The sequence below is a fragment of the Autumnicola edwardsiae genome, assembly GCF_031846505.1.
GTDB lineage: Bacteria > Bacteroidota > Bacteroidia > Flavobacteriales > Flavobacteriaceae > Autumnicola > Autumnicola edwardsiae.
In genome coordinates this window covers 1-57,671 of the sequence record NZ_JAVRHP010000003.1, presented here as the reverse complement: position 1 = coordinate 57,671, position 57,671 = coordinate 1, and the positions used below count along the sequence as shown (strand labels likewise).

Sequence of the window (57,671 nt, the reverse complement as noted above, 5' to 3'; positions counted from 1 at the left end):
CCCGTGCTTATGCGTCCACTCCCAGGCATGTTCCAGAAATTCTTCGCGGCTCAGGTCGTTTTTATTAATTCCTTCAGCTTTAAGTTTAGCTACAACTTTAGCTTCAGTTGCAATAGAAGCATGATCTGTCCCGGGAACCCAGCAGGCATTAAAGCCCTTTAAACGGGCCCGTCTTACCAAAACATCCTGAATTGTATTATTCAGCATGTGGCCCATGTGCAAAATACCGGTGACGTTTGGCGGAGGAATTACAATGGTGTAAGGCTCCCTTTCATCTACTTCTGAATGGAAATAGCCGTTTTCCATCCAGTATTTGTACCACTTGTCTTCAACTTGTTTTGCGTTATAATGGGAAGCAATAGCCATAATTTGGTCTAATTTTTGAAATAATGGCAAAAGTAATTATAACTGAAGGATTTTAAAAGAAGTTGAATTGATTAAAATTTTGCCTGTTTTTTTAATTCAGCTTATCTTTACTTTCTATCTAAATCTAAAATTATGAAAAAGCTAGTAATGATTGCCATATTGGTCTTAGCAGGCGTGGGTACTTCTCTTGCCCAGACAGCTAAGATGCAGTTTAAGTCTGAAACGATTGACTATGGCGAAATAAAGAAAGGAAGTGACGGAGTTCGGGTATTTGAGTTTACAAATACGGGAGATGCGCCACTTGTAATTAAAGACGTGGCCTCCAGCTGTGGGTGTACTATACCTACAAAACCAGAGAGCCCCATTGCACCGGGAGAAACCGGAACAATTGAAGTGAAATACGACACTAAAAGGGTTGGACCTATAAGAAAAACGGTAACTGTATATTCCAATGCCGAAGAGCCTACAAAAGCCCTTAAGATAAAAGGAAAAGTATTAGCTGAAGAAGCTACAGAAAGTTAAAATTGACTTTTTTCCAATGATCCAGACCTCCCAAATTTGGGAGGTTTTTTTGTTTATTATGAAGCCTGAAACAGAAAAAAAATTAGCCCTATACGTCCTTTTTTTTCACTGGCAATCTTCTACATATTACCCAGAAAACCTATTAATTCTACTAATATTTTTGCACTTTTGTACTCTCTAAAAATTGATAATTATGCCTAATATTTCACAGAAGGGCCAAAACATGCCCCAATCCCCTATTAGAAAGCTTGTTCCTTATGCAGAAGCCGCTATACGGGAAGGTAGGACAATTTACCAGTTAAATATTGGCCAACCAGATATTAAAACTCCGCAAGGAGCACTGGATGCTATAAAAAACAATTCTATTGAAGTTCTTTCCTATAGTCATTCGGCGGGCTTTCTAAGTTACAGGGAAAAACTGGCAGAGTACTACAAGAAACACGATATCCCGGTTAGCAGCGATGATATTATAATTACAACAGGAGGTTCTGAAGCGCTTAACTTTACCATGGGAAGTATAACAGACCCTGGGGACGAAATAATTATTCCTGAACCTTTCTATGCCAATTATAATGCATTTGCAGAAACTTCGGGTGTAAACATTGTGCCTATACAGGCTTCTTTTGAAGACAATTTTGCCTTGCCTCCAATAAGTGAATTTGAAAACCTGATCACAGATAGAACCAAGGCGATACTTCTATGCAATCCCGGGAACCCCACCGGCTACCTCTATACTAAAGATGAAATTCAGCAAATAGCAGATCTCGCTCTAAAGCATGATATTTTTGTAGTTGCCGACGAAGTTTACCGCGAATTTGCATACGACGGAGTAACACATCATTCTATTATGAGTATTGCTGGATTAGAAGAACACGCCATAATGGTAGATTCTGTTTCCAAGAGATACAGCATGTGCGGTGCCAGGATTGGTTGCCTTGTCTCTAAGAACAAAGAAGTAACCGCTGCTGCCATGAAGTTTGCACAAGCAAGACTGAGTCCGCCTACTTTTGCTCAAATAGCCAGCGAAGCAGCTTTGGACACCCCGCAGGAGTATTTTGACGATGTTAATAAGGAATACACTCTTAGAAGAAACATTCTTATAGAAGGCCTGGAAAAAATTAAAGGAGTTAAAGTTGCCAAACCAAAAGGAGCTTTCTATTGCATAGCAGAACTTCCTGTAGAAAATGCCGAAGATTTTGCAAAATGGCTTTTAGAGAATTTTCAGCATAATAACGAAACAGTAATGGTTGCACCGGCAGCAGGTTTTTACTCTACTCCAAATACAGGACTAAACCAGGTGAGAATAGCCTACGTTTTGAAAAGGGAGAACCTTGAGCGTTCAATAGCCATTCTCGAAGAAGCGTTAAAGAAATATAACAAGTAGTATGCATGTATTGCGCAACGCCTCTTTAAAGGAATATAATACGTTTGGAATTGACGTAAGGGCCAGGCGCTTTATATCTGTAAGCAGCGTAGAAGATCTTAAAGAGGTCCTGGCGCAAACCTATGCTTCCGAACTTTTCATCCTCGGGGGCGGAAGCAATATGCTTCTGACAAAAAATATTGAAAAAACCGTTCTTCATATAGATTTAAAAGGAAAAGAAATTATTTCTCAAAATGAAGATGAAGTTCTTGTAAAGGCCAGTGCCGGTGAAAACTGGCACGAATTTGTTCTCTGGACACTCGCACAGGGTTTTGGCGGTTTGGAAAATCTATCCCTTATTCCCGGCAATGTGGGAACTGCCCCTATTCAGAATATTGGAGCTTACGGAGTAGAATTAAAGGATGTTTTTGAAGAATGCGAAGCTATTAGCATCCAAACCCTTGAGCAGAAGACCTTCAGTAAAAATTTATGTGAATTCGACTACCGCAATTCAGTTTTTAAGAACAAATTAAAAGGTCAATTTATTATCACCAGTGTCACCTTTAGATTAACGAAGAAAAACCATATTCTACGCACCAGTTACGGTGCCATTAAGAATGCCCTGGATGAGAGAAATATAAAACTGGCAGGAGTAAAAGAAATTTCTGACGCTGTAATCTCTATAAGAAAGGCAAAATTACCAAACCCAAAACTTCTTGGGAATAGCGGAAGTTTTTTTAAAAATCCGGTTATTCCGGTAAAGCATTTTGAGAAGCTGCAGCAGGAATATCCCGAAATCCCTTCTTATCCCGTCTCAACCCGGGAAGTAAAAATCCCGGCAGGATGGTTAATTGAAAAAGCCGGGTTAAAAGGCTATAGAGAAGGCGACGCCGGCGTTCATAAAGATCAGGCGCTTGTGCTGGTAAACTATGGAACAGCAACGGGAACCGAAATTTTGCAATTATCGAACAAAGTTCAGGAAACGGTAGAAGACAGATTTAAAATTCGGCTCGAACCTGAGGTTAATATATTCTGAAAAAAAAACGAGAGGCTACTTTAAAAGTAGTCTCCCGGTTTTATTTATTTGCTCCTCATCGCGAAATCAGGATTTATTTTTTCATAATTACAGCATCTATCATGTGCACTACCCCGTTTGAAGCATTTATATCTGCGCGGGTAATTGTGGCTGTATTACCACTTCCATCCCTAAGTACAATATCCTCACCACTCATCATAGCCGTAATCTCTTCACCTGCCATGGTATTAAAAGTATATTCGCCATTATTGCTCTGGATTTGCTGGCTTAGTTCGTCTGAAGTAATTTCATCTTCAACAACGTGGTATTTGAGTAAATCTGAAAGTTCATCCTGATTGTCATTATTCATCAGGCTATCCATTTTTTCCTTGTCTATCTCATTAAAAGCCGCATCTGTTGGCGCAAAAACAGTAAAAGGTCCTTGTTCCTTTCTAAGAGTTTCAGACAAATCGGCTTTTTTAAGCGCATTGGTTAACGTACTTAAAGAATCGGTCTCCATAGTTTTTACCACAATGCTATTACCTTCCAGCTCCCTCTGCTCTTCAGCTAAGGCTTCCTCTCTTTCGGTTTCCACCTGCTCAGCCTGTGCCCGCTCCTGTTCCTTCTTATCATTATCTTCACAAGCAGTGAAAATTAAAGCCGAAAAGGCACCTATTAGTATAATATTTTTCATCTTCATATTTTACATTTTTAATTACAACATCGCAAGTTATTCTGTAACTATTAAATATCCAGTTAATTGCAATTAAACTTTAGTTAAAGAGTGCAAAGATTCGCATAAAAAATTCCCACATTTCCCCAGACCTTTTTTTATTCTTATTTTTGCATTAGAAAAAGACAAAGTAATGCAATTATTTATAATAAGTTTTATTTTAATAGCCCTTGCCTTTGCAGGAATTGCTATTAAAATCTGGGGAAAGAAAGATGGGAAATTTGCAGGTACTTGCGCCAGCCAGAATCCTTTTTTAAATAAAGAAGGGGAAGCCTGTAGTTATTGCGGAAAATTACCTGACGAGATTGGTGACTGTTCTAATACTGAAAAGGCCGGCTAACCTGAATGTCAACACTTTTACTGATTACTTTTCTGCTCATTGCAGCAGTCAATCTCACCTATTTTATAAGTTATTTTAGTTTTGCCTCCTCTAAATACGTGGCTCCCTCGCCTTCAGAAACGTCGGTTTCTGTCATTATTTGTTGTAAAAATGAAGCGCAGAATTTAAACTCTTTTCTTCCTTCCATCTTAGAACAGGATCATCCCAATTTTGAAGTTATTCTTATAAACGATGCTTCGCTGGATGAAACCCTAGAAGTAATGGAAAAATTTAAAGAAATTGATCCGAGGATAAAAATTGTTGATGTAAAAAATAATGAAGCTTTTTGGGCAAATAAAAAATACGCACTCACTTTAGGCATTAAAAGAGCCAAATATGCACACCTGCTTTTTACAGATGCCGATTGTGCTCCGCAAAGTAAATCCTGGGTTAGTGAGATGTGTAGAAACCTTCAGCAGGAAAAAACCATTGTTTTAGGATACGGTGGCTACGTTAAAAATAAATCTTCTTTTCTGAACAAATTGATAAGATTTGAAACACTCCTTACCGCAATTCAGTATTTCTCCTACGCAAAAATGGGTAGTCCCTATATGGGTGTAGGCAGAAATTTGGCATATACCTCAACTCTCTTTTTTGAGCAGAATGGCTTTGCAAATCATCTCCATCTAAGATCTGGGGATGACGATCTTTTTGTAAATGAAGCTGCCACAAAAACAAATACCGCAATTTGTGATTATCCGAGTGCTATAACGAGAAGTGTCCCTAAAAATTCTCTTAAAGACTGGATAAAACAGAAGAGGAGGCACGTTTCTACAGCAAAAGCTTACAAGAAAAAACATCAGTTTCTTCTAAGCCTGTTCTATTTTTCTCAGGTCTTGTTCTGGATTTTGCCTGTCGCTATACTATTTACCGAAAATTGGCAAATTTTAGCTACCATCTTTAGTACTGTACTTTTAGTAAAAGCAATACTTTATTATAAATCTGCCGCAAAGCTGGACGAAAAAGATGTGGTTTGGTTATTTCCGATTCTGGAATTGTTTTTAGTTTTTGCTCAATTAGGTATATTTATAGCTAATATTATCTCAAAACCTACTCATTGGAAATAAAACCGGAAAGGCTCCTTGTAAAAATCAGGGAAGCTAAAGGCGGCAGCCAGGCTGCATTTAATTATCTCATGGACACTTTCTGGAACGATGTTTATGGTTTTCAGTTAAAGAAAACCAGGAATGAGTATGAAGCTGAAGATATCAGTATCCAGACATTTTCCAAAGCTTTCAATAAAATTGATACTTTTGACGAAAACTACTCTTTCAGCACCTGGCTTATAGCGATTTCGAAGAATATTCATGTAGATCTTATAAGGAAAAAAAAATCTTCTATCCGGTCAAAAACCAGCACCCATGATGAAGATAAGGTATATGCCATTGCAGATGAAACTCCTTCAATAGAAGACAAACTTATAAGCGAACAGAATCTTGCGCAACTTTTAAGAGATATTAAAGAGTTAAAACCACATTATCAGCAGGTTATTAACCTGAGGTATTTTCAGGAGAAATCCTACAAAGAAATTGCGGAAAGCCTTGATGAGCCAATGAATAATGTTAAGATCAAACTCCTGAGGGCCAGGAAGCTGCTTTCAGAAATTATTGAAGATCGAAAACACGAGTAAGGAATGCAACTCTATACTGTCTAATTTATGCAGTTTCCTATAATATCGTATCTTTGAACAACAGAATTTTGCTATGAGTACAGACACTATCACACCCGTAAAACCGAAGCCACAAGCTAAGCCAAAATGGCTGAGAGTAAAACTTCCAACCGGTAAGAAATATACAGAATTACGCAGTTTAGTAGACAAGTATGATCTGCATACGATCTGTACCTCGGGAAGTTGCCCTAACATGGGTGAATGCTGGAGTGAAGGAACAGCCACTTTTATGATCCTGGGGAATGTCTGTACACGTTCCTGTGGATTTTGTGGCGTAAAAACCGGAAGACCGGATACTGTAGAATGGGACGAGCCTGAAAAAGTAGCCCGCTCTATTAAAATAATGGGAATAAAGCATGCTGTAGTTACCAGCGTAGACCGTGATGACCTTAAAGATATGGGATCCATTATCTGGGCAGAAACCGTAAAGGCCATTCGCAGGATGAATCCAGAGACTACTTTAGAAACTTTAATTCCTGATTTTCAGGGGAACGAGAGAAATATTGACCGCATTGTAGAGGTAATGCCGGAAGTGGTTTCGCACAACATGGAAACTGTAAAAAGGCTCACCCGGGAAGTTAGGATTCAGGCGAAATATGAACGCAGCTTAGAGGTCCTGAGATATCTCAAAGATCAGGGAATTAACCGGACAAAATCTGGTATTATGCTTGGTCTTGGAGAAAAGGAAGAAGAAGTGATACAATCACTTCACGACCTAAGAAGTGTTGGTGTAGACGTTGTGACCATTGGACAGTATTTACAGCCCAGTAAGAAGCACCTTCCTGTAAAGCAGTTTATCACCCCAGATCAATTTAGAAAGTACGAAGCAATAGGACTGGATCTTGGTTTTCGTCATGTTGAAAGCAGTGCATTGGTCCGTTCATCCTATAAAGCACAAAAACACATCAATTAATTAACGCTTACCAATTCTATGGCTTTACCGGCTAATATTGCCATTAACGGGTTTGGAAGAATAGGACGTAGTTTATTCCGGCTGCTAATTAATCATCCCGACTTTAACGTGGTGGCAATAAACGATATTGCCGATGCTGAGACGCTCACCCACTTGCTGAAGTATGACAGCATACACGGCAAACTTTCAGAAGAAGTTACAGGGGAGAACTCCAGGATTACCATAAAAAACAAAACTACCGCTGTTTTAAACTACAGTCATCCGCGGGAGATTCCGTGGGATAATTATCATGTAGATTACGTAATAGATTGTTCAGGAAAGTTTAAGTCTTCTAAAGATCTTGAACAACATTTAAAACCGGGTGTTAAGAAAGTTATACTTTCGGTTCCCCCGGAGGATTCAGAAATAAAAATGGTCGTTTTAGGAGTGAATGATCATATTCTTGATGGCACAGAGAAGATAATTTCTAATGCCTCCTGCACCACTAACAATGCGGCTCCTATGCTTAAGCTTATCCACGAAAATTTTGGAGTTGAGCAGGCATATATTACCACGGTACATTCTTTTACATCAGACCAAAGCCTCCACGATAAACCACACCGCGATCTTAGGCGCAGCCGGGCAGCAACTCAGTCCATTATTCCCACAACTACGGGTGCAGCAAAGGCTTTAACTAAAATCTTTCCGGAACTAAGTGATGTTATTGGTGGCTGCGGAATAAGGGTTCCGGTACCGAATGGTTCTTTAACAGATATGACACTGAATGTAAAGCAAGAAACGACGATCGAAGAGGTTAATGAGATCTTCCGACGAGCTTCTAAAACAAATTTAAAGGGAATCTTGAGTTATACTGAAGATCCTATAGTTTCAGTGGATATTCTTGGAAACAGCGCTTCCTGTGTTTTCGATTCGCAAATGACCTCTGTTATAGGTGGAAAAATGGTGAAGTTAATTGGGTGGTATGACAACGAAATAGGTTATTCCTACAGACTTTTGAATTTAATTACCTTGATTAATGATAATTAACTATATTTAACTCCGTTAAGTTGCTACTTTACAAGCCCAAATGAAGAACTTAAGCCTTATCATTTTTATTTCCTTCTTTTATTCCTACACCTTTGCTTTTCAGGATCGGGAAGTAAAAGATGAAGATGAAATAAGTGATCAAATTCAGCAGTTACTTAGTGGTGCGGAATCCTCTATTTTCAGGTACAATTTTGATGATGCGATCACAAAGCTGGATTCTTCCATAGTGCTCTCCAGGAGTATTAATCACAAACGATATACTGCCTTATCAAGTAATATTCTTGCGAATTTAAGATACATTAAGCACGAATATGAAAGTGCAAATACACATATAAAGAATGCAATTGCGATCCAAAAGGAAATTGGTGACGACATTGGGCTGGCCTATAGCTATATCCAGTACGCCAAAATCCTGGATCTTCAGAAAAAATTTTCAGAAGCTCAGGATTATCTTGATCGGGCAGAAAATATATATGACAGTGATAACAGGGAACAATTAGGCCTGGTCGCGCTCAACCGCGGAGTCCTTTCCCTCCATCGCGGGGATGATTATGAAGATGCCTTAACCCACTTCAGGAACGCAGAAATTTACCTGAGCAATAGTGAAAATGAGTATGAGAAAAGCCGCCTAAACTATTACAGGTCTTCTGCCCATCTATTCCTTGGCGATCTTGGCAAGGCTGAAGAAAGTGCCAGGAAAGCACTGGATCTTGCTTATGAGAATGGTTTTGCAGGAATGATGATTAGTGGTAACCGAAGGTTAAGCGCAATTCACGAAGTTAATAAGCAACCAGATACAGCTCTTGCTTATCTTAAGGAAAGTTATGAGATAAAAGATTCCATTTATAATATGAATGAAGCGGAACTGGCCCGGGAAGTGAACAGCAGGTACGGACAGGATGCTTTAAAAAATACTTTAAGTGCGTTAACATTACAAAATGCCGAGCAGGAAAAGTCGCTAAAGGTAAATAAGCTCACCACGATTTTAAGTGTAGCGCTCATTACGATTTTATCGCTGCTGACTTTGTCGTTATATAAAAATAATAACCTTAGAGCACGGGCTAATGATCTGCTTCAGAAAAAGAACACAGAACTTACCCTTGCAAAGGAAAATGCAGAAAAAGCGTCCCTCGCAAAAGCACAATTTTTGAGTACCATAACGCACGAGTTACGGACTCCGCTCTACGCTGTAACCGGTCTCACCCACCTGTTACTGGAAGAAAGCCCTACAGAAAATCAAAAGGAACATCTTAATTCACTTAAGTTCTCGGGAGAATACCTGCTTTCACTCATTAACAATATCCTTGATCTAAACAAGCTGGAGGCGAATAAAGTTGAAGTAATGTCCACAACTTTTAATCTAAAAAGAAGAATTTCAGATGTACTTGTTGCTTTAAAAAATTCTGCAGACGAGAAAAACACCAGTATACATCTTAGCTTTGATGATTCCATCCCTACTAAATTAAAAGGAGACCCGCTTAAGATCTCTCAAATCCTTATTAATCTAATAGGCAACTCCATCAAATTTACTGAAAACGGGGATATCTGGATAAGCGTATACAAACTAAAACAGCTGAACGAAACTGTTTATCTTTCTTTCCAAATTAAAGACAATGGTGAAGGAATCAGCAAAGAAAAACAAAAAGCAATTTTTGAAAACTTCACACAGGGCTCCACGCAGATAAACAGAAAATTTGGAGGAACAGGTCTGGGCTTATCTATTGTAAAAAATCTTTTAAGCTTGTTAAACAGTGAGATTACTCTGGAAAGCGACTTAGGAAAAGGTTCAAAATTCACCTTTGAATTAAAATTTGAAGCTCTTGAAAATCCTGCAATAACTGCTCAAACCCCAAAAGAAGAAAAGCCTGTTGCACTTTCTAATGATATTATGATTGATAAGCGTATTTTAATTGTCGAGGATAACAAGATCAACCAAATGATCACGAGAAAAATTCTCGAGAAAAATAAGGTGATTTGTGATGTTGCAGATAATGGTACCATTGCAATCGATAAAGTTCAGAACAATCATTTTGACCTAATCCTTATGGACATCCATATGCCGGGAATAAGCGGTATTGAGGCAACTATCGAAATCAGGAAATTCAATAAGGAAATACCTGTAATAGCATTAACTGCAGTTACCCTTGACGAGAACCTAGATGAATTTTACCTCAATGGTTTTAATGATATCATCCCAAAACCGTACAAAACAGAAGAATTCTTTCATAAAATCAACAGGTATCTCGCTGCCAGTGCAAAAGCTACTACCTAAAAGTTTGGCATGAGCTTTGAAAATAATAGGTTACTCGGGTTATATTAAAATAATATAGTTTGAATTAGCCAAAATAAAAATGAGGTGCGAAAGCGCCTCATTTTGTTTTTACAAAGCTTACCACTTCCCTATTGAATTTTTCTTCATCTTCAACAAATTTAGTCTCAATTGGCAGATAATATAATTTTGAAGGAGAAAGCCGTTCCTTTAGCCTTACATAGTCTTTTTCTGTAGTTAGAACCATCTTCTCACGAAGCAGATTTTCAATTTCACTTTCCTTAAAATGATGATGATCTGGAAATTTTAAATGCCGGAATTTGAAACCCTTTTTCTTCAGATATTCTGTAAGCGGTTTTGGATTTGCTATTCCCGTAACTAAAACAAATTCTTTGTCTTTCAACCGGTCCAGCGTGAGTTCAGAATCTTTTGAAATTATTTTTTCAGCATAAGAGATATAGCTAAAGAATAATTTTTGATTTTTTTTCAGTTTAAGAGATTTACTAATCCTTTCCATCTCCACCTTTTCAATGTTCTGCGGGCACTTTGTCACAACAACAATATCTGCTCTTCCTGCTCCGCGCCTGGATTCCCGTAAATTTCCGGCAGGCAAAATGAGATCCGAGACGTATAGATTACTGTAAGAACTTAACAAAATATTTAATCCCGCCTCTACCCTTCGGTGTTGAAAAGCATCATCCAGCAAAATAACTTCAGCCCCCGTACTCATCAGGTTTGCAATTCCGTTTCTTCTATGGGCGTCTACGGCCACAATAGCATTGGGGAATTTTCTTTTAAACTGCAGTGGCTCGTCCCCCACGTCTTCCGCAGTTTCTGTGCCCGATAATTGCCAAAATCCGGTGGTCTTTCTTTTGTAGCCACGGGAAAGTGTCGCCACTTTATATTCAGAATTAATAAGTTTTATAAGGTATTCTATCATAGGAGATTTTCCGGTACCACCTGTACTAAGGTTTCCCACGCAAATAACGGGCAGCTCGTATTTCTCAGATTTCAGGATTTTCCGATTGTAAAGTTCGTTCCTGGCCCTTGTTACACCGCCATAAACCAGAGAAAAGGGGAATAGTAATTTTCTGAATATAGCCATAAAACCAAGGTATAATATTTATCTTTGAAAGACGCTAATTTAGGCTCATTGCCACTAAAAAAGTATTCAAAAGTAGGAAATTATGCTTATAAAGGAGATTATACAACACATAGAAGAATTTGCCCCTTTAAATTATGCTGAAGATTTTGATAACGTTGGATTATTGGTAGGCGATGCCGAAACAGAAGCTACGGGTGCTTTAATTACTTTAGATACTCTTGAAGAGGTTGTAGATGAAGCTATCGCTAAAAATTGCAATTTGATTATAAGCTTCCATCCTATTATTTTTTCAGGATTGAAGAAATTAAATGGAAAAAATTATGTGGAACGCACTGTTATAAAGGCAATTCAACACAATATTGCTATTTATGCGATCCATACTGCGTTGGATAACCAGTACAAAGGCGTTAACGATATGATTGCTAAAAAACTGAACCTGGCCAACCGGAAAATTTTAATTCCGCGGAAAAACAGCATTAAAAAACTAACCACTTTTGTTCCAAATAAAAATGCCGAAGAACTGAGATTTGCCCTTTTTGAAGCCGGAGCAGGGAGCATAGGTAATTACGATAATTGCAGTTTTAACGTGTCGGGTTCAGGTAGTTTTAAACCTAATGATGATGCCAATCCTGCTGTTGGACAAAAGGGGAAAATTCATTTTGAAGAAGAAACGCAAATAGGAATAACTTTCCCTGCGCACCTGCAATCTAAAATCCTTCAGACACTATTTAAAAATCATCCCTACGAAGAAGTTGCTTATGAGGTGACCACGCTGGAAAACCAACATCAACACCTTGGTATGGGCATGATTGGCGAGCTAGAAAAGGAAATTTCCGAAGAAGAATTTCTGAAATCTGTTAAGGAAATTTTTAATGCAGGTATAGTAAGACATTCTGAACTCCTGGGCAAAACGATTAAAAAGGTGGCTGTCCTGGGTGGCAGCGGAAGTTTTGCTATTGAGAACGCAAAACATGCCGGAGCAGACGTATACGTTACTGCAGATTTAAAGTACCACGACTTCTATAAAGCTGAAAAACAACTGATTTTAGCAGATATTGGGCATTACGAAAGTGAGCAGTTCACAAAAGATTTACTATATTCTTTTCTTAGTAAAAAAATTCGTAATTTTGCATTTATTTTAGCAGATACAAACACCAATCCTATCAAGTATATATAACTATGGCAAAAAAAAACGATGTTACTGTAGAAGAGAAGTTAAGAGCATTGTACGATCTTCAGTTAGTTGATTCCAGAATTGACGAAATACGAAACGTACGAGGCGAGCTTCCTCTGGAAGTTGAAGATTTGGAAGACGAGGTAGCAGGATTGAACACACGTTTGGAAAAATTAGATGCCGATATTGAAGTAATCGAGAATGACATCAAAACTAAGAAAAACCTTATTGATGAGTCAAAAACCGCGATGAAAAAATATTCTGAGCAACAAAAAAACGTTCGTAATAATCGCGAATTCAATGCATTGAGCAAAGAGGTGGAATTTCAGGAGCTGGAAATTGAGCTTGCAGAAAAGAATATTAGAGAATATAAAGCCCAGATCGAACAGAAAAAAGAGGTTATTTCTAAGACCACAGAACGCCTTGATGAAAGAAAAAAGCATCTTGAGCATAAAAAAAATGAGCTGGACGAGATCCTTGCTGAAACCGAGAAGGAAGAGCAGGCACTTATTGACAAGTCTAAAGAATACGAGCAAGACATTGAAGAACGCCTTGTAAAAGCTTACAAGAGAATAAGAACCAATGTTAAAAATGGTCTTGCCATTGTTCCCGTAGAACGTGGTGCTTCAGGAGGTTCTTATTTTACCATTCCGCCGCAGGTAATCATGGAAATTGCAGGTAGAAAAAAAATTATCACAGATGAACATAGCGGCCGAATCCTGGTTGACGAAGAATTAGCTAAGGAAGAGCAGGAAAAAATGGATGGACTTTTTAATAGGTTCTAAAATTTTCGAAAAATACAAATTAACAAAGCTGTCGGAAATCCGGCAGCTTTTTTATTTCTCAAAGCTTTTGGAATAGGGGATTAACATCTCTTTTACACAATTAACTTTCTAAAAAGTTATCTTTAAATTACATAAAATCCTGTCATGAAAGCAAAAATCCTGGGTTTCCTTCTAATACTTTCTGTGTTTGCCTGTAAAGACCAGCCAGAAAACAAAGAGAAAATAGAAGACAAAAGTCCAAAGAAAGAGTACACCTCTGCCGACAGTGGCAAAAATGGTAAAAAAGCAGGAGACACTATAGAGACTGCACCGGAAACTATTACTCCTGACTCAGAAACAGACCCTTTGGGTAATTTGGAGGGAAATTTGTACATAAAGACAGATCAACAGCAAGACAATGCTTGCAGCTGCTATTGTCTGGAGTTTAATTTCTCAGAAAATAAAGAATTGTGTTTATCCGAAGATAAGATTTATATCAATTCTCGCTTTGTTAAATCCGGAGATGAAATTAAAGTCTTTTACGTAGGACCTTCAGAAAAGAACACAAATGAGGATTTGCCCTGGGAACAATTTGATAAAGATGTCCCTCTTGCAGTGATAACAGCAGGATCAAACGGGAACCTGGACCTGGACTGGAAAGGTTTCACGATAAACGGAGAATTAGCTATAGATTATGCCATGTATGGCAAAAAAACCCTTGAGGGCACCTACACCCAAAGGTGAAAAATATTTATGATTAAAAAATAAAAACTATGAAAAGCTTTTTAACTATACTCTTATTTGTTTTTATGTCCTGCGGAAATCAGGCACAAAAGAAAACCGTTACAAAATCGGAAATTGCAAATGCCGAACCTGTAGAGGTACCTGCTGAAAATGGAATGGAACGTGCATATTTTGCCAGCGGCTGTTTTTGGTGTGTAGAGGCAATCTATGAAAGTATTGAAGGAGTGGATGAAGCAATTTCAGGTTATGCAGGAGGTCACACGAAAAATCCCACCTATGAAGAAAGTAACACTGGCAGAACGGGACATGCCGAAGCTGTAGAAGTTATTTACGATCCTGAAAGTGTTGACTTCAGAACTTTGGTAGAGGTCTATTTTGGCTCCCAGGACCCCACACAGGTAAATGGCCAGGGCCCCGATATAGGATCTCAATATCGCTCTATAGTGTTTTTCCAAAATCAGCAACAAAAAGAAATAGTTGAGGAAGTTAAATCTCAGGTAGCTCAAGATTATGAGGAACCAATAGCCGCAGAAATTCTGCCATTTCAGAAGTTTTGGGTGGCAGAAGATTATCACCAGGACTATGAAAGGAAGAATCCAAACAATCCTTATATTCAGAATGTTTCTATCCCAAGGCTTAACAGGTTTAAGTCGAATTTTCCGGATATTTTAAAGGAAAACGACCACTAAAATCGGCAAAAACTTACTTTGTATTAATCTCTGCCTGACAGTAGATGATAAAAATCTGGAGGAGAAGTTGATTACATGGCTGCTGCAAGAAGTTCCAGAATCCTGTTCTCTACTTCCTCGTGGTTCCACTTTTTACCGATATTTGGCATTTCCATAACCTCGTCCATTATTCTGCGCTGCTTCTCTCCAATTGCCAACGCTTCAGCGTAAGGTTTATCAGAAAAAGTAACCCGTGAATACAGGGGGACCCAGCTTCCGGGATGCTTTTCGCCAAAGCGGTTCTCTATCTTCTTCCGAAGAAGAAAATCGGGATCAGCGGTTTTACTGCTCATCTCGATAAAATTTCTGTAGCTGAGTTCTGCAATAGCATCGGTATTTGGTTTTCTTTCTTTCTGGTATTCCTGAAAAATCAGTTGCCAGTTATCCTTATATTTCCGGATTTTTTCAAACAAAACTGAAATATCCTCGAAGCCGGCATTCATCCCTTGTCCATAAAAAGGAACAACAGCATGCGCAGAATCACCAACTAGAGCTACCTTATCGTTAAATGTCCATGGAAAACACTTAATAGTAACCATTGCGCTGGTAGGATTTTTAAAGAAATCCCGCTTTAAATTAGAAATTTCATCCTTGATATCAGGAAAAAAGGTTTCAAAGAATTCTTCTGCTTTTTCTTCTGTAGTAATACTTTCAAAAGACACTTCACCTTCAAAAGGCATAAAGAGCGTGCAGGTAAAACTTCCATCCTGATTAGGCATGGCAATAAGCATAAATTTACCGCGCGGCCAGATATGAAAGGAGGCGTTATCCAGTTTATGAGTGCCGTCGCTATTGGCGGGAATGCGAAGTTCTTTATACCCCACATCTATAAAGTGTTGGCTATAATCAAAGCGACTCTGCCGCTGCATCTTGTGACGGATACGGGAAAATGCACCATCTGCTCCAAAAATAAGATCAAAACAATATTCCTTCCACTCCCCTTTTTCAGATTCTCCTGTGTAAAGCTTCGCTTCTGGCATATTGATATCCCAAATCTTTTCCCCAAACCTGAATTTAACGCCTGCATCTTCCGCAAGATCAATCATTTTTCGGTTTAAGATTCCGCGGGAAATAGAATATATAGCTTCACCTTCTTTTCCATATTTCTGAAAGTAAAGTGGCTTATTGTTTACATGCATAGCTCTTTTATCCAGAGGAAGAGCGAGTTTTCGTATTTCGGTTTCTATTCCTGCCGTTTTGAGTGCCTTCCAACCTCTGTTGGACATTGCCAGATTAATAGACCTGCCAGAAAATTCTACTTTTCTAACATCCTGTCTTCGATCAAAGACAGTAACCTCATGACCCATATTTTTTAAATAAAGAGCCAACAGAGATCCCACAAGCCCGGAACCGACTACAGCAATACTTTTTTCTTTTTGCATGTACAAACTTTGTTACGCGCGCCTTTAAGGGCCGCATATCCCCTCGCGAAAGTACTCATTATTTATGAATTTCAGGAAAAGGAAGCTCTATATGACTCTTTGAAGGGCTATGGAATTAGGCCAATTCGAAAATTAATAAAGAGATTTTTAATTAAAAGCATAAACAAATGTCAAATCCTTTTTTTACCTGCTGCTTTTCACCTAAATTATTATCGAATCAAAAAAATAAGAATAATGGATCAACAAAAATTAGAGCAAATGAGGGCGACTTTGAATAAACTGGAAGATATTAAGAACAGCCAGGAAAGCATTATTGACAAAATTAATCATGTTATAACAGATCTATTCCAGAGCCCTGATAGCGGACTTGAAAAAGCAATGGAAAATGCTCACCAGAAATCCTCTGATAATGTAGATGCAGTACGAGAGGCCATAGAAATTTATGAAATGAAAATCAATAAACTTGAAAACCAGGCCTAAATTAAAAAAGCATTAACAGACATTATTGCGGGTGATTAGTAACTTGAAATCCCATTAATCAACTAATCTTTTCATGAAACATTTTACTGCCAGTGATATTAAGGAAATGGAAAAAATTTTCCAGCTTAATCTCATAAATAGTTGCACAGGGTATAAATCTGCGAACCTCATTGCCACAAAGTCAAAAAACAACTTAGTAAATGTGGCCGTTTTTAGTTCTGTTACTCATTTGGGAAGTAATCCTGCCCTTCTTGGATTTATTACCCGTCCTACCCACATCCCCCGGAATACTTATAAGAACATAAAGGAAAACTCCTATTTTACAGTAAATCATGTACAGGAGAACATGATAGAAAGCGCTCATCAAACGGCCGCAAAGTATGATGAAGAAGTATCTGAATTTCAAAAAACCGGTCTTGAAGAAGAATATCTCGACAACTTTTTTGCACCTTATGTAAAGCAATCCATAGTAAAACTGGGTTGTAAGTATCTAAATGAGTATGAGATTAAGGAAAACGACACGTTGCTGATTGTAGCAGCCATAGAACACATATATTTTGATGAAAGTATACAGGCCCCAGACGGTTGGCTTAGGCTGGATGATGCAGGTACAGTTGCAGTTAACGGGCTGGATGGTTATGCACTCCCCACACTTCTTGACCGTTTTCATTATGCCAGACCCGGGCAGGAAATAAAATCCTTCTTTAAGAATAATACCTTGCAGAAAGATTAAATTTGATACCGGATTCATGGCTGAAAATGAGAAACACTTTGATTAATCCTGGCAGATCAGCTAAACCAATATCATACAAGGAAGAGCAGGAGGATTACACTCATATTTTTATGGAAATGCGATTCAATAGTAGATTACGGACATGTTCATCATGATGAGATTGATATTTCACAGATAGAAGGTTTTGTGCGGCAAATTTTAGGCTGAAGAGAATATAGGAGTAGAATTTTTGAAGATAAATGTCAGATTACGCCCAAACAAGCTTAAAAACAAGCCTCCCTACCCCGGTTTTACTGGAATACAGAAACATAGATGAATTGTTTGCACCACGCTGTTAAAAAAACCCTGATGAGGATTATGCCCACCACATCCACCGTGGCTTATGATTACGGGATATTTCGCTCTCCTTTTACAATGTGATCCAGACTAGGTTGATACGTTGTATTTGAGTATTTATACTGAAGCAATAAAATTGTATTCCGATTTTAGAATAGTTAAACACACGTTAAATTTTGATTAGCAGGAAAAAGGATTACATAACTTCGTTAGACGTTGCAGAAGTCACTTATAGATTCTGCTTTACCTGTACAAAAAATAATATTAACTAATCCGCAGCGAAAGCTGCTAAATACTACTCCACTATGAGAGATTTAATTTGGCTTATCATTGTTTTATTGATTATTGGATGGCTTGTTGGATATTTTGCATTTCCAGACCTAGGCAGTATTATCCACATTTTAATTGTGGTAGCAGTAATTTTAGTTTTGTACAAGTTATTGACCGGACGTAATCTTTAACACACTGCCCAAACCTATAATAAGAGGTTGTCTAAAGAATTCTATTGTTCGTCGAAACTGAATAATCCAGGTGCTTGCGGAAGTTTAAAATCAGAACGATCAATTCTGAAATGGATAAGGCATAGCAATTTGGAAGCTTTTTTTATACAACCTCTTTCTTACCAATAAACCTTACATTTAGCCAAAACTCATTTATGTGGACTTTAAATGGAAGAAAAGCTGTAATAACGGGAGGTACTAAGGGTATTGGCAGAGCTACTGTTATAGAATTTTTAGAACTAGGCGCAGAAGTTTTATTTACCGCCAGAAATGCGGAAGATGTCAAGAAATTTCAGGAGGAACTTAGGGATCTAAAACTACCTGCTACGGGAATAGTTTCAGATTGTTCCTTAAAGCAAAGCCAGGAAACATTAAGCTTATGGATTAAAGAGAACTGGGGCACTGTTGATGTGCTGGTAAATAATGCCGGAATAAACATCAGGAAAAGAGCTCAGAATTATTCTGAAGAAGAATACCGTAAAGTTCTCGAAGTTAATTTGGTTTCTCCCTTTGAGCTAAGCCGAAGATTATACTCCTTTCTAAAAAATTCCGGCAAGGCAGCCATTATTAACGTAGCATCTTCCGCAGCCACGCAAGATGTAGGTACAGGCACACCTTATGCCATGTCCAAAGCGGGCTTGCTTCAACAAACCCGAAGCCTGGCTGTAGAATGGGCTATGGACGGAATAAGGGTTAACGCGGTTTCGCCCTGGTTCACCGAAACACCGCTCACCCGCGGCTACCTTGAACAGAAGGAAAAAATAGATCCTATTGTTAACCGCACTCCTTTAAAAAGAGTTGCTCAGGCAAAAGAAATATCTTCTATTATTGCTTTTTTGGCTATGGCTAAATCCTCCTATATCACCGGCCAGAATATAGTTGCCGATGGCGGCATGAGTATAAATGCCATTTAATCAATGTAATTTGTATATTTAGTGTTTAACAATTTCCGAAAATAAGGCGGAAGGCAAAACTTCTTACAATGAAAAAATTATTCTTTCTTTTGATTTTATCCATAGCACTATGGAGCTGTAATCAAAGCAATAAAGCTTGGACTTCATCTTCAGCAGAAAATACAGACCTGCCACAAAGGATAGCAGATGCGAATGGATTTGAGTCTTTTGACCAGGTCGAAGAACTTAATTTTACGTTTAATGTAAAGGTTCAGGATACGCTTAGGTCGCAAAGAAGTTGGCAGTGGAATCCGCAAACCAATGAAATTAGTCTCACCGAAAACGGCAGCACACGCAGTTATACACAAGATGAAGATTTAACAGAGGATGAGAAAGAAATAGATCAGAAATTCATAAATGATTCTTATTGGCTGTTGTTCCCTTACCAACTGGTATGGTCTGATGCAGAAATTACAGAAGAAAAAAACGCAACAGCTCCCATAAGTGGAGATACAATGGATAAATTAATAGTTTCTTATTCCAACGATGGCGGTTACACTCCTGGTGACACTTACGATATATATTATAATGATGATTTAATGGTACAGGAATGGGTTTATAAATCTGCCGATGGGAATAGAGAAATGCCTACCACCTGGGAGGATTATCAGGAATATAGTGGGTTGAAAATTGCCAAATCTCACAAGTCACCTGATGGTAGCTTTGAGCTCTTCTTTTCAGATATTTCGGTGCAATAGGTGCATTACGGTCAAAAATCGGACAGAAATATCAGGATTTGAGTGTGATTTACTCTTTTTTACCTAAAATCCCTTGTTTAAGGACCTGTCCGAAGTTAAAAACATCTGAAAATGAACAGTAAAATGGTGCGGGAGCCAGTCTGATTACATTTGGTTCACGCCAGTCGACAAAAATGCCATTTTTCATTAGGTAGTTAAAGATTTCCTTGCCTTCTCCATGTAAAAAAACCGAAATTTGTGTCCCTCTCTCGTTTTGATCTGGCGGAGTAATAATTTCGAAAGAACTCTCCACTTCTTTATCTATTTCCTGTAAAACAAATTCCAGGTAGGCAACAATTTTATTTCTTTTACGGATAAGCGCCGGCATTCCCACTTCATCAAACATCTCCAGGGAAGCAAGGTAAGGAGCAAGTGCCAAAACCGGTACATTACTAATCTGCCAGGCATTTGCATCCGGTTCCGGTTGAAATTCGGGTTCCATTAAAAACCGCCTTTTCTTATTGTGGCCCCACCAGCCTTCAAAGCGAGGCAGGTCCTTAAGGTTGTGGTATTTTTCATTAATATAGCATCCGGAAGCATTTCCGGGACCTGAATTCATGTACTTATAGCTACACCAGGCCGCGAAGTCCACCTTCCAGTCATTCAGTTTAAGTTCGATATTCCCTGCCGCATGAGCTAAGTCCCAGCCTACAAAAGCACCAATTTCGTGTCCGGCTTCAGTAATTTTCTGCATATCAAAAACCTGTCCTGAGTAATAATTTACTCCGCCAATCAGAATTAGTGCGCACTCCTCCCCTACTTCCTTTATGGTCTGTAAAACATCTTCGGTTCTAAAATTGTTTTCTCCATTGCGTTTCTTCACTTCCACAATAGCTTCGGAAGGATCATATCCATGAAATCGCGCCTGACTTGCAAGCATATACTGGTCGCTTGGAAATGCCTTTTCCTCACAAATTATTTTGAATCTTTTTCCTGAAGGCCTATAAAAGGAAACCATCAGTAAATGAAGATTCACGGTTAAGGTGTTCATAACAGTAACTTCTGAAGGTTTCGCCCCAACCACTTTTGCAAGTTTATCTGCAAAGCGCTCGTGGTAGTCCCACCAGGATTTTTCTGCCTTAAAATGACCTTCTACGCCCAGTTCTGCCCAAGCTTGCATAATCTCATCGACATATTTTCCGGCCGATTTGGGCTGTAGACCAAGAGAATTCCCCACAAAATAGATCACCTCTTTTCCATCTACTTTTGGAAAAATAAATTGATCTCTGTATTTTGAGAGTTCATCTTCAGCATCCAGTTTTAAAGCAAATTCCCTGTTATTCTCGAATTGCATAGCATTTGTTTTGCGGTAAAAATACAATTTACCAAAGAGAATCATAATTAAAAACGCCTTCCTAAATTGTTTAAATTTGCAAAAAAGAAAAGATCATGGATTTTCTGCCAGATAAAATTGATAATTATATTGTTGCCCATTCTCAAAAGGAGCCTGAGCTTCTCGCCAGGCTAAACAGGGAAACTAACCAGAAGATACTTCAGCCACGTATGCTTAGCGGACATTACCAGGGGCGGTTACTAAGTTTATTATCCAAAATAATAAGACCAAAAACTATCCTTGAAATTGGAACTTATACAGGCTACTCAGCCCTGTGCCTGGCAGAAGGACTGGCGGAAAACGGAAAAATACATACCATTGATGTGAATGAAGAACTTTACGATTTTCAGAGAGAATATTTTGAAGCATCAGCATATAGCAGTAACATTAAACAATATCTTGGTGATGCTGTTGAAATAATTCCGCAGATCCATGAAAATTTTGACCTTGTTTTTATAGATGCAGATAAGCCCAATTATCCCGCCTATTTTGATCTCATTATTAACAAGATGAATCCTGGAGGAGTAATTTTATCTGATAATGTACTGTGGAGCGGCAAAGTGGTTGAAGAATTAAAACCCGATGATGAATCTACAAAAGCTTTGCTGATGTACAATGAGATGCTGGTGAACGATACCCGCGTAGAAACAGTTATTCTACCTGTACGGGATGGACTTACCTTAACCCGTAAAAAATAAACTTACAATATTTTAAACTGACTAATTACAGGGCAAAACGCTTACCTGATTTTTGATAGGCCCAAAAGAATATAAAGGCCATTATAATACCAACAGAAGTACCCACAATAATATCTGAAGGATAGTGCACGCCCACGAAAATCCTGCTAAGCACAAAAATTACAGGCCAGATGTAAGCCAGGTAAATCCAGGAAGATTTATCTTTTAAAGCCAGGACTATAAAGGTAACCGCTGCAAAAGAAGTAGATGCATGGCCTGAGAAGAAACTGTAATTGGTTGGTTCCTGCAGGATACGTATTATTTCGGCTAAATCTGGATTGTTGTTAGGCCGCAACCTGATGGCAATTCCCTTTACAAAATTGGTAAACACCCAGGTTGTTCCAACTGTCGCAATTAGAAAAAGTGAAGTCATAACTGCCTTTCTCCAGTGATAAGCAATAAAGAAAAGGATAAAAAACAAAATGTGCAGCGGAATCCAATTTTCCGGCTGCGTTACATAAATCCAGAAGTTATCGTGAGATTCTATTCCTAAGCTGTTCAGATAAATAAAAAGCTCCCTGTCCCACAGTTTTAGCTTTTCCCACATGCTTTTTTACAGGCTAATTACAATTTACGTCTTACAGACCCGGTGATGTCATCGATATCTTCTCTTACCTTATCTATTTCACCTTTAATGTCATTGGACATATTTTTATCGATACCCTGTTTCTCGGCACTTCTTTGGATTTCTCCTTTAATATCATTGGAAGCATTTTTAAGCGACTTCATTCCTTTGCCCAACCCCCGTGCAATTTCCGGAATTTTATCAGCTCCAAAGACCATGACCAGGATAAACATGATAAATGCGATTTCGGCACCGCTTATAAATAATGGTAGTAATAACATAGCTCACAAATATAAATACAAATATGGCTAAAAAAAAAGCCGACTCGTTAAAGTCGGCTTAATATTTTAAGTTAAAAATTTAGTCTGCATTTTCTTTAAACTGTTCAAACTGGTTCTTTGTCTCATTCTCTGGCCATGTATTATTAGACAGGTCAACATCTGCAGTTTCCAGGTCGGGATCTATGGTTACTTTCACAATTTCCTTATCGGTAGCAATGGCTTTGCTCACACGATCATCATTTTTTCTCCAGATTTGTGCAGGATAAGTAACCTTTTCAGAAGTACCATCGGCATATTCGTATTCTACGATAAGCGGCATTACCAATCCTCCCGGTTTTTCAAAGACAATTTGGTAGAAGTAGTTCGGAATTGTAAAATTCTGGCGCTCTTCCGCAGAAAAGTTATCCATTATATATTCGTTAAGGGATGGGGCGTTCTCTAATACAGATTGCCCTTTCATCGTTTCCTCAAAACCTTCACCACCTTCTTCAACTACATAGAGTGCATCTATGTCATCAGCATTTGAAATTCCCTGGCCTCTTAAAAATTCCAAAGCCTGTTCTGTAGGTTTGTCTGTAACGAATAACTTCTGAACCCGCTCAATTCCAATATCCACATTTTCGGTGCCATAAAACCATCCATTCCAGAACCAATCCAGGTCTACACCTGAAGCATCTTCCATAGTCCTGAAAAAATCTTCAGGCGTTGGATGTTTAAACATCCATCGTTGCGCATAAGTGGCGTAAGCATAATCAAATAATTCACGCCCCATTACAGTTTCCCTAAGGATATTTAGAGCTGTGGCGGGCTTTCCATAGGCATTGTTCCCCAGTTGATGAACTTCTTCCGGATTAGACATGATTGGAGCGATAAAGCTCTGATCTCCTTTCATATAAGGAATAATTTTGGAAGGTATACCTCTTCTGGAAGGATACTCATCCAATGGAGCTATAGCTTCGGGATATTCTTCAGCAAATTTTTGCTCTGCAAGAAATTGTGTAAAGGTGTTTAAACCTTCGTCCATCCAGCCCCACTGGCGCTCATCACTGTTTACAATCATAGGGAAATAATTATGCCCCACTTCGTGAATAATTACACTTATCATCCCAAATTTCACCCTATCGCTGTATTCTCCATTCTCATCGGGACGTCCATAATTCCAGCAAATCATTGGATATTCCATCCCCTGATTTTTTGCATGTACAGAAACCGCTTTATGATAAGGGTACCGGAAAGTATGGTTTGAGTAACTTTGCAGCGTGCTTGCCACTGCTCTTGTAGACCACTGCTCCCAAAGCGGGTTGCCTTCTTTAGGATATAAAGAAACTGCCATAACATCTTTTCCCATAACATCTACAGCCATCATATCCAGGATAAACTTTCTTGACGTAGAAAAAGCAAAATCCCTTACCATTTCGGCTTTATAGGTCCAGGTCTTCGTCCTGTTGGCAGATCCCTGTTCAGCCTCTTCGGCTTCTTCCTGGGTCACAATCATTACCGGCTTATCAAAAGATTTCTTTGCCTGCTCATAACGGTTCATCATCTCCCGGGAATAGACTTCCTTTCGGTTTTGAAGTTCACCTGTAGCTTCCATGATGTGATCTGCAGGTACTGTGATATTCACCTCGTAGTCTCCAAACGGAAGCGCGAACTCCCCACTACCCCAAAACTGCATGTTCTGCCAGCCTTCTACGTCATTATAAACTGCCATCCTGGGGAAAAACTGTGCAATAACATAAGCCCTGTTTCCATCTTCAGGAAAATATTCATATCCAGAACGTGCCCTGTTGGTAACGTGGTTGTTGACGTTATACCACCATTTAATAGTGAACGTATAACTCTCGCCCGACTTTAAAGCTTCGGGAAGATCAATCCTCATCATCGTCTGGTTTATTGTATAATCCAACGGTTGCCCGTTTCTTGAGACTTCTTCAATATTAAAACCTCCATCAAAGGGCTCTTCAAGATATCGATTAACAAAACGTCCCGGAGTGGAAACAGGCGTCATTCCACTTGGATCTTTCTCCAGGGCCGGAGCATCTTTCTTCCGAATGTTTTGGTCCAGTTGCACCCATAAATAAGCAAGTTCTTCGGGGGAATTATTGTGGTAAGTAATTGTTTCCTCTCCATCAAGCCTTGTATTTTCATCATCCAGCACAATGTCCATCTTATAATCTGCCTGATTCTGATAATAAGCAGGGCCCGGAGCTCCTGATGCCGTACGATACTGGTTTGGAGTTGAAAAAATCTGATAAAGTTGTCGGAATTTGTTCTGGTTTATATGCCCCTCCTGCCTCTGCGGCTCCTGGCTTTCCCCATTGTTTTCCTGAGCATTAACTCCGGCAAACAGGAACATACAAAATACTGAACATACTAATCTCATTGTTCTCATTAACTAATATTTAATTTAAAGATTGCTAAAAGTAATATTTTCATTTCTATTGAATACTTATTACCCAAAATTTATGACACCACTGTCCTGGTCTTTTTCAAGTAAAAGGCTCTTTAATTGCTCCCCCTTTTTTACATGTACCACATTTTTCTGATCATCGTAAAGGTCGGTTAAAATCGCATTTGTGACTTCAATTCGATTAAAATCCGGCACATTTTTCACCTCAACATAAAGGATTAGCTGGTCACCTTCGTATTCTTTCCCCAGGTAATTAAGCTGAAATTTTTCTCCGTTTATTTGGATCTGCAACTTTTGCGAAAGGTATTTATTAATGCTGTTTTCTACATCGCCTGTCTCCTTCTCATGAGAAAGACTAATGTTTTTCCCATAACGCTTGTTGAGTACTTTCTGAAAATCATCAATAAAAACACGGCTAATAATTTGAAACGTACCTGCATCCTTTTTGTATTCAAGCTCTGTTACACTCAAATAAAATTCGTGAGATCTGTTTGCCTTAAAAGAAGATAAAGATAAAAAGCAAATCAGGACCAGGGTGATCTTTTTCATTCAGGATTTTTTTCAAATTTAAACAAACTTCAGTCCAAATTATATATTTGAAGAAAATCTGGAGCGCGCTTCTTATAATATTCCATAAGCTCTATTACTTTTTCTTCGCTCAGCAGATCATTAAACTGCGGCTCTTCAGCACAAAAATAGAAGAAATTAATTATGTCAGCTTCAGGTATTTTAAGATCATCTCTATAAAAAGAAATCGGTACCATTCCTTCTGCTTTATGCACTATCGCCCGAAGTTTTTCATTTTTCCGGACTTTCTTCAGCATCTTTATATCTCCGTTTAGATGCCCAAGGAGAAAATTTATGGGGCTGCCACCATAAGCCGAAAGTTTTCGCTCGCCAATTGTTCTTTCCTTTCGGTCAACGCGTTTAAAACCAAAATTATCCTCGATAATGTCCATTTTTGAAATATCACCGGCCAGATTTCCGGTTAAGGTTATATTACTGATCTTCACCTCATCCAGTTCATTTATCCCCGGAAGCAGTTCGACTTCAAGATAACCAGATTTAAAAATCATGGCATTAATTACCACCTCTCGTTTTTCATATTGAATCGAAGAAAATTGTAACGTATCCTTCTCCCTTACCACAATCTCGAAGGCTCCGGAAGAAGAATTGATTGTCCCGGTTTTGGTTGTCTTATTAATAATATTTATAAAACTGCTTTCCAGAGAATCATTTATAATTTTGCCCTGAAGCTTTATACTTTCCTGGGCCAGAACCTGGGAGAAACTGCAAAAGCAAAATAAAACTAATAGAATTGCACTCCGGCAAAAGCTTTCCAGGTTAAAAACAAATTTCATTGGCGGGACCTGATGATGATGATGATATGTACATGTAAACAGAATCTATTCTGAAGCTTTTAATCCCAGGAAGACCGGTGCATACTTCATGTAAAACTCCAGCAAATCCAATCTTTTTTCGTCCTTTAGAAGGTACTTCAACTGATGATTTTCTGCACAATAATAAACGAAATTAATTATTTTATCCTCCGGAATTTTTAATTCTTCAACAAAAAAACGGGTAGAAAAAGCATCGACACCTTTTTCCACCATCTGCTGAAGTTTTTCATTTGCCACTATTTTCTTCAACTTTTTTGTCCTTCCGGAAATTGCATTAAACAAAGGATCGAGTCCAACTGCTCCTCCTGCGCCTCCACCCAAAAGAGACGTAGATACAGAGGTTGATGTTGCAGCTTGAAGCCGCCTTTCTGCAGCACTTAGTGTTTCCCTGTTGGCATTAGGAATGCCGAATTGCGAGATGCTATAGGCGTCCATATTACCGATATCACGGTTTAAATTGCCGGTAAGATCGATGTTACTTATTTTCACTTCGTCCAGTTCACTTATTCCCGGCACCAGGAGTACCTTTAAATATTCAGCTTCCATTATTATCGGCGTTATTGCAACCTCCAGTTTTTCATACTGAATAGAGGAAAACTGCAAGGTATCATTAAGCCGTACCCTGATTTCGAATTCTCCCGAAGCCGAATTTATCGTACCGGTATTGGTAGTAGTATTAATGATGTTTATAAAAGAACCTTCAAGAGAATCGTTGGTTATTTTTCCTTTTAGCTGAATACTTTCCTGAGCAAAATTTAGAAATGGAAGCAAAAGAAGAATGAGTGCAAGACAAGGTTTCAGCATAAAAAAGAAGTAGAATTTTTTGCAATTATTAATGTTCCTGCCTGTAATGCTCTTTTTGTTCAAAAAGAAACTGCATTATTTCCAGATCGTTCTTAGTATAAAACATTTTCTGGGTGAGGCCATTATCTATAACGTAAAAAAGGAAGTCACTGGTATGTTCTTTTGCAATATTAAGGGTTTCTTCAAAGAAATCCTGCCCAAAACGAAACCAAATCTGGTCGGCCAGCCTTTCCGGAGAAAGTTGTGGCTCCTTTTCTTTCTTTTTACTAAAAACCGCTCTAAAAATATTCGCAAAATTAAGGCCCTGGTAATCACTTGCCGTTACATTTCCCATCGCATCGTTGCGCACATAATTAGAGCGGTAACGCTGGGGCATACTTTTAAGCCGCTGCAGTTCCGGGGCGGCAACCCATTGTTTTTCGCCACCTATTACCCTGATCCTTTTTGCATCTACCTCAATAATTCCTGAAAGATCACTTATTCGCACCTCGGGAAGGTCATTAACGGCAGCATTCAGATTAATGGTCATTGTACGTTCTTCTATAAGGTTTGCTGTAACTACGATGGTAAAATCTTCAAATTGTACTGCTGAAAAAAACAGGCTATCACTTTCCCGGGCCTGTATCTGGAAATCCCCATTTTCGTCAGTAATTGTTCCGGCGCGTGCATTTATATTGAAAATGGTAATTCCACCGGCATCATCGCCAGGCGGCACAAGTATACGGCCATCCAAAAAGGTACGGTTTTCCTGTGCACCCGTTTCAAAGGAGAGTAAAACAAGAAAAAGGACAAGAAATTTAATCCACAATACTTTCATTCTTATAAAGTAACAATAGTTCCCTCTAATAATTACAAATAGCAGTCTAAATTCCTCTTAAAAAGTCAATTTTTCTACTTTTACAAAAAATAAAACTATGAAAAACGCAATTCTTGCCAGTACTTCCACCTTACATGGCCAGCATTACCTGGAATACCTGCTTCCGGAGATAAAAAATCTATATAAAGGAGCTTCCGAAGTCATTTTTATTCCTTTTGCAAGGCCCGGAGGCATTTCTCTTGATGAATATACTAAAAAAGCGGGTGATGCCTTCAAAATGGCAAATATCGACCTAAAGGGAATCCATGAATTTGAAGATCCCGAAGGTGCTATAAAAAATGCCAAAGGTATTTTTACCGGGGGCGGAAACACTTTTTTGTTAGTTTCAGAATTATACCGGAAAAAATTAATGCAGCCGCTTAGAGAGGCAATATTTTCGGGAGCCGCTTACCTGGGAACAAGTGCAGGCACCAACATTACCGGGTTAACGATGCAAACCACCAACGATATGCCTATAGTTTATCCCCCCAGCTTTAAAACGCTGGGAATTGTTCCTTTCAATATTAATCCCCACTATTTAGATCCTGATAAAAATTCTACTCACAAAGGGGAAACCAGGGAGACCCGCATAAAAGAATTCCATAGTATAAATTCCCAGCCGGTAGCAGGCCTTAGAGAGGGAAGTTGGCTGGAGATTGCCGGTGATAAAATAACGTTAAAAGGAAGCCTTAGTGCCCGAATCTTTGAAAAGGATAAATTACCTTACGAAATAGAGACAAATAGTGCTTTAACCGATCTTAATTAGTATGGATTATCAGAAAATTCTTGACAATATTTATGAAGAAATGAGCTATCGTGATGTAAGCGGCAAAGTAGCCTCTTACATACCGGAACTCGCCAAAGTAGATCCAAAAAAGTTTGGAATGCACCTCTATTGTGGCAAGAAGCAGCACTACAGCTTTGGCGATAGCGAAGAGAATTTTTCTGTACAAAGTATTACCAAAGTATTTACGCTGGCGATGACCATGAACATTATGGGAGAAGACCTTTGGCGCCGTGTAAATGTAGAACCTTCAGGAAATCCTTTTAATTCCCTTACCCAGCTTGAGCAGGAAAACGGAATCCCACGGAATCCTTTTATTAATGCCGGGGCGCTGGTAATTTCAGATATCCTTGTAGACCATCTTGATAATCCTAAAGAAGATCTTCTGGCTTTTGTGAGAAAAATAACCGGAGACGACGATATCCATTATGATGAAACTATTGCTATTTCAGAAAAATCGAACGGATATCGAAATATTGCCCTGGCAAATTACATGAAGGCGTTGGGAAACATTAAATGTGATGTAGATCCAATCCTGGATTTTTATTTTCACCAGTGTTCCCTGGCGATGTCCTGCAGGGATCTCGCCAAAGCGTTTATGGTTTTTGCAAACAAAGGCACCATCCTGGAGACAGGTGAGAGTTTTATTGAGCCTAAAATTGTAAAACGGATAAATGCACTTATGCAAACCTGTGGTTTCTACGATGAAGCCGGTGAATTTAGTTTTGAAGTCGGTCTTCCCGGAAAAAGTGGTGTGGGCGGTGGTATTGTGGCCATCCACCCAGATAATTATTCGGTTGCAGTGTGGAGCCCTATTTTAAACCCTAAAGGAAATTCTGAACTTGGGATGAAAGCACTGGAAAGGTTGACTACACTCACAGGAGTTTCGGTTTTTTAAACTGAAACCTTTAAGCAAGAAATTTATTATGCTGCCATGAACCGACGAATACTTGGTAATAAAAAAATGCCTTCCGTTTTCACAGAAAGCATTCTTTTATAAACTGAACACTATTAAAATTTAAAGCGCAGCTACGTGCTTAGTCAATTGAGACTTAAGGTTAGCGGCTTTATTGTCATGAATGATATTCTTCTTCGCTAATTTATCTACCATAGAAACTACAGAAGGTAACAATGCTTCGGCTTCCTTCTTATCAGCTTCCTTCAGTTTCTTGATAGCATTCCTTGTAGTTTTGTGCTGGTAGCGGTTTCTAAGACGCTTAGCCTCATTACTACGTATCCTCTTTAACGATGACTTGTGATTTGCCATTACAAATTCTGTTTAAATTATTTTCTTAAAAGTAGTCCGTAGGGGAATCGAACCCCTGTTACCAGGATGAAAACCTGGCGTCCTAACCCCTAGACGAACGGACCATGAATTATTTCAAATATCGATCTTTTTCGATCACTTAAATACAAATTTCAAAATTTGTACTTGTTGTAGTCCGTAGGGGAATCGAACCCCTGTTACCAGGATGAAAACCTGGCGTCCTAACCCCTAGACGAACGGACCATTTTTTGTTTAATTGCGGATGCAAAAATACAACTATTTTTGAATGGCGCAAATGTGAAACAAAAAAATTTTAAAAATTAATACGCCTTTGCAAACAGTACCCTCTGGGAAGAAGGTTTCCCTGTTAGCACACAACTACCTTCCTCCTTTTCCTGATTAAATGGTATACAGCGTATTGTAGCTTTTGTAAGTTCTTTTATCTTATTTTCTGTTTCTGGTGAACCGTCCCAATGAGCAGAAATAAATCCTCCTTTTTCTTTTAAGACTTTTTTGAATTCGTCAAAAGAATCTACTTCAGTAACATGAGAATCTCTAAATGATTTAGCTTTTTCAAATAATGAATCCTGCATCTCAGTCATTAGTGCGCTTACCTTTTCCACCACCTCATCCTGATTTACAAACTCTTTACTTAGAAGGTCCCTCCTTGCCAACTCTACTGTTCCTTTTTCAACATCTTTTGGACCAATAGCAAGGCGTACCGGCACACCCTGAAGCTCATATTGGGCAAATTTCCAACCCGGCTTTTGCGTATCACGATCATCATACTTTACAGAAATCCCTTTCGCCCTTAAGTCTGAAGTTAGCTTATTGGCTACTTCAGAAATTTGGGCTAACTGATCTTCGCTTTTATAAATAGGAACTATAACCACCTGAATTGGCGCCAGATTTGGAGGAAGTACAAGCCCGTTATCATCACTGTGCGTCATAATGAGCGCACCCATTAGCCTGGTAGAAACCCCCCACGATGTAGCCCATACATGCTCGAGGCCACCTTCTTTTGATGCAAATTTTACATCAAAGGCTTTCGCAAAATTCTGCCCGAGAAAGTGAGACGTTCCTGCCTGTAAAGCTTTGCCATCCTGCATAAGAGCTTCAATGCAATACGTCTCTTCTGCTCCCGCGAAGCGTTCATTTTCAGTTTTACTTCCTTTAACTACCGGAATAGCCATAAATTCTTCAGCAAAAGTGGCATAAATATCATTCATCTGCATCGCTTCATCCAAGGCTTCCTGCTTGGTGGCATGCGCAGTATGACCTTCCTGCCAAAGAAATTCGGCCGTACGAAGAAATAGTCGTGTTCTCATTTCCCACCGTACAACATTCGCCCATTGGTTGATAAGTATGGGCAAATCCCGGTAAGACTGCACCCAGTTTTTATAAGTGTTCCAGATAATTGCTTCAGAAGTAGGCCTTACCACCAGTTCTTCATCAAGCTTTGCTTCGGGATCCACCATTAATTTTCCCGGCTCGTCAGGATTGTTCTTTAAGCGATAGTGCGTTACAACCGCACATTCCTTTGCAAAACCTTCGGCATTTTTTTCTTCAGCTTCAAAAAGGCTCTTTGGAACGAATAGCGGAAAATAAGCATTTTGGTGCCCCGTTTCCTTAAACATCCTATCCAATTCGCCCTGCATCTTTTCCCAGATTGCATAACCATATGGCTTTATCACCATACAGCCGCGAACTGCCGAATTCTCTGCGAGATCGGCTTTTACAACCAGTTCGTTGTACCATTTGGAATAGTCTTCACTCCTGGTAGTTAATTTCTTCCCCATTAATCAAGTATTTGGCATAAAACTTGTGTTTTATTACTTACAAGTTAAATCCCCTGTTAGTTAGCGCAAAACTAACTAATTTTGAAATGTTCAACAATAAAATACAAGCTAATGATACGCAATTACAACATATCCCGAAAGATTACCTTTTTCATGGCTCCTGTATTTTTGCTATTATTAGCGTCCTGCGGTTCTTACCAGTACACAGGCTATGGAAATGATGGCATTTATGGTGATCCTAATCCAGATGTTCGATATGACCGAAGGACTGATACCAGACAGGAACGTTATGCAGAAACCGAAAACAATAACGGCAATAGCAATTATTACAAAAATCTGTTTGCTGAAAAATCCCAGATGTACAATGACGTTCTGGAAAACGGCGCCATTTTTACTGATGTAGAATCTTATTCTTCTGCAGAAGGGCAGGAAGAGGAATACTACAATGATTCTATGGCTTATACAGGTGGTTATGCTCCATGGGGCGCAGATCCTGATGAATATACTGTTAATATTTATAATAGCGGCTGGTACGGCGGACTGTATAGTCCTTACCGTTGGGGCTGGGGCAACCGCTTTGGCTATGGTTATGCCGGTTATGGTGGATACTGGGGCAATCCTTACTGGGGAGCATGGGATCCTTATTGGGGATCAGGCTTTGGACATCCTTTTATGGGTGGTTATGGTATAGGCTTCGGTTGGGGTTATTCTGGTTTTTTCAACCCTTATTTTTATAATCGTGGACTTTACAACCGTGGCTGGTACGGCTCTCCGTACTACCGACATTACGACAACAGACGTGAAGTGGCCTATAACGAAGGAAGAAGAAACTCCAGGCAATCTTATACCGGCAGGAGCAATAGAAATACATCGGCTACCAATGCACGAACAAGAAACTCCTCTTATTCCCGCAGCATTAGGGAAATAAGAAGTAACAGAACTGCAGATTACAGCGGTTCCCGTAGCAGATCTGTAAGATCTTCTAATGATAATTCCAACGTTTATAGTAGAAGCAGGACCAGATCTACTCCTGTAAGAGTAAATTCAGAATCATCAAGAAGAAATACTTCTTACCAAAGATCCTCCTCCCCTACCAGGAGTAGAAGTACACAAACAAGATCTTCCACCCCTACAAGAAGTAGCAGCGGAAGAGTGCGCAGCTCCGGCAGCTCAGGAAGAAGCAGTTCCGGTACCAGAAGCTCCGGTGGAGGACGATCCTCTTCAAGAGGAGGCAGAGGATAATCCCGGCTGCTTTACCAAAAAATTTTACAGTAGACCTTACAGCCAAACACTGTAAGGTCTTTTGTAAGTACCTCATTTAAAAAATCTTAAATACCATGAAAAAGCTTTTTTCCATTATTTGTTTTGGATTGCTATCCATTTCCTACGTAGCAGGACAAACAAGTGCAGATGCCTATAGATATTCTTCAGAAGAATTAACAGGAACAGCTCGTTATCGCGCAATGAGTGGTGCTTTTGGTGCCCTTGGTGGTGATATATCTGCATTAAATACAAATCCCGCCGGTTCTGCGGTTTTTTTGAACAGTTTCGCTACAATTACTCTGGACCACCGCAATTCGGAAAATTCGGTGAATTACTTTAACGGATTAACCACCAGCGAACGTTCAGATTTTAATTTTTCCCAGGCTGGAGGGGTTTTGGTATTTCAGGGAAATGGTGAAAGCCCATGGAAAAAATTCACCTTGGGTCTAAATTTTTCTGAGACCAGCAACTTTGATGACAACTTTGTTGCCAGGGGAACGAGCAATACTTCCATAGACGAGTACTTTTTGGGCTATGCTGATGGTGTTCCTTTAGATCTACTGGAAACAGTAGATGGAGAGGACGTGACAGATCTGTATACCTTCTTGGGTGAAAATCGGGGTTTTGGAGCACAGCAGGCAATGTTAGGCTACCAGGGTTTTATTATCGATCCTGTGACTACAGATCTGGAAAACACCTCTTACACCTCGGCTATTTCGGAAGGTAGTTTTGCACAAAATTATGCTCTGGCATCTACCGGGATGAACGGTAAATTATCTTTTAACTTCGCAACCCAGTATCAGGATTTTCTTTACCTGGGAGTTAATTTAAACAGCCATTTTTTGAACTACGACAGCACCACCCTCTTTACCGAATCAAATAGTAACTCCGGAAGCAATACTACGTATGTGGAATTTGAGAATAACTTAAGCACGACCGGTGATGGCTTCTCGTTTCAACTTGGCGCTATAGCAAAGGTAAATCAGACGGTGAGATTAGGTGCTTCTTATGAGTCGCCCACATGGTACAACATAAGGGAAGAAACCACGCAGTACCTGGAAACAGATAATAACGTGGAGGGAACTACAGTTGTCTATCCCGAGGCCATTAATGTTTATCCTGATTACACCCTTAAAACCCCCGGAAAATATACCGGAAGTCTCGCATTTTTATTTGGCGGGAATGGATTGATTAGCTTTGATTACTCTTATAAGGATTATACCAATATGGAATTTCGTCCCGAAAATGATCCCGACTTCAGCATCCAGAATCAGGATATTTCAGAAAATTTTCAGGCTGTGTCGAGCTACAGGATTGGTGGAGAATACCGTATCCAGGACTGGAGTTTACGTGGAGGCTACAGGTTTGAAGAAAGTCCTTATAAAGATCAGGGCGATATAGGAGAAGTGACCGGCTATTCTGGTGGACTTGGATATAGCTTTGGAGCTGTTAGACTGGATTTAGCTTATAATAAAACAGAATATTCAGATTCCAGGGAATTATATAACGTTGGGTTGACAAATACGGCAAATATCGATCGTGATATTTCGAATTTTGTAATTTCCCTTAGTTTTGGTCTATAACAGAGAAAGATACTTAATTAACATAGAGGGACTAAAAAAACAGCAGGAAGCTTCTTGCTGTTTTTTTAGTCTCTTTTTTTATCGAATAAGACTAAAGTTACCTCTGAACTCACCAGTTTCAGCAGTTGACTCATTCACAAATATAATTTTAAACCAGTAATCATCGGCAGGAAGATCTTCACCTTTTACGGTACCATCCCATCCGGGACCAGAAGGTGAAATTTGCTTCAACAGCCTTCCATACCTATCAAAGATATAAATAATCCTGATTGTTAAATTGCTTTCATCATTTTCATTAACAAGGGTCCAGGTATCGTTATAACCGTCGGAATTTGGTGTAAAAAAGCGCATATAACCTACAATACTTAAATCATCGGAACTGGTAATACCGCAGCCATTGATTTCCCTTGCCCTAACCACATGATTCCCCGGCTTCACATTTTGGAAGACGGCACCAGATTGCCAGCTTCCGTCATCGAGTTGGTACTCATATTCTGTTGCTTCGCCAACACCCTGCATAGCTTCAGCCGTTACGGTAGTCCCACCTGTAAAATCACTTCCTTCAATATTAATAAGCACTTCAGCAGGTGCTGAAGTGTATCGCAATTCAGTCTCGAAATTCCGGGTGCACCCGGTTTCATTATCAGTAAGGACCAGCCTGTAACTCTGTAAAGGCGGAACTTCAGAAAAAACGAGAACCGCTTCATTGGAGACTATTCCGTTATTATTTCTCCACTGGTAAGAATATCCTGTTCCCAGGTCACTCCCAATCACTATTTCACTTTGCAAATCTCCATTGGGATTTAAGCAAGCCTGGGTTATCTCATCAAGATTTACTTCAGGAAAAACCGTTTGATCAAAACCAAAGGAAACCAAACTAGATCTGCAGCCACTCTCTACCCCCACAACCTGTGCAAAAATCTCTTCACCTTCTTCCCAAATGTAGGCTGCAGGAGAATTAACCGGGATGTCTTCCTCTGCCGCTTCTTCAGATTCATAATACCTCACATTGTAATTTTCCCGGTTTGAATTACCAGATAAAATTTCGGCAGATGCTTCTGTTAAATTTACAGGCTCACCTTCCTTAGAACAGATTACAAAATCTGCGGGTAAAGTAGCCACAGGCTCATCATAAAATGTAACATTCACGTCATCCTCTGCAGTATCGTCTGCTTCAGCACCGTAAACCACAACCCTGTAATTACCGCTATTAATAACGCTTAAAGTTGAATTTGTTTCATCTGCAAGGATATCATATGTTCCAGAAGCTTCATTATAGACATACCATTCATAATCTATTGCTCCATTTGTTGTACCGTCCAGAATAATCTGTTCGTCACCACAACCTATCCTGTCCTCCCCCAGTGTACTTTCCAGGATACTACAATCTGTCGCACCGGCACCAGTCTGGGAAGAGTTGGTCTGCTGCAGACTGATATAACCCGGAGACTCCGAGAAATTGGTGATAAGCACAATATAAATATCATCAGCCCGGGCGTTATTAATCGTCATACCCTCTACAGCCGATTGTGAAAAACTACAGTCTACAAGATTCTGGCGGCTAAGAGCAGCATTATTACAATAATCTTCATCTTCATTAAAAGGGCCCCAAACAGCAAAGTCTACGTCCAGGCTTTCTCCTGAACCATTTTCATTCTGAAATTGTGAAATTTTAAATTGCAGATTGCCGGAATTTTCTATCTGAAGATAAAACCACGCAGGATATGGTTGTGAAACCAGGCAACCATAATATGGACCTGCCTGCCCATCGGACAAAGAGCCGCTTAAAAAATTTGAATTTGGAAATACCAGTTCCTGATCCCCCGCACAAAAAGGTTCAACATCCTCACACAAGCTGCCCTGCCCGTAAGAGTTACCTGTCGTTAAAAGTAAATATATCGCAATTAAGTGTATGAAAAATTTAGGTTTCATCAAATATTGGCTCTGCTGCAAATTAAAGAATAAAATCCTAATACTTTTTATTACGCTTTCAATTAACTATTCTCCTGAAAGCTTATAAATATGTATCTTTGCAAGCTAAACTCCCGGTTTACGACTATTATTGTAAAAATAGGATGAAAATAGATAAGATTTTGAACGAAATAGATGAATTTGGAGAAGCGCACGCAAGTAGTAGTGCTGAAACTCCCCTTCGTGATGATGCTTTCGAAATAAGCGATCTTGAAAAAATTGAACTTATAAAGCAAGATGTAAATAATATCATGAAGACCCTGGGACTTGATTTAACAGATGACAGTTTAAAGGGTACGCCACAAAGAGTAGCAAAGATGTTTGTTAATGAGATTTTCTCTGGTCTTGACCCAAAGAGAAAACCCAAAGCATCAACATTTGACAATAAGTACAAGTATGGAGAAATGCTTGTCGAAAAAAATATCACCGTCTATTCCACATGTGAGCATCATTTATTGCCTATCGTTGGTAAAGCACACGTGGCCTATATCTCAAATGGCTCTGTTGTAGGCCTCTCCAAGATGAATCGTATTGTAGATTATTTTGCCAAGCGCCCGCAGGTACAGGAGCGTTTAACTATGCAGATTGTACAGGAATTACAGCACGTACTTGGAACAAAAGATGTTGCCTGCGTAATAGACGCAAAACATTTATGCGTTAACAGCCGGGGAATAAGGGACATCGAAAGTAGCACGGTAACCAGTGAATTTGGGGGTGCTTTTAAAGAAAAAGAGACTAAACGTGAATTTCTGGACTATATTAAACTTGAAACAAATTTTTAACCAGCGTAGAATTCATTAAATAACAGGGCATTTATGGCGCTTTACCAGGAACAAAGCTTACAAATTTATAACTCCATGACGGGGGAAAAGGAGAAATTCACTCCTATTAATGAAGGTAATATTGGAATGTATGTTTGCGGGCCAACGGTTTACAGCAATGTTCACCTGGGCAACTGCAGGACCTTTATTTCCTTTGATCTTGTTTTTAGATACTTAAAGCACCTGGGATATAAAGTGAGGTATGTTAGAAATATCACAGATGCAGGACACCTCGAAAATGATGCTGAAACCGGAGAGGATCGAATAGCAAAGAAAGCACGGCTTGAGCAGATTGAACCTATGGAAGTTGTGCAGCGCTACACGATTGATTTTCATAACATCCTTGAAAAATTCAATAACCTCCCTCCCAGCATAGAACCTACAGCCACTGGCCATATTGTGGAACAAATCGAGATCATTAAAACCATTATTGAAAACGGATTTGCTTATGAAGCTAATGGCTCGGTTTATTTTGATGTCTTAAAATTTAATGAGGAGAATAACTACGGAAAATTGAGCGGCAGGGCGATTGAAGATATGATTGCCAACACCCGGGAACTTGCCGCACAATCTGACAAGAAGAATCCGCAGGATTTTGCACTTTGGAAAAAGGCAGAACCGCAGCATATTATGAGGTGGCCTTCACCCTGGAGCGACGGCTTTCCCGGATGGCACCTGGAATGTACAGTAATGAGCACAAAGTACCTGGGAGAAGAATTCGATATTCACGGAGGCGGAATGGATCTGAAATTTCCACATCACGAATGTGAAATTGCCCAGGGAGAAGCTGCAACCGGAAAAAGTCCTGTAAATTACTGGATGCATGCCAACATGCTGACCTTAAATGGGAAGAAAATGGCAAAAAGTACGGGTAACAATATTCTGCCGAATGAAATTTTCAGTGGAAATAATGATATTCTGGAGAAAGCTTTTTCCCCAAATGTCACCCGGTTCTTTATGCTTCAGGCAAATTACAGGAGCATTCTGGATTTCTCCAACGAAGCACTTGCAGCAAGTGAAAAAGGCTTTAACAGGTTAATGGAAGCTTATCATTCCATAGAAAATCTTCCAGATAACAACTCCTCTTCTTTTTCTTTAACTGAATGGAGACAATCTTGTTACGACGCCATGAATGATGATTTTAACAGCCCTGTTCTAATTGCCAGGTTATTTGATGCTGTTAAAACAATTAATAACATCAAAGAAGGAGCTTCCACTATTACTCCTGAAGATAAAGAAGCACTGAAGAAAACAATGGCCGATTTTATGTTTGATGTGCTTGGATTGAAGGACGTTTTGGAGGAAAACAATAGCTCTACAGACAAACTTTCCAATACCATAGAACTGCTTATAAGACTTAGAGCGGAAGCGCGGGCAAATAAAGATTTTGCCACGAGCGATAAAATCCGGGATCAGTTACAAGAAATCGGGATTCAGTTAAAAGACGGGAAAGAAGGAACTACATTTTCATTAAATTGATCCTGTGGAGCGGTGGCTGGCATATCCGTTTATACTCCTGGTAAAATTTTACCGGAAATTCATATCTCCCGTAACCCCTGCTACATGCCGTTACACCCCCACCTGCTCCCAATACACGCTTACTGCCCTTTACAGGTTCGATTTTTTTAAAGGCGGATGGCTGAGCTTAAAGAGGATATTAAGTTGCCATCCCTGGGGAGGCTCGGGATATGATCCCGTTCCTTCAAAATCTGCACATAAATGATATGGCAGAAACATTCAAATATGTATATTTACTTTCTTAACACATAATTTCCTTTCATGTTATTTAACGCCATACAATGGAATCCTTCAGAAGGCCTGGATTTGGGTTTTTTTATGCTTCATTATTACAGTTTGATGTTCCTTATCGCTTTTGGCCTGGGATGGTATATCATGAAAAGTATATTTGTTAGGGAGAAGATTGAAATTGAAAAGCTCGATTCTCTCTTTATTTATACCGTTTTGGCTACTCTTATAGGAGCCCGGCTTGGACATGTTATCTTTTACGACTGGGACTACTTCCAATTTCACCTGCTGGAAATATTTCTTCCCGTACGTTTTGAACCCGAATTTCAATTTACCGGATTCAGGGGTCTTGCAAGCCATGGAGCAGCAATAGGAATAATTACAGCCATGTTCCTGTACAAAAAACGAATTTTGGACCGACCAGTTTTATGGATTTTGGACAGAGTTGTAATACCGGTAGCGTGCGGAGGTATTTTTGTGAGATTAGGTAATTTTATGAACTCTGAAATTGTTGGAAAACCTACAAATTCAGATTATGGAGTAATTTTTCAGAAGCTTGGGGAAACTTTTCCAAGGCATCCCGCACAGTTATACGAAGCAGTGTGTTATTTGGCAATTTTCGGCTTTCTGTATTATCTGTACTGGAAAACTGAAAAACGATTTAAAGTCGGTTATATTTTTGGAGCATTCCTTGTACTTCTATGGACAGTGAGGTTCTTTATAGAATTCCTGAAGGAGCCACAAGTAGAAGAACGTGCAGTATGGCTGTTAAATACAGGACAATGGCTTAGTATACCTTTTATCCTGGCAGGATTCTATTTTATGTTCAGGCCTTCAAAAAAACGGATGCTATGACCGGAAGGAACATTTTTCTGATTCTTGCACTCTACGGAATCCTGTTTACCGGATGTAAAAGCGATTCTGAAGAAAATGAAAGTATAGAAACAGAACCTATAGTTTTTACCAAAGAAGGAGAATTATACCTAATTAAAGCTGAAGGTGATACGATCCAGAGGATTGATATTGAGATTGCCGATAGTGATTATGAAAGGGAAACCGGCCTTATGTACCGGCAAAGTATGGAAGAGCACCAGGGAATGCTTTTTGTGTACACCACAGAATCTCCGCGTAACTTTTATATGAAAAACACTTACTTCCCTTTAGATCTCATCTTTTACGACAGTGACAGTACAGCCGTAAGTTTTCAGGAAAATGCAGAACCTTTAAATGAAGGCAACCTGCCATCTGGACAAGCGGCCCAGTTTATACTCGAAATTAACGCCGGACTTGTCGAAAACTGGAATATTGAAGCAGGCGATACATTTTCAGTAGTAAAAACAGAGGAATAAGAAATTCTTAAGCTTCGGCTAATTTTAGAAGAACTTCTCAAAATGGCAATTATCGGTCTACTCTTGTGCCCGAAATTATTCCTGCTGCCCTGTACCTTGAAAAATGACAATTTTCTGCAAGATTACCTGAAGCTGAAGGAAAAAATCGAGAGTTTTCAGAAGAATTCAGCCTAAAATCTTTTAAGGTATACCTGCAAACACATGGATGCACGAAAATGTCAATTATCGGTCTTAGAATTGATCGGAATCGGCGGAACAAAAAGCCAGAACTATCTTCAGAATAAATGCAGATTAAATTTTTAAGGTACTGCCTGAAAATGACAATTATCGACCTGATAATATTCTGAATCAGCAAAGACAATAGCGAACATCACCTTCAGAAGTAATTGCATTGACTTTTTAAAAGGCACCGACTGAAAATGGCAATTATCAGCCTTAGAATTGATCGGAATCAATGAGAGACTTAATGACATAACCTCTTCAGAATAACTTCTACGTCTGAAATCTTATCAAAGTAGTACTATAATCTAAATGAAGCTTGAAAAAAGGCAATTATCAGTCTTTAATCTAAGCAAGAAGTAATAAAAAGGCCTTCCAAGTGGAAAGCCTTTTCAATTATGTTATTTTCAGAAGAAGTTAAGCTGTGGTCGTAGTTGTACCTGCTTTTTCCACTTCTTCTTCCTCTTTCTTTTTCTTCTCTATCTTGGATTTATCGGTTACACTATCAAACATGATTGGTGTAGCAATAAATATAGATGAGTATGTACCCACAATAACACCAACTATAAGAGCAAACATAAACCCTCTGATGCTTTCCCCTCCAAAGATAAAGATCGCAAGCAGTACGATTAATGTAGTAAGCGAGGTGTTTAATGTACGGCTTAAGGTACTGTTAAGTGCATTGTTGATGGTTTTGCCCAGAGGCCAGCTGGTATGTTCATTAACGAACTCCCTAATCCTATCGAACACCACCACGGTATCATTTAGGGAATAACCAATTACAGTAAGAATTGCAGCAATAAAAGCCTGGTTAATTTCCATACTAAAAGGCATTACCTTATAAAGCAGGGAGAAAATACCCAGAACAATAAGGACATCATGGAATACCGCAGCTACGGCACCAAGGCTGAATTGCCATTTTCTAAATCGCAACAGGATATACAAGAAAACAACAATAAGAGAGCCTAAAACTGCCCAGAAGGATGCATTCTTTATATCATCTGCTATAGTAGGTCCTACCTTCATAGACTGCATAATCCCCAGAGATCTTTCTCCCGAACCGGCAGTAAATTCATCATACGAAAAATCTGCAGGAAGATAGCTCTGTAGAGCCTCATACAAGCTTTGCTGAATCTCTTCATCTACTTGTGCTCCTTCATCTTCTACGCGATAATTTGTGGTAATCTTAAGCTGATTGTTTGGACCAAAGGTTTTTGCTTCAGCACTTCCGAAGACAGCAACAAGATCCTGCTCAACTTCCGTAGGGTTAACATCCTGATCAAATCTCACCGTATAAGTTCTTCCTCCTACAAAATCAACACCCTGGTTAAGCCCCTGTACAAACAAAGATCCTATACTAATAATTATAAATATTGCTGAAGCTATATAAGCAATCTTCCTTTTTCCAAGGAAATCAATGTTCATATTCGTGAAAAGCTTCTTAGTGGCCCCGGTAGAGAACTGCAACGATTTTCCGTTTTTACCATAACCGTCGATAAATAATCTCGTTACGAAAATTGCAGTAAAAAGAGATGTTGCTATACCTATTAATAACGTAGTGGCAAAACCTTTAATTGGACCTGTACCTAATATTAATAATATAAAACCGGTTAAGCCTGTCGTAATGTTAGCATCAAGAATAGAAGAAAGCGCATTACTGAAACCGTCCCTAATAGCATCTACCTGAGATTTACCCTTGGCAAGTTCTTCTTTGATCCTCTCGAAGATAAGCACATTGGCATCTACCGAAATACCTATCGTTAAAACAATACCCGCGATACCCGGAAGGGTAAGTACGGCACCTAATCCAGCAAGGATTCCAAAAATAAACAGAATGTTCACTACAAGTGCAACATCTGCAAATATACCCGCTTTACCATAGTAGAAAATCATCCATAGAAGTACAAATACCAATGCTATTACAAAAGATATCACTCCGCTGTTTATAGCTTCCTGTCCTAAAGACGGCCCTACTATTTCACTCTGAATAATTTCTGCTGAAGCGGGAAGTTTACCGGCACGTAAAACGTTTGCCAGATCCTGACCTTCAGTAATTGAAAAATCTCCGGAAATCTCACTTCTACCTCCAGAAATTGGGCCTGTAGAAACACCGGGTGCAGAATAAACAATATTGTCCAGCACAATAGCAATATTACTTTGCTGGCTGGAAGCCTGACCGGTCATCTCTTCCCAGATTTTAGCTCCTGTACCGTCCATTTGCATAGAAACGGCAACATTACCTAATTGACCATAAGTTTGCTGTGCATCTGTAATTACACTTCCGCTTAACGGTGGCTCCATATTGCGGTTACCCTTTAGAGCATATAGACCAACAGTACCTGTTTCTTCATCTGGAACGCCCCATACAAATTTTGCATATCGCTGCTCAACTGGCAACAAGAAACGCACCCTGGACCTGCTCAAGTAATCGTTCACCTTTGCTGTATCGGCAACTCCAAAAGTTGCAAGTACCGGGCTTCCCTGGAAGCCGGGAGATTGAATAAGTTCGAATAAGGGGTTATTTCCTGCAGCTACTTCTGTAGTATCTTCAGCATCTGCAAGAAGTTCGCTAATATCCTCATCCTCTGTAGTAGTTGTCGTATCTGCAGCTGTAGTGGTTTCAGAAATCTCTTCTTCACCCCCAACAATATCGGCCAGGACATTGTTCGCTTCAAAAAGGAAATTACCTAATTCTGTATTTTTATAAACATGCCAAAATTCCAATTGGGCTGTACTTTGCAGCAGATTTTTAACCCTGTTCACATCCTTAGCTCCCGGCAGCTCAACCAGTATTCTCCCGGAATTTCCAAGACGCTGGATATTTGGCTGGGTAACACCAAATTTATCTATACGTTTACGCAACACTTCAAATGCTGAAGTAATAGATTCATCGACTCTTCGCCTGATAATTTCCTCTACTTCCTCATTAGACATATCGGGATTTATGTCGTCGCTAAGTGCTTTATTAAAGAACACATCAGGAGAAGCTAAACTTGCATCTGGAATACTGTTAAATTCCTCGAAAAAAAGATCTATATAATCTTCCTGGCTCTCTGCCTGTGCTTCATCGGCACGGCTTATAGCCTGATTAAATGAAGGATCGTTTGTATTCTCTGCAAGCCCCCGCAAAATGTCCTTAACCGAAATTTGAAGAATAACATTGATCCCTCCTTTTAAGTCAAGACCCTTGTTTAATTCTTTTTCCTTTGCACTGTTGTAGGTAATTCCTGCAATAACTTCTTCATTCCCAATAGAATCAAGATATCTCTGCTCCTCAGCATCTCTTAATTCAGAGTAATTTTCTACCCCTTCACCAACTCTTTGTTCTGCATACTCCTCAGCATCGTTTTCAACATTATTACTTATAAAGGTGAACGACAACTGGTAAAGGCATACCAGCCCAAATAAAATTGCAAAAACTTTAACTAGTCCCTTGTTCTGCATTATTCCTTAAATTATAATTAAATAGGTCTATTTTAAAAACGGACAAATATAGGGTTTCAAAAATGAAATCCCAATATTTTCTTTTTGAATATTTTAACTTTTAGACACAAAAAAAGACCACTAGTTTAGTGGCCTTTTTTAACTCTATATTACTTCTCTACAACTTGTTTAAAACTCAAGCAAACCGTTGGTTTTCTTTACACCTTCAGCGCTTTCTTTCATCTTATTCTTCTCTGCCTCGTCAAGATCAATTTCCACAATTTTCTCCAGTCCGCCTTTACCAAGAATTGCAGGAACTCCTATACAAAGATCATTAAGCCCATATTCACCTTCCAACAAGGCAGAACAAGGGAACATCTTTTTTTGATCACAGGCAATTGCCTGCACCAAACCAGATACTGCTGCTCCCGGAGCGTACCAGGCACTTGTTCCTAATAGTTTGGTTAGGGTTGCACCTCCCACTTTAGTATCCTCTGCGACCTGATTCAAACGGTCTTCAGATAAAAATGCTGTTACAGGAACACTGTTTCTGGTAGCCAACCTTGTAAGAGGAACCATCCCGGTATCGCTATGGCCACCAATCACCATCCCATCTACATCAGACGGTGGACATTCCAAAGCTTCACTTAATCTATATTTAAATCTCGCGCTATCCAACGCCCCCCCCATTCCGATAATTCTATTCTTCGGAAGATTGGTGGTTTTATGCACAAGATAAGTCATAGTATCCATAGGATTACTAACTACTATAAGAGTTACGTCTGGAGACTGTTCGATAAGCTTTGATGAAACTTCTTTAACAATCCCTGCGTTTATGCCAATTAATTCTTCCCTTGTCATCCCCGGCTTACGAGGAATACCACTGGTAATTACAGCAACATCGCTTCCCGCCGTTTTTGAATAATCATTTGTACTCCCGGTGATTTTGGTATCAAAACTATTTAAAGTAGCAGTTTGCATAAGGTCCATCGCCTTCCCTTCTGCAACTCCTTCTTTAATATCCAGTAAAACAACTTCTGAAGCAAAGTTTTTAATTGCAACATATTCCGCACAGCTGGCACCAACTGCACCCGCTCCTACTATAGTAACTTTCATTCTTTATTATTTAATTCGGTTTATAATGAGACGAAAATACAAATTATGTTAATGATTTTGTGATAACAAATGGTTAAAGTCCCGAGGTTTAGATTCTAAAGTGAAGGCCGATATTGAGATTGAAAAATTTTCCGGCCGTAGCCATTGTACTGACTTTAAAATCATTGAAGTATACATTAAAGCCGACATCGCCTTTAAATTGCGCTTCAGAATCCCCCAAATCTTCCAAAGCCTCATTAATGGTATTTAAACCAAATTTACTCCCCTGCATCATATATGAAAAGTTGGAACTGGCTACACCAAGCGCTCCAAAAATTTCAAAATTCTCATATCGCTTTGACCCCAGCAGTTCTGCAGTCCAAACATCTGCATCTACATCTATAGCGTTTAGCTGGGCAAACTCCGCCAAGTCAACAGGTTCAAAAGCATACTCTATGTCAAAAATACTGTACGCGGCAAAAGCAGCAAACTGAAAATCATCAGGTTCATTAAACCTGAAGTATTGGCTAAAATTATGCTTTATTCCTGCGCCATAAGTGCTTACCTGCACATCATTAACTGTTAATTTAGGCATGGCTCTTACAGCAAACTCTGTTTCGTAAGGAAGCCCTACGGTAACCTGTGCAAATGGATGCGCCACAAAACTCTTATCCACTCCTTCGATGGCCTGAAAAGGTTCAATTTCTGTACCCGCTATCTCTCCTTCAAAAAAGACTTCAGAAGAAGAACCAAAAGCCGTAGGAACTATAGCGTTTCTTGCACCTCCCTGTATACTGAGTGTCTCGTAAGAACCAGTAGTAAAAGTTTTTCTGCTGTCTGGAACTATTAAGGCATTCGCGTGCAGGGAAATTTCAAATTTCCATCTATCCAATGTCTGAGCAGAGGAGAACCATCCTCCGTTAGCCTGATATGCAATACTGTTCGCCGCCGGACTGGCAAAGTCATCAGCAATACTTTTTAGATCATTCACTAAGGGAATGTCGCCGGGGACCTGAGCAGTGGCAGAACTACTCCATAAAATCGTTGTAAAACAGAAAAGATAGTATAGCTTTTTCATAAGTAAAATTTAGGTATTATTTGGGGTGTAAAAATAGCAAAATTTTCGCGTAAGGTTTAACAAAAAAAACAGGCCTGCAAATTTGCAGACCTGTTTATCATTTATTTAGTAAATTCTACGCATCTATATTCGCATACTTTGCGTTCTTTTCGATAAATTCTCTTCGTGGCGGCACTTCATCCCCCATAAGCATTGAGAAAATCCTGTCTGCCTCACCGCTGTTATCTATGGTAACCTGTCTTAATTTTCTACGTTCAGGATCCATTGTAGTGTCCCATAGCTGCTCCGCATTCATCTCCCCAAGACCTTTATATCTCTGGATCTGAACACCGCCACTATAACTCTCGGCAATTTCATCCCGTTCTTTTTCAGACCAGGCATAGCGCTTCTTAGAAGCTTTCTTTACCAGGTAGAGAGGTGGAGTAGCGATATAAATATGCCCGCCTTCAATCAACTCCTTCATATATCTATAGAAGAAGGTAAGGATAAGTGTTTCAATATGACTTCCATCCACATCGGCATCACACATAATAACAACTTTATGATACCTTAATTTTGACAAATTTAAGGCTTTGCTATCTTCTTCTGTTCCAATAGTAACCCCAAGTGCCGTATAGATGTTTTTAATCTCTTCATTGTCAAAAACCCGGTGGGTCATCGCTTTCTCTACATTAAGAATTTTACCTCTTAACGGAAGAATAGCCTGGAATTTCCTATCCCGGCCTTGCTTTGCAGTACCTCCTGCAGAATCTCCCTCAACAAGAAAAACCTCGCATTGTGTAGGATCCTGCTCAGAACAATCTGATAATTTCCCGGGAAGTCCTCCGATACTCATGGCTGTTTTACGCTGCACCATTTCACGAGCCTTCTTGGCCGCATTACGTGCCTGCGCTGCAAGAATCACCTTCTGAACAATGGTTTTTGCATCATTCGGGTTTTCCTCCAGATATATATCCAGCATTTCTGAAACCGCCTGGGAAACAGCCGATGTCACCTCGCGGTTACCTAATTTCGTTTTTGTCTGACCTTCAAATTGAGGTTCACCAACTTTAACAGAAATAATAGCTGTTAAGCCTTCCCGGAAATCGTCCCCGGTAATCTCAAACTTTAGCTTATCAAGCATTCCGGAAGCATCTGCGTATTTCTTTAAGGTTGTGGTTAAACCTCTTCGAAATCCTGACAGGTGCGTTCCACCTTCATGAGTATTAATATTGTTTACGTAAGAATGTAAATTTTCATTAAAAGAAGTGTTATAGACCATAGCCACTTCCACCGGAATATCGTTCTTCTCCCCTTCCATAGAAATCACATCTCCTATAATAGGCTCACGGTTACCGTCTAAAAATTTTATAAATTCTTTTAACCCTTCATTAGAATGGAAGGTTTCAGAAACAAAATTTCCTTCTTTATCTTTTTGCCTTTTATCTGTAAGACTTATGGTAAGTCCTTTATTCAGAAAAGATAACTCACGCATTCTACTGGAAAGTGTATCGTAACTGTAATCCACAGATTGCTGAAAAATACTGGGATCTGGCTTAAAAGTAACCATAGTACCTGAAAGCTCTGTCTCTCCTACGGGTTTAACAGGATAAAGCGGTTTCCCTAACTCGTATTCCTGCTCCCATATTTGCCCGTCACGATAAACAGTGGCTTTAAGACTGGAGGAAAGTGCATTTACGCAACTTACCCCAACCCCGTGCAAACCACCGGAAACCTTGTAAGAATCTTTATCAAATTTACCTCCGGCTCCAATCTTAGTCATTACCACCTCAAGAGCAGAGACGCCTTCTTTCTTGTGAAGATCAATAGGTATACCTCTACCGTTATCTTCTGTAGTTACAGAACCATCTTCATTTATAGTAACCTTTATGGTGTCGCAATGGCCGGCCATCGCTTCATCAATAGAGTTGTCTACTACCTCATAAACCAAATGATGCAGACCTCTTATCCCGGTATCCCCGATATACATAGAAGGTCGCATACGAACATGCTCCATCCCCTCGAGGGCTTGTATACTGTCTGCCGAGTAAAGTTTTTTCTTGGCTTCTTCGCTCATGTATTATGTAAATTAAATTCGTGTATTTTTGGTAACGAACAAATATAGCAAAACCCGTGCTTTTACACTGTGAGAGCGAACTTTAAAGCCTTGAAGTTATTAACAATTAATGTGGAAAACCCGGTAGCGTAACCGGTCAAAAAACCGGACGCTACGGGTTAAACAAACCACACGAAAATTTTTGATCTAAACTTTAGCTAACTCATCCAGTTGTTTCTTCGCTGTAGAAGCTACGTGTGAGGTGTTTGCCCTTCCGCTTGGGTCCAGATCTGCCTGCCATTTCGGGATCCATCTTTTCACGGTTTTAGCCGCACTTTCCTGCGGGAAGTGGTTATGGAATATTTCCCTATAGAAATAAGCCTCTTTTGTAGCAGGAGTGTTGTGTGGGAATCTTGTAGCCGCATCTGCCATCTGCTCATCTGTTACATGCGCAGCAGCATACGCTATAAGCTCATCAATCCAGTTATAACCTACACCATCACTAAATTGCTCTTTTTGCCTCCATAAAACCTCATCTGGAAGGAAAGGACGTTCCGGGGTATCAAACGCTTTACGAAGAATATATTTCTCAACACCATCATAAGTGCTCGGCATTTTTTCCTTAGGCTCGGTTTCTATGGCTGTTTTAAGGAATTGCTTATCCAGGAACGGAACACGCGCTTCCAGGCCATGAGCCATTGTAGATTTATCTGCTCTTAAACAATCTGCAGTTGCAAGCCGTTGTACCCTTCTAATTGTTTCCTTCTGAAATTCTTCAGCAGAAGGAGCGTTTTTAAAGTAAAGGTAGCCTCCAAAAATTTCATCTGCACCTTCACCCGAAAGTACCACTTTCACCCCCTTATCTTTTATTCCTTTAGACAAAAAGTACATAGGAGTACTTGCCCTAATAGAAGTAACATCATAAGTTTCAAGATGCCATACAAGCTTCTTAAGAATTTCTATTCCTTCTTCAACAGTAAAATAAAGTTCTGTATGTTCTGTTCCTAAAAATTCAGCAACCTTTCTCGCCGCTATCAAATCTGGAGCAGTTTCATCTAAACCTATAGAAAAGGAATGTAATTTCTTTCCTGTTCCTTCCAGCAATCTTGCCGCAATAGAAGATGTTAGTGAAGAATCAAGACCACCGCTCAGTAATACTCCTAACGGCACATCTGCCATTAATCGTTTTTTTGTAGCCGCAATTAAACTTTCCCTCAATTTTGTAAGATCCAGCTTTTCTTTGCCCTTTTTATAATCATACCAGTCCGGTGTGTAATATTCTACAAAACCTGTTTCGGGAGTATAATAATGTCCCGGAGGAAATGCTGCAAAGTTGGAGCATTCATCAGCCAAAGCCTTCATCTCACTTGCAAACCAGATAGCACCATCATCATCGGTCCCATAGTAAAGCGGCTTCACCCCAATTGGATCACGGGCCGCGATAAAGTCTTTACCATCTACCACAACAAAAGAAAATACGCCATCAAGCTTATCTAAAAAATCATAGCCGTATTCTTCATATAAATGAACAATAACTTCAGAATCTCCCGTTGTACGGAATTGATGATCTTTTAGTTCATTATTTCTTAGTGCCTGGTGATTATATATTTCACCATTATGAATCATCCAGGCAGATGAAGTACCCTGGATAGGTTGTTTTCCTGTTTCTAAATCTACAATAGAAAGTCTTTCGTGACTTAATACGTAACCCTCTTCGGTTACATGAACATCACTTTCGTCCGGCCCACGGTGAGACATCCTCTTAGACAGGCTGCTTACTTTCTCTTTACTTAATCGATCTCCGATTACTGCTAAAATTCCACACATGACATTTATGTTATTAATTTGATACAAATATGGGTCGAAGCTTACAGTTTTTAAACACTAAAAACACAAATGATTTCATTTAAAAACTTCTTATCTGCAATTTAAACCCAGAAGGTAGCTACTGCACAAATATGCTCTTCAAAATCTAACAGATGTAAAAATTCTGCACTTTAACAGCATCTAAGTAATTCTTTAACATGAAAGACGTTACCCCTACAGTATATTTATAGAAAATATAGAAATAGTTAACATTAAAATTTAAAAGAAGAAATGAAAAAAATATTAATAGCAGTATTTGGACTAATGCTAACATTAGGAAATGCACAGGAAGAAATGGATGGTGCGCCTAATTTCTCAAAGATGGACAGCAGCCCGATGGACCTTGCGCTCTACAGGAATCAAAATGAAGAACCTATTGCCCGGGTTATTTACAGCCGCCCGCAGAAGAGGGATAGGGAAGTATTTGGAAAACTTGTACCTTACGGTGAGGTATGGCGAACAGGGGCCAACGAGGCAACAGAACTTACGCTTTACAAAGACATGCAGGTAGCCGGAGAAAAGATCCCTCAGGGAACTTATACGCTCTACACGGTTCCAAATGAAAAGGAATGGACAGTGATCCTCAATAAGAAAACCCTAACCTGGGGAGCTTATGAGTACTCCAGCGAACAGGATCTTGTAAGGATAAATGTGCCGGTAAGAAAAGCTCAAAACAACATTGAAGCTTTATCTATGGCATTCCAGGAATCCAACAACGGTGCCGATCTTCTTATAGGATGGGACGATCGTTTTGTAAAAGTTCCTTTTGAACCAACAATGTAACAGCACAATTTCATAAATTTAAAAAGCGCCTTTCGGGCGCTTTTTTTATGGAATATTGAGATATTTATGAGTTTGTAAGGAAACTTTCCATTTTGGGTTTTTCATTACATAATCTATAATAAGCGGAATCATTTTTTCCCTGTTGCTCCATTCCGGCTGGAGGTAAAGGATACAGTTTTCACTAACTTTGGCCGCCTGCTCTTCTGCAAACTTTAAATCGTGCTTATTAAAAACGATTACCTTAAGCTCGTTGGCCGCAACATAAACTTCATCTGTCGGCAATTTTATCTTTTTAGGAGAAAGACACACCCAGTCCCAGTCGCCGGTTAGCTTATAAGCCCCAGAAGTTTCAATATGGGTTTTACAACCTTTATCCCTAAGACTTTTAGTTAAAAGCGTCATGTCCCATGTAAGCGGTTCTCCTCCTGTTATAACCACAGTATCACTACTTGCAGCTGCCTTTTCCACCATTTCTCCAATATGAGTGGGTGGGTGCACTCCGGCATCCCAACTTTCCTTCACGTCACACCAGTGGCAGCCCACATCGCAACCACCAATCCTAATGAAATATGCCGCAGTCCCTTTAAAAAAACCTTCCCCCTGTATCGTATAAAAATCTTCCATTAAAGGAAGCATTATACCCTCATCTACCAACGCCTGTGTTTCTTTTGTAATCATAGCGTGCAAAGATACGGAAACTCTTAATTTATAGGTTCATAATCCGTTTACTTTCAAACCTGCTTTAAATTTTCTTGTGATATGTATTTAAATAGAAGTAAATTCACTTCATTCTAACCGGAAAATCTCACTTCTTGACAACCAATAAATCCTTTAGTACCTATTTTCTATTTCCGGTGATTTTACTGCTATTCCTGCTTTTAAGCGCCTGCAGCACTACCCGAAGTTTAAGAAGAGACCTGAATAAAGAAAGAAGCAACACAGAAAATATGAGCCGGGGATTTACAGGGTTTGTCTTGTACGATGCGGGTTCCGAAAAGACAATTTTCGAACATAATGCCGGCAAATATTTCACACCGGCATCTAATATCAAATTATTCACTTTTTACGCCGGACTCCAAACTTTGGGAGATTCTGTCCCCGCTATAAGGTATGCCGCCAGGAATGACAGTCTTATTTTTAAAGCTACCGGCGATCCTTCTTTTCTGAATCCTGACTTGCCAGATTCCGGACTGCTGGAATTTCTAAAGAACCGGGAAGAGCAATTGTTTTACCTGAAACCTACTTATACCGAAGAAGCCTTTGGCCCCGGTTGGGCGTGGGATGATTATAATTACGCTTTTTCTGCGGAAAGAGTTCCCTTTCCTATTTATGGAAATAAACTGAAGGTAATTTTTAAAGAAGATAATCCTCTTCCAAGCACCAATCCTTCATTCTTTAAAAATATGATTTCAGCGGAAGAAGATTCTTTAAAAAATTACCGCGGAATTCGTCGTGAACTATTTTCCAATGATTTCACTTACATTCAGAAAGAAAGCCGGAAGAATTCTGAAGAAACTGTACCCTTTATTTATTCCGAAAAATTATTTCTGAAACTTCTCAGCGACACTTTGCAACGCGAAATTCATCTAATTAAAGGCCTGCCTCAAAAATGGCAATTATCGACTTCCTATTACGGAATTGCCACAGACAGCCTTTACAAAAGGATGTTACGGCAAAGTGACAATCTTATTGCTGAACAAATCCTGCTTTTAGCTTCAGAAAGTATTGCCGACACTCTAAAATCTGACATTGCAATAGATTTTATAAAGAAAAACCACCTTAAAAGCCTTCCCGATGAGCCAGTTTGGGTAGATGGCTCCGGACTTTCGCGCTACAACCTGGTAACACCACGAAGCATAGTGAAATTGCTGGAAAAGATTCAGAATAAAGTGAACTGGGAGCGGTTAACCGCTCTTTTAGCCACCGGTGGACAATCAGGAACGTTAAAAAACAGCTTTAAAGCTAAAGAAGCCTTTGTTTTTGCCAAAACCGGAAGTATGAGCAATAATTATAGTTTAAGCGGATACGTAAAAACCGATAATGGTAAAATTTTGATCTTCAGTTTTATGAACAGCAATTTCACGGCAGACAGTGAGCTTCTCAGAAAACAAATTGAGCAAATACTACTCTTCATAAAAGACAATTATTAAAAAGTTTTTAGAAAAAATCAGTAAAATGTCTAATTTCGATAAGTCTCAACCTTCAAAAATGGAAAGAAGAAAATTTATTCAGAATATTGGAACTGCAGGAATGGCAATTCCGCTGAGTTCCTTCAGCACTAGTACGAATTTTTCCAATTCCGAAGAAATTATACGCCCTAAAGCACTTAAAGAAGGTGATACTATAGGTATTGTGAGTCCTGCAAGTGCCATTTTTGAATCTGAACCTTACGAAATTGCCCGGGAATCGTTTGAAGCCATGGGATTAAAGGTGAAATTTGGGGAATTTACCAAAAGCAGGTATGGACACCTCGCGGGAACAGACGAAGAGCGGGCAGGCGAATTAAACGAGATGTTTGGAGACCCTTCCATAATGGCAATTATCGCCCTTAGAGGAGGCTCCGGCTCGGCCAGGATCCTGGATAAACTGGATTATAACCTCATAAAGAAAAACCCGAAAATCTTTATAGGTTACAGTGATATTACTGCGTTACATCTGGCTATTTTTCAGAAAACCGGGCTTGTTACTTTTCATGGACCGGCAGCAGTTTCTACCTGGAACAGCTTCAGCACAAATCATTTAAAAAAACTCCTTTTTGAGAAGGAAATGCTTACACTTAAAAACCCTTCAGACAAAGGTGATGAACTTACGCAAACCGAAAACCGCATCCGTACAATTAACCCGGGAAAAGCAAAAGGGAAACTCCTTGGCGGAAACCTTTCGGTTTTAACCGGAATAATGGGAACCGAATATTTCCCGAAAGATTGGAAGGGAAAAATATTATATATAGAAGATATTGGGGAGAAAATTTATGCGGTAGACCGAATGATGTCACAACTGCGGCTTGGTGGTGTACTGGAGCAAATTAGCGGATTTGTCTTTGGGAAATGTAGTGATTGTGGGCCTGGCGGCAGTGGTTTTGGCTCCCTTACACTGGAAGAAGTGATAAATTCTTATATTGAACCTCTTAATGTTCCTGCATTTACCGGCGCGATGATTGGCCATATTGATGATAATGTTACTATTCCCAATGGCATAGCAGCAGAAATTGATGCTGAAGAAGGAACTATAAGGTTGTTAAATGCAGCGGTACGTTAATCTCTTAAATTTTTACAGTGGAAGAAAAGCAAAAATTTATTGATCATATTTCCTCCGGCTACCAGCCCAAAGGCCCATATATTTACCTGGGTGCGGCAATGCACGAGGGCGTAACTATTCCGGAAGCGGCTGTAAAGATTCCGTTGAAAATGATGAACCGGCATGGACTTATAGCCGGAGCCACGGGAACCGGAAAATCGAAAACCCTACAGATCCTTGCCGAAAACCTTTCAGAACAGGGAGTTCCTGTTTTATTAATGGACGTAAAAGGAGATCTTAGCGGTATTGCCAAACCTTCTAACGGAGAATCTTTTTTACACGAAAGGCATAACAAAATTGGATTTCCTTTTGAAGCAAAGGCTGCCCCGGTTGAGATACTAAGCATTTCTGAACAAAAAGGTGTACGGTTGAGAGCCACCGTAAGCGAATTTGGACCGGTTTTATTATCCAGAATTCTCGACGTGACCTCAACCCAGGCGGGAATAATGGCTATCATTTTTAAATATTGTGATGATAATCACCTGCCACTCCTGGACCTGAAAGATCTTAAGAAGGTGCTGCAATACGCCACAGATGAGGGCCGGGAAGAAATAGAAAAAGAATATGGCAGAATTTCTTCAGCATCTACAGGAGCTATTCTTAGAAAAATTGTGAGCCTTGAACAGCAGGGAGCAGAGCTTTTTTTTGGCGAACGTTCTTTTGATGTAAAAGATCTTACCCGAAAAGATGAAAATGGACAGGGCTTTGTAAATATTTTCAGGCTCACCGATATCCAGGATAAACCTGCACTTTTTTCAACCTTTATGCTGAGTCTGCTCGCTGAAATCTATACCACTTTCCCGGAAAAAGGTGACAGTGAAAAGCCAGAACTGGTCATGTTTATAGACGAAGCACATCTTATTTTTGACCAGGCTTCCAAAGCACTTCTCAACCAGATAGAAAGCATCATAAAACTCATTCGCTCTAAAGGCGTCGGAATTTATTTTGTCACGCAGAACCCCACAGACGTTCCTTCAGAAGTACTTGGACAGTTAGGGCTGAAAATTCAGCATGCTTTACGAGCCTTTACTGCCAAAGACCGGAAAGCAATAAAATTAACTGCAGAAAATTATCCGATTTCTGAATTTTACGATACAAAAAACGAAATAACTACGTTAGGTACAGGAGAAGCATTAGTTTCGGCATTAGATGAAAAGGGACGCCCCGGGCCGCTGGCAGCTACCATGCTTAGAGCACCGATGAGCAGGATGGATATTTTAACGGGACAGGAACTGGATGAAATAATCGACCATTCTAAACTCGCTGAGAAATATAATAAGGAAATTGACCGGGAGAGCGCTTATGAAATCCTTTCTGAAAAAATTAATGAAGCTGAAGAGGAGCAGGCAAAGGAGAAAGCAAAATCTGAAAGGAAAACCGTGACAAAATCAAGTTCACGGAAACATACAACTACTGAAGGAGCTATCATTAAAGTATTAACCAGCGCAACATTTATAAGAGGAGTTATGGGTGTATTAAATAAGCTTATAAAATAACCTGACCGGAATATGAAAAACAACCTTTTACTATTACTACTAAGTCTTCTCCTGTTTTCCTGCAACAACAACGAAGATAATCCTTACCTGATCACTCCAACACAGGTTGGAAAAATTAAAAAAGATACCAGGATCAATCAACTGGATTCAATTTTTGCTAAAGATTCTATCGTAAGACAAACCAGCGGGCCAGAGCAATTTAGATCAACAGATGAGATAAGAATAATTGAAAATGGCGGAAAACCACTGATGTACCTGGAGCCGCTACAGGAATTTGATTCTACAAGTACTATTGGATATATAAGGATAATGGATTCCCGCTACGAGACCAAAGAGGGGTTAAATATTAGCAGTACATTTAAGGATATTCTGGAAAACTACAACATTTCCAGAATAGAAAATACACTAAACGCTGCGGTGGTTTTTCTTGACGACATTAACGCCTATATTACAATTGATAAAAAGGAACTTCCCTCTAATTTGAGGTACGATACCGATACGAGAATACGCGCTTCACAAATACCCAATGAGGCCAAAATAAAGTACTTCATGATTTACTGGAATTGAGAAAGATTCCCAAAAAATGTTAAGTCAGCAGCTTCTTAAGCATGATTAATTAACTTTACTTAATAACCAATATATTAATATTATGATCAAGATTTTAGGATTAATTATGACTATTGGAGGTGCAATTGCCCTAATATTCGGAGTATTAGGTCTATTTGGAAGTATAGCGTTAATGTTTAGTCCATGGGCACTTGCAATTTTAGGTGTAATTTTCTTTTTTGCAGGAATATCCCTTATTAAAAGACGTAGAGATACTAATGAGCCTGATGCTCAAAGCACAACGAGGCGCACCTGATTTTCTTTATTTCAATAAAATAAAAAGGTTCCGGATATTTTCCGGAACCTTTTTATTTTGGTGCTGTTTGAAGTGCTAATCTACATTGTCATGTAGAAAAGAGTTATTCCTTCTAAACTGCAAATCATCATTATCATCCTTTCCAAGGCTCGTCCTGGAAAGTTTGCTCTCTCCCGGCTTGCTGTCGTCAAGGTCCACACCCTGTCTTTTGTAAGCCGGCTGCTTTTCTATTTCATCTATTTGAGCAGCGTTGCTTCTGAATTTATAATTAAACTCTTTCATTTTAGCGCGACGCTCTGCAGCACGCTCGATTAGCATTTCTGAAATAGGATTGTTAAAAGGATCTTCTTCTTCACCTGAATCTTCTTTTTTCTCAGGACTCGGTGCTACCGTCTTTTTTTCAAAAGCAATGGTTTCATCTTTTGGCTCTTCCTTTTTAGCAGGCTTGGAACTTTCCAGTTTTTGCTCAAATTCCATATAATCATCAAGACTGTATCGCTTCACTCCCTGCGCAGAATTTTCGGTTACCGGAATTATTTCTACCGGCTCATTAACCTCAATATTCCTGGCTTTGTATGAAGTGTTTTCTTCTTCTTTCTGTTTTTCTTCCTGTTTTTTATTCTGCGGATTTACCGGATTGGACTCCTTTTTTTCACT

Annotated in this window: 55 protein-coding genes, 2 tRNA genes and 1 pseudogene (1 of these 58 running past the window's edge); 34 read left to right on the top strand and 24 right to left on the bottom strand. The window is 39.3% G+C overall.

Annotated features, from left to right (window positions below):
• Nucleotides 1–366, bottom strand: the 5' end (the start) of a protein-coding gene (locus tag RM529_RS01230; RefSeq protein ID WP_311482923.1) for a valine--tRNA ligase. It extends 2,265 nt beyond the left edge of the window; the window shows 366 of its 2,631 coding nt (coding positions 1–366); the start codon lies at nt 364–366; its stop codon lies off the left edge, out of view.
• A 132-nt stretch (nt 367–498) separates the two neighbouring features.
• Here RM529_RS01230 and RM529_RS01225 point away from each other — a divergent pair, with 132 nt between their 5' ends.
• From RM529_RS01225 to murB, 3 genes are all read left to right on the top strand, one after another.
• Nucleotides 499–888, top strand: coding sequence for a DUF1573 domain-containing protein (locus RM529_RS01225; protein ID WP_311482922.1), 390 nt, complete (start codon nt 499–501; stop codon nt 886–888).
• Nucleotides 889–1,081: 193 nt separating this feature from the next.
• Nucleotides 1,082–2,272, top strand: a complete 1,191-nt coding sequence (locus RM529_RS01220; RefSeq protein ID WP_311482921.1) for a pyridoxal phosphate-dependent aminotransferase — start codon at nt 1,082–1,084, stop codon at nt 2,270–2,272.
• A 1-nt stretch (nt 2,273) separates the two neighbouring features.
• The gene (gene murB / locus RM529_RS01215) at nt 2,274–3,287 is read left to right on the top strand and encodes a UDP-N-acetylmuramate dehydrogenase (protein WP_311482920.1); all 1,014 of its coding nucleotides are present in this window, start codon (nt 2,274–2,276) and stop codon (nt 3,285–3,287) included.
• A gap of 73 nt (nt 3,288–3,360) precedes the next feature.
• Here the strand turns inward: murB and RM529_RS01210 are convergent, their stop codons facing one another.
• Nucleotides 3,361–3,960: a fasciclin domain-containing protein gene (locus tag RM529_RS01210; RefSeq protein ID WP_311482919.1), complete on the bottom strand. Its 600-nt coding sequence runs from the start codon at nt 3,958–3,960 to the stop codon at nt 3,361–3,363.
• Between the two features lie 172 nt (nt 3,961–4,132).
• Between RM529_RS01210 and RM529_RS01205 the strand changes: the two genes are divergently transcribed.
• The 6 genes from RM529_RS01205 (at nt 4,133) to RM529_RS01180 (ending at nt 10,258) form a co-directional block, all read left to right on the top strand.
• A complete protein-coding gene (locus RM529_RS01205) occupies nt 4,133–4,339 on the top strand; it encodes a membrane or secreted protein (protein WP_311482918.1) in 207 nt (68 codons plus the stop codon).
• A gap of 5 nt (nt 4,340–4,344) precedes the next feature.
• Nucleotides 4,345–5,445 (top strand): glycosyltransferase, encoded by a 1,101-nt coding sequence (locus RM529_RS01200; protein ID WP_311482917.1) that lies wholly within the window; start codon nt 4,345–4,347, stop codon nt 5,443–5,445.
• A complete protein-coding gene (locus RM529_RS01195) occupies nt 5,436–6,008 on the top strand; it encodes an RNA polymerase sigma factor (RefSeq protein WP_311482916.1) in 573 nt (190 codons plus the stop codon). The genes RM529_RS01200 and RM529_RS01195 overlap by 10 nt, the downstream gene beginning before the upstream one ends.
• 73 nt (nt 6,009–6,081) lie before the next feature.
• A complete protein-coding gene (gene lipA, locus RM529_RS01190; RefSeq protein ID WP_311482915.1) occupies nt 6,082–6,960 on the top strand; it encodes a lipoyl synthase in 879 nt (292 codons plus the stop codon).
• Nucleotides 6,961–6,978: 18 nt separating this feature from the next.
• The gene (gap, locus tag RM529_RS01185) at nt 6,979–7,986 is read left to right on the top strand and encodes a type I glyceraldehyde-3-phosphate dehydrogenase (RefSeq protein WP_311482914.1); all 1,008 of its coding nucleotides are present in this window, start codon (nt 6,979–6,981) and stop codon (nt 7,984–7,986) included.
• 40 nt (nt 7,987–8,026) lie between these two features.
• Nucleotides 8,027–10,258 (top strand): ATP-binding protein, encoded by a 2,232-nt coding sequence (locus tag RM529_RS01180; RefSeq protein ID WP_311482913.1) that lies wholly within the window; start codon nt 8,027–8,029, stop codon nt 10,256–10,258.
• A 97-nt stretch (nt 10,259–10,355) separates the two neighbouring features.
• Here the strand turns inward: RM529_RS01180 and lpxK are convergent, their stop codons facing one another.
• The gene (gene lpxK / locus RM529_RS01175; RefSeq protein WP_311482912.1) at nt 10,356–11,360 is read right to left on the bottom strand and encodes a tetraacyldisaccharide 4'-kinase; all 1,005 of its coding nucleotides are present in this window, start codon (nt 11,358–11,360) and stop codon (nt 10,356–10,358) included.
• 82 nt (nt 11,361–11,442) lie between these two features.
• Here lpxK and RM529_RS01170 point away from each other — a divergent pair, with 82 nt between their 5' ends.
• The 4 genes from RM529_RS01170 to msrA all read left to right on the top strand — a co-directional run bounded on the left by RM529_RS01170 (nt 11,443) and on the right by msrA (nt 14,731).
• Nucleotides 11,443–12,537 (top strand): Nif3-like dinuclear metal center hexameric protein, encoded by a 1,095-nt coding sequence (locus RM529_RS01170; protein WP_311482911.1) that lies wholly within the window; start codon nt 11,443–11,445, stop codon nt 12,535–12,537.
• A gap of 2 nt (nt 12,538–12,539) precedes the next feature.
• Nucleotides 12,540–13,319 carry a zinc ribbon domain-containing protein gene (locus RM529_RS01165; protein ID WP_311482910.1) on the top strand — a complete coding sequence of 260 codons (780 nt, stop codon included), beginning with the start codon at nt 12,540–12,542 and terminating at the stop codon, nt 13,317–13,319.
• 144 nt (nt 13,320–13,463) lie between these two features.
• A complete protein-coding gene (locus RM529_RS01160) occupies nt 13,464–14,042 on the top strand; it encodes a hypothetical protein (protein ID WP_311482909.1) in 579 nt (192 codons plus the stop codon).
• Nucleotides 14,043–14,071: 29 nt separating this feature from the next.
• Complete coding sequence (gene msrA, locus RM529_RS01155) at nt 14,072–14,731, top strand: peptide-methionine (S)-S-oxide reductase MsrA (protein ID WP_311482908.1); 660 nt, start codon at nt 14,072–14,074, stop codon at nt 14,729–14,731.
• Nucleotides 14,732–14,802: 71 nt separating this feature from the next.
• Here the strand turns inward: msrA and RM529_RS01150 are convergent, their stop codons facing one another.
• On the bottom strand, nt 14,803–16,152 hold the full coding sequence (locus tag RM529_RS01150) for an FAD-dependent oxidoreductase (protein WP_311482907.1): 1,350 nt from the start codon (nt 16,150–16,152) through the stop codon (nt 14,803–14,805).
• A gap of 234 nt (nt 16,153–16,386) precedes the next feature.
• Between RM529_RS01150 and RM529_RS01145 the strand changes: the two genes are divergently transcribed.
• The 5 genes from RM529_RS01145 (at nt 16,387) to RM529_RS01125 (ending at nt 19,852) form a co-directional block, all read left to right on the top strand.
• The gene (locus tag RM529_RS01145; RefSeq protein WP_311482906.1) at nt 16,387–16,632 is read left to right on the top strand and encodes a hypothetical protein; all 246 of its coding nucleotides are present in this window, start codon (nt 16,387–16,389) and stop codon (nt 16,630–16,632) included.
• Nucleotides 16,633–16,705: 73 nt separating this feature from the next.
• Nucleotides 16,706–17,365, top strand: coding sequence for a flavin reductase family protein (locus tag RM529_RS01140; RefSeq protein WP_311482905.1), 660 nt, complete (start codon nt 16,706–16,708; stop codon nt 17,363–17,365).
• A 641-nt stretch (nt 17,366–18,006) separates the two neighbouring features.
• A complete protein-coding gene (locus RM529_RS01135; RefSeq protein ID WP_311482904.1) occupies nt 18,007–18,162 on the top strand; it encodes a lmo0937 family membrane protein in 156 nt (51 codons plus the stop codon).
• A gap of 194 nt (nt 18,163–18,356) precedes the next feature.
• Nucleotides 18,357–19,115 (top strand): SDR family oxidoreductase, encoded by a 759-nt coding sequence (locus RM529_RS01130; RefSeq protein WP_311482903.1) that lies wholly within the window; start codon nt 18,357–18,359, stop codon nt 19,113–19,115.
• Nucleotides 19,116–19,183: 68 nt separating this feature from the next.
• Nucleotides 19,184–19,852, top strand: a complete 669-nt coding sequence (locus RM529_RS01125; protein WP_311482902.1) for a hypothetical protein — start codon at nt 19,184–19,186, stop codon at nt 19,850–19,852.
• A 49-nt stretch (nt 19,853–19,901) separates the two neighbouring features.
• On the opposite strand, the gene kynU is transcribed toward RM529_RS01125, so the two are convergent.
• Nucleotides 19,902–21,185, bottom strand: coding sequence for a kynureninase (gene kynU / locus RM529_RS01120; RefSeq protein WP_311482901.1), 1,284 nt, complete (start codon nt 21,183–21,185; stop codon nt 19,902–19,904).
• Nucleotides 21,186–21,280: 95 nt separating this feature from the next.
• Here kynU and RM529_RS01115 point away from each other — a divergent pair, with 95 nt between their 5' ends.
• Nucleotides 21,281–21,922 carry an O-methyltransferase gene (locus tag RM529_RS01115; protein WP_311482900.1) on the top strand — a complete coding sequence of 214 codons (642 nt, stop codon included), beginning with the start codon at nt 21,281–21,283 and terminating at the stop codon, nt 21,920–21,922.
• Between the two features lie 25 nt (nt 21,923–21,947).
• Here RM529_RS01115 and RM529_RS01110 read toward each other — a convergent pair whose 3' ends face one another.
• The 7 genes from RM529_RS01110 to RM529_RS01080 all read right to left on the bottom strand — a co-directional run bounded on the left by RM529_RS01110 (nt 21,948) and on the right by RM529_RS01080 (nt 28,238).
• Nucleotides 21,948–22,508, bottom strand: a complete 561-nt coding sequence (locus RM529_RS01110) for a phosphatase PAP2 family protein (protein ID WP_311482899.1) — start codon at nt 22,506–22,508, stop codon at nt 21,948–21,950.
• 17 nt (nt 22,509–22,525) lie between these two features.
• Nucleotides 22,526–22,807: a Sec-independent protein translocase subunit TatA/TatB gene (locus tag RM529_RS01105; RefSeq protein WP_311482898.1), complete on the bottom strand. Its 282-nt coding sequence runs from the start codon at nt 22,805–22,807 to the stop codon at nt 22,526–22,528.
• Nucleotides 22,808–22,886: 79 nt separating this feature from the next.
• A complete protein-coding gene (locus tag RM529_RS01100) occupies nt 22,887–25,199 on the bottom strand; it encodes a M1 family metallopeptidase (protein WP_311482897.1) in 2,313 nt (770 codons plus the stop codon).
• A gap of 60 nt (nt 25,200–25,259) precedes the next feature.
• Nucleotides 25,260–25,766, bottom strand: coding sequence for a DUF6702 family protein (locus tag RM529_RS01095; RefSeq protein ID WP_311482896.1), 507 nt, complete (start codon nt 25,764–25,766; stop codon nt 25,260–25,262).
• Between the two features lie 29 nt (nt 25,767–25,795).
• Nucleotides 25,796–26,578: a peptidase associated/transthyretin-like domain-containing protein gene (locus RM529_RS01090; RefSeq protein ID WP_311482895.1), complete on the bottom strand. Its 783-nt coding sequence runs from the start codon at nt 26,576–26,578 to the stop codon at nt 25,796–25,798.
• A 45-nt stretch (nt 26,579–26,623) separates the two neighbouring features.
• Entirely contained in the window at nt 26,624–27,421 is a 798-nt protein-coding gene (locus RM529_RS01085; protein WP_311482894.1) for a hypothetical protein, read from the bottom strand.
• 28 nt (nt 27,422–27,449) lie between these two features.
• Nucleotides 27,450–28,238, bottom strand: coding sequence for a peptidase associated/transthyretin-like domain-containing protein (locus RM529_RS01080; protein WP_311482893.1), 789 nt, complete (start codon nt 28,236–28,238; stop codon nt 27,450–27,452).
• A 97-nt stretch (nt 28,239–28,335) separates the two neighbouring features.
• Between RM529_RS01080 and pepE the strand changes: the two genes are divergently transcribed.
• Together pepE and RM529_RS01070 are read left to right on the top strand one after the other, a co-directional pair.
• The gene (pepE, locus tag RM529_RS01075; RefSeq protein WP_311482892.1) at nt 28,336–29,043 is read left to right on the top strand and encodes a dipeptidase PepE; all 708 of its coding nucleotides are present in this window, start codon (nt 28,336–28,338) and stop codon (nt 29,041–29,043) included.
• 1 nt (nt 29,044) lies between these two features.
• Nucleotides 29,045–29,959 carry a glutaminase gene (locus tag RM529_RS01070; RefSeq protein WP_311482891.1) on the top strand — a complete coding sequence of 305 codons (915 nt, stop codon included), beginning with the start codon at nt 29,045–29,047 and terminating at the stop codon, nt 29,957–29,959.
• A 120-nt stretch (nt 29,960–30,079) separates the two neighbouring features.
• Here the strand turns inward: RM529_RS01070 and rpsT are convergent, their stop codons facing one another.
• The 4 genes from rpsT to proS all read right to left on the bottom strand — a co-directional run bounded on the left by rpsT (nt 30,080) and on the right by proS (nt 32,127).
• Nucleotides 30,080–30,328 (bottom strand): 30S ribosomal protein S20, encoded by a 249-nt coding sequence (rpsT, locus tag RM529_RS01065; RefSeq protein ID WP_311482890.1) that lies wholly within the window; start codon nt 30,326–30,328, stop codon nt 30,080–30,082.
• Nucleotides 30,329–30,360: 32 nt separating this feature from the next.
• Nucleotides 30,361–30,432 (bottom strand) — tRNA-Glu (locus tag RM529_RS01060).
• 67 nt (nt 30,433–30,499) lie between these two features.
• Nucleotides 30,500–30,571, bottom strand: a tRNA-Glu gene (locus RM529_RS01055).
• A 77-nt stretch (nt 30,572–30,648) separates the two neighbouring features.
• Nucleotides 30,649–32,127, bottom strand: coding sequence for a proline--tRNA ligase (proS, locus tag RM529_RS01050; RefSeq protein WP_311482889.1), 1,479 nt, complete (start codon nt 32,125–32,127; stop codon nt 30,649–30,651).
• Nucleotides 32,128–32,238: 111 nt separating this feature from the next.
• Here proS and RM529_RS01045 point away from each other — a divergent pair, with 111 nt between their 5' ends.
• Entirely contained in the window at nt 32,239–33,369 is a 1,131-nt protein-coding gene (locus RM529_RS01045) for a hypothetical protein (RefSeq protein WP_311482888.1), read from the top strand.
• A 95-nt stretch (nt 33,370–33,464) separates the two neighbouring features.
• On the top strand, nt 33,465–34,973 hold the full coding sequence (locus tag RM529_RS01040; RefSeq protein WP_311482887.1) for an OmpP1/FadL family transporter: 1,509 nt from the start codon (nt 33,465–33,467) through the stop codon (nt 34,971–34,973).
• A 78-nt stretch (nt 34,974–35,051) separates the two neighbouring features.
• On the opposite strand, the gene RM529_RS01035 is transcribed toward RM529_RS01040, so the two are convergent.
• Nucleotides 35,052–36,905, bottom strand: a complete 1,854-nt coding sequence (locus RM529_RS01035) for a T9SS type B sorting domain-containing protein (protein WP_311482886.1) — start codon at nt 36,903–36,905, stop codon at nt 35,052–35,054.
• A 143-nt stretch (nt 36,906–37,048) separates the two neighbouring features.
• Between RM529_RS01035 and folE the strand changes: the two genes are divergently transcribed.
• From folE to RM529_RS01010, 5 genes are read left to right on the top strand one after another with little or no spacing between them, the layout of a single operon-like run.
• Complete coding sequence (folE, locus tag RM529_RS01030) at nt 37,049–37,726, top strand: GTP cyclohydrolase I FolE (RefSeq protein ID WP_311482885.1); 678 nt, start codon at nt 37,049–37,051, stop codon at nt 37,724–37,726.
• A 33-nt stretch (nt 37,727–37,759) separates the two neighbouring features.
• On the top strand, nt 37,760–39,244 hold the full coding sequence (cysS, locus tag RM529_RS01025) for a cysteine--tRNA ligase (protein WP_311482884.1): 1,485 nt from the start codon (nt 37,760–37,762) through the stop codon (nt 39,242–39,244).
• Between the two features lie 16 nt (nt 39,245–39,260).
• Nucleotides 39,261–39,488 carry a membrane protein insertion efficiency factor YidD gene (yidD, locus tag RM529_RS01020; RefSeq protein WP_311482956.1) on the top strand — a complete coding sequence of 76 codons (228 nt, stop codon included), beginning with the start codon at nt 39,261–39,263 and terminating at the stop codon, nt 39,486–39,488.
• 56 nt (nt 39,489–39,544) lie between these two features.
• A complete protein-coding gene (lgt, locus tag RM529_RS01015; protein ID WP_311482883.1) occupies nt 39,545–40,366 on the top strand; it encodes a prolipoprotein diacylglyceryl transferase in 822 nt (273 codons plus the stop codon).
• Nucleotides 40,363–40,860, top strand: a complete 498-nt coding sequence (locus RM529_RS01010; RefSeq protein WP_311482882.1) for a DUF192 domain-containing protein — start codon at nt 40,363–40,365, stop codon at nt 40,858–40,860. The genes lgt and RM529_RS01010 overlap by 4 nt, the downstream gene beginning before the upstream one ends.
• A gap of 636 nt (nt 40,861–41,496) precedes the next feature.
• On the opposite strand, the gene secDF is transcribed toward RM529_RS01010, so the two are convergent.
• The 5 genes from secDF to asnB all read right to left on the bottom strand — a co-directional run bounded on the left by secDF (nt 41,497) and on the right by asnB (nt 50,537).
• Nucleotides 41,497–44,523 carry a protein translocase subunit SecDF gene (gene secDF / locus RM529_RS01005; RefSeq protein WP_311482881.1) on the bottom strand — a complete coding sequence of 1,009 codons (3,027 nt, stop codon included), beginning with the start codon at nt 44,521–44,523 and terminating at the stop codon, nt 41,497–41,499.
• A gap of 168 nt (nt 44,524–44,691) precedes the next feature.
• The gene (locus RM529_RS01000) at nt 44,692–45,618 is read right to left on the bottom strand and encodes a malate dehydrogenase (protein WP_311482880.1); all 927 of its coding nucleotides are present in this window, start codon (nt 45,616–45,618) and stop codon (nt 44,692–44,694) included.
• Between the two features lie 88 nt (nt 45,619–45,706).
• Nucleotides 45,707–46,675 (bottom strand): DUF6588 family protein, encoded by a 969-nt coding sequence (locus tag RM529_RS00995; protein ID WP_311482879.1) that lies wholly within the window; start codon nt 46,673–46,675, stop codon nt 45,707–45,709.
• A gap of 115 nt (nt 46,676–46,790) precedes the next feature.
• Complete coding sequence (gene gyrB / locus RM529_RS00990; protein WP_311482878.1) at nt 46,791–48,731, bottom strand: DNA topoisomerase (ATP-hydrolyzing) subunit B; 1,941 nt, start codon at nt 48,729–48,731, stop codon at nt 46,791–46,793.
• Between the two features lie 186 nt (nt 48,732–48,917).
• Nucleotides 48,918–50,537 carry an asparagine synthase B gene (gene asnB / locus RM529_RS00985; protein WP_311482877.1) on the bottom strand — a complete coding sequence of 540 codons (1,620 nt, stop codon included), beginning with the start codon at nt 50,535–50,537 and terminating at the stop codon, nt 48,918–48,920.
• Nucleotides 50,538–50,807: 270 nt separating this feature from the next.
• Between asnB and RM529_RS00980 the strand changes: the two genes are divergently transcribed.
• Nucleotides 50,808–51,359 carry a DUF2911 domain-containing protein gene (locus RM529_RS00980; RefSeq protein WP_311482876.1) on the top strand — a complete coding sequence of 184 codons (552 nt, stop codon included), beginning with the start codon at nt 50,808–50,810 and terminating at the stop codon, nt 51,357–51,359.
• A 45-nt stretch (nt 51,360–51,404) separates the two neighbouring features.
• Here RM529_RS00980 and RM529_RS00975 read toward each other — a convergent pair whose 3' ends face one another.
• On the bottom strand, nt 51,405–52,037 hold the full coding sequence (locus RM529_RS00975) for a 7-carboxy-7-deazaguanine synthase QueE (RefSeq protein WP_311482875.1): 633 nt from the start codon (nt 52,035–52,037) through the stop codon (nt 51,405–51,407).
• 134 nt (nt 52,038–52,171) lie between these two features.
• On the opposite strand from RM529_RS00975, the gene RM529_RS00970 reads away from it, so the two are divergent.
• From RM529_RS00970 to RM529_RS00950, 5 genes are all read left to right on the top strand, one after another.
• A complete protein-coding gene (locus RM529_RS00970) occupies nt 52,172–53,509 on the top strand; it encodes a D-alanyl-D-alanine carboxypeptidase/D-alanyl-D-alanine-endopeptidase (protein WP_311482874.1) in 1,338 nt (445 codons plus the stop codon).
• Nucleotides 53,510–53,534: 25 nt separating this feature from the next.
• Entirely contained in the window at nt 53,535–54,617 is a 1,083-nt protein-coding gene (locus RM529_RS00965; protein ID WP_311482873.1) for a S66 peptidase family protein, read from the top strand.
• Between the two features lie 17 nt (nt 54,618–54,634).
• On the top strand, nt 54,635–56,152 hold the full coding sequence (locus tag RM529_RS00960; RefSeq protein ID WP_311482872.1) for a helicase HerA-like domain-containing protein: 1,518 nt from the start codon (nt 54,635–54,637) through the stop codon (nt 56,150–56,152).
• 12 nt (nt 56,153–56,164) lie between these two features.
• Nucleotides 56,165–56,719 carry a hypothetical protein gene (locus RM529_RS00955; RefSeq protein ID WP_311482871.1) on the top strand — a complete coding sequence of 185 codons (555 nt, stop codon included), beginning with the start codon at nt 56,165–56,167 and terminating at the stop codon, nt 56,717–56,719.
• A gap of 82 nt (nt 56,720–56,801) precedes the next feature.
• Nucleotides 56,802–57,014 carry a hypothetical protein gene (locus tag RM529_RS00950; RefSeq protein ID WP_311482870.1) on the top strand — a complete coding sequence of 71 codons (213 nt, stop codon included), beginning with the start codon at nt 56,802–56,804 and terminating at the stop codon, nt 57,012–57,014.
• A 75-nt stretch (nt 57,015–57,089) separates the two neighbouring features.
• Here the strand turns inward: RM529_RS00950 and RM529_RS00945 are convergent.
• Nucleotides 57,090–57,671: pseudogene (locus RM529_RS00945) on the bottom strand (cell division protein FtsZ); the annotation flags it as partial.

Excerpts from the sequence above, each read along its gene's own strand:
- RM529_RS01220 (WP_311482921.1), top strand. The coding sequence starts at position 1,082 with ATGCCTAATATTTCACAGAAGGGCCAAAACATGCCCCAATCCCCTATT.
- RM529_RS01135 (WP_311482904.1), top strand. The coding sequence starts at position 18,007 with ATGAGAGATTTAATTTGGCTTATCATTGTTTTATTGATTATTGGATGG.
- RM529_RS00995 (WP_311482879.1), bottom strand. The coding sequence starts at position 46,675 with ATGAAAAAGCTATACTATCTTTTCTGTTTTACAACGATTTTATGGAGT.
- gap (WP_311482914.1), top strand. The coding sequence starts at position 6,979 with ATGGCTTTACCGGCTAATATTGCCATTAACGGGTTTGGAAGAATAGGA.
- RM529_RS01145 (WP_311482906.1), top strand. The coding sequence starts at position 16,387 with ATGGATCAACAAAAATTAGAGCAAATGAGGGCGACTTTGAATAAACTG.
- murB (WP_311482920.1), top strand. The coding sequence starts at position 2,274 with ATGCATGTATTGCGCAACGCCTCTTTAAAGGAATATAATACGTTTGGA.
- RM529_RS01115 (WP_311482900.1), top strand. The coding sequence starts at position 21,281 with ATGGATTTTCTGCCAGATAAAATTGATAATTATATTGTTGCCCATTCT.
- RM529_RS01105 (WP_311482898.1), bottom strand. The coding sequence starts at position 22,807 with ATGTTATTACTACCATTATTTATAAGCGGTGCCGAAATCGCATTTATC.
- RM529_RS01160 (WP_311482909.1), top strand. The coding sequence starts at position 13,464 with ATGAAAGCAAAAATCCTGGGTTTCCTTCTAATACTTTCTGTGTTTGCC.
- RM529_RS00955 (WP_311482871.1), top strand. The coding sequence starts at position 56,165 with ATGAAAAACAACCTTTTACTATTACTACTAAGTCTTCTCCTGTTTTCC.
- pepE (WP_311482892.1), top strand. The coding sequence starts at position 28,336 with ATGAAAAACGCAATTCTTGCCAGTACTTCCACCTTACATGGCCAGCAT.
- RM529_RS01000 (WP_311482880.1), bottom strand. The coding sequence starts at position 45,618 with ATGAAAGTTACTATAGTAGGAGCGGGTGCAGTTGGTGCCAGCTGTGCG.
- kynU (WP_311482901.1), bottom strand. The coding sequence starts at position 21,185 with ATGCAATTCGAGAATAACAGGGAATTTGCTTTAAAACTGGATGCTGAA.
- RM529_RS01070 (WP_311482891.1), top strand. The coding sequence starts at position 29,045 with ATGGATTATCAGAAAATTCTTGACAATATTTATGAAGAAATGAGCTAT.
- rpsT (WP_311482890.1), bottom strand. The coding sequence starts at position 30,328 with ATGGCAAATCACAAGTCATCGTTAAAGAGGATACGTAGTAATGAGGCT.
- cysS (WP_311482884.1), top strand. The coding sequence starts at position 37,760 with ATGGCGCTTTACCAGGAACAAAGCTTACAAATTTATAACTCCATGACG.
- RM529_RS01225 (WP_311482922.1), top strand. The coding sequence starts at position 499 with ATGAAAAAGCTAGTAATGATTGCCATATTGGTCTTAGCAGGCGTGGGT.
- proS (WP_311482889.1), bottom strand. The coding sequence starts at position 32,127 with ATGGGGAAGAAATTAACTACCAGGAGTGAAGACTATTCCAAATGGTAC.
- RM529_RS01085 (WP_311482894.1), bottom strand. The coding sequence starts at position 27,421 with ATGCTGAAACCTTGTCTTGCACTCATTCTTCTTTTGCTTCCATTTCTA.
- gyrB (WP_311482878.1), bottom strand. The coding sequence starts at position 48,731 with ATGAGCGAAGAAGCCAAGAAAAAACTTTACTCGGCAGACAGTATACAA.
- msrA (WP_311482908.1), top strand. The coding sequence starts at position 14,072 with ATGAAAAGCTTTTTAACTATACTCTTATTTGTTTTTATGTCCTGCGGA.
- RM529_RS01200 (WP_311482917.1), top strand. The coding sequence starts at position 4,345 with ATGTCAACACTTTTACTGATTACTTTTCTGCTCATTGCAGCAGTCAAT.
- RM529_RS00975 (WP_311482875.1), bottom strand. The coding sequence starts at position 52,037 with ATGATTACAAAAGAAACACAGGCGTTGGTAGATGAGGGTATAATGCTT.
- RM529_RS01210 (WP_311482919.1), bottom strand. The coding sequence starts at position 3,960 with ATGAAAAATATTATACTAATAGGTGCCTTTTCGGCTTTAATTTTCACT.
- RM529_RS00950 (WP_311482870.1), top strand. The coding sequence starts at position 56,802 with ATGATCAAGATTTTAGGATTAATTATGACTATTGGAGGTGCAATTGCC.
- lgt (WP_311482883.1), top strand. The coding sequence starts at position 39,545 with ATGTTATTTAACGCCATACAATGGAATCCTTCAGAAGGCCTGGATTTG.
- RM529_RS01090 (WP_311482895.1), bottom strand. The coding sequence starts at position 26,578 with ATGAAATTTGTTTTTAACCTGGAAAGCTTTTGCCGGAGTGCAATTCTA.
- lpxK (WP_311482912.1), bottom strand. The coding sequence starts at position 11,360 with ATGGCTATATTCAGAAAATTACTATTCCCCTTTTCTCTGGTTTATGGC.
- RM529_RS01100 (WP_311482897.1), bottom strand. The coding sequence starts at position 25,199 with ATGAGAACAATGAGATTAGTATGTTCAGTATTTTGTATGTTCCTGTTT.
- RM529_RS01095 (WP_311482896.1), bottom strand. The coding sequence starts at position 25,766 with ATGAAAAAGATCACCCTGGTCCTGATTTGCTTTTTATCTTTATCTTCT.
- RM529_RS01140 (WP_311482905.1), top strand. The coding sequence starts at position 16,706 with ATGAAACATTTTACTGCCAGTGATATTAAGGAAATGGAAAAAATTTTC.
- lipA (WP_311482915.1), top strand. The coding sequence starts at position 6,082 with ATGAGTACAGACACTATCACACCCGTAAAACCGAAGCCACAAGCTAAG.
- RM529_RS01165 (WP_311482910.1), top strand. The coding sequence starts at position 12,540 with ATGGCAAAAAAAAACGATGTTACTGTAGAAGAGAAGTTAAGAGCATTG.
- asnB (WP_311482877.1), bottom strand. The coding sequence starts at position 50,537 with ATGTGTGGAATTTTAGCAGTAATCGGAGATCGATTAAGTAAAGAGAAA.
- RM529_RS01205 (WP_311482918.1), top strand. The coding sequence starts at position 4,133 with ATGCAATTATTTATAATAAGTTTTATTTTAATAGCCCTTGCCTTTGCA.
- RM529_RS01170 (WP_311482911.1), top strand. The coding sequence starts at position 11,443 with ATGCTTATAAAGGAGATTATACAACACATAGAAGAATTTGCCCCTTTA.
- RM529_RS01110 (WP_311482899.1), bottom strand. The coding sequence starts at position 22,508 with ATGTGGGAAAAGCTAAAACTGTGGGACAGGGAGCTTTTTATTTATCTG.
- RM529_RS00965 (WP_311482873.1), top strand. The coding sequence starts at position 53,535 with ATGTCTAATTTCGATAAGTCTCAACCTTCAAAAATGGAAAGAAGAAAA.
- RM529_RS01125 (WP_311482902.1), top strand. The coding sequence starts at position 19,184 with ATGAAAAAATTATTCTTTCTTTTGATTTTATCCATAGCACTATGGAGC.
- RM529_RS00980 (WP_311482876.1), top strand. The coding sequence starts at position 50,808 with ATGAAAAAAATATTAATAGCAGTATTTGGACTAATGCTAACATTAGGA.
- RM529_RS01130 (WP_311482903.1), top strand. The coding sequence starts at position 18,357 with ATGTGGACTTTAAATGGAAGAAAAGCTGTAATAACGGGAGGTACTAAG.
- secDF (WP_311482881.1), bottom strand. The coding sequence starts at position 44,523 with ATGCAGAACAAGGGACTAGTTAAAGTTTTTGCAATTTTATTTGGGCTG.
- RM529_RS01035 (WP_311482886.1), bottom strand. The coding sequence starts at position 36,905 with ATGAAACCTAAATTTTTCATACACTTAATTGCGATATATTTACTTTTA.
- RM529_RS01045 (WP_311482888.1), top strand. The coding sequence starts at position 32,239 with ATGATACGCAATTACAACATATCCCGAAAGATTACCTTTTTCATGGCT.
- folE (WP_311482885.1), top strand. The coding sequence starts at position 37,049 with ATGAAAATAGATAAGATTTTGAACGAAATAGATGAATTTGGAGAAGCG.
- RM529_RS01010 (WP_311482882.1), top strand. The coding sequence starts at position 40,363 with ATGACCGGAAGGAACATTTTTCTGATTCTTGCACTCTACGGAATCCTG.
- RM529_RS01080 (WP_311482893.1), bottom strand. The coding sequence starts at position 28,238 with ATGAAAGTATTGTGGATTAAATTTCTTGTCCTTTTTCTTGTTTTACTC.
- RM529_RS01150 (WP_311482907.1), bottom strand. The coding sequence starts at position 16,152 with ATGCAAAAAGAAAAAAGTATTGCTGTAGTCGGTTCCGGGCTTGTGGGA.
- RM529_RS01040 (WP_311482887.1), top strand. The coding sequence starts at position 33,465 with ATGAAAAAGCTTTTTTCCATTATTTGTTTTGGATTGCTATCCATTTCC.
- RM529_RS01180 (WP_311482913.1), top strand. The coding sequence starts at position 8,027 with ATGAAGAACTTAAGCCTTATCATTTTTATTTCCTTCTTTTATTCCTAC.